Raw genomic sequence first — 57,671 nt, forward strand, 5'->3', positions numbered from 1 at the left:
GTAGCGACGTAGAGGGCGTGATTTCCGGAGCGTTAGAATCTGAAGCTTTGCTTCAGTTCTTACGTTTGCAATTTACAGGAGTCAACTTGCCCGGTGGCTTGCCGTAGGGTGCGTGCTAAAGGGGTTTATATGCAGTTTAAGGTGTAGTGGAGCTATGAAATAGCGACATCCTTATTGCAGTAAAACCGCGAAATTGAGTTATGCACGTTATTTACAGGGTATTTTTAATAAGTTTTTAATGATCTTTTTAAGATCTTTTTTAAACCTTTTTAGAAGTGCTCGAAACCCGCATCAATAAAGGCTCTCAGACGGGTCACTGTGACAAATTGCCCTCGCAAAAATGAGTTACGTACAGCTTAATTGACAGGGTATATTATGTGTGACAAGATTAAAACATGTCACAACTGTTGAGTTTAGCTAATGGACGCTATTGAAAAAAACACTAAACCCCAAAAATATGGTCAACGTATTGTACAGTCAAATGAACTGACTGAAGCTGCATATAGTTTATCACGTGACCAGAAACGCATGTTGTATTTGTTCGTTGACCAGGTAAGAAAAGCGGATAATGCTGGAAAAGGAAATGAACACAATGGGTTATGTGAATTGTCAGTAGCTGAATATGCGGAAACCTTTCACCTTCCATCTGCTGAAGCCAGTAAGGATATCAGGAACGCATTAAAGGATTTTGTTGGTAAGGAAGTCGTCTTCTATCGGCCAGAAGAAGACGACGGAGATGATAAAGCATATGACAGCTACCCTTGGTTCATTAAGCGCGCCAGCAGCCCTAAGAGGGGCTTATACAGCGTTCATTTAAATCCATACCTGGTACCGTTTTTCATTGGTCTGCAAAATAAATTTACTCAATTCCGGTTGAGTGAGACTAAAGAAATTACTAGCCCTTACGCGATGCGACTGTATGAATCACTCTGTCAGTACAGAAGCACCGGCACAGTGATACTTACAGTAGAGTGGATGCTGGAGCGTTATCAACTACCTAAAAGCTATGAACGTATGCCTGACTTCAGGCGCCGCTTTCTTAACCCGGTCATTGACGAAATCAACGAACGTACACCGATGAACGTGACTTATTATGAAAAGAAAAGCGGTAGATCGACGAGCGCTATCGTTTTTAACTTCACTGAGTCGCTACTCTAACTGTGACAAATCGCCCTCTTTTATAGCATCCAACTTTCAAACTGTGACAAATTACCCTCACTTTAACGGCTATAATGCGGTTAAAGGTAGTTTGTCACAGTTTAATAACTTTCTTGAGGGCGATTTGTCACACTTCATTCCGAGCATATGTTACCCACATACCCACAGTCATTTTCTGCGCACATAGTGCGCTGGCGCTCCCGCTTCACCGGCCAGCTGGGTGGCCAGCCGGTTCACTGGCTAAAATGAATGTGGATATATGGATAACGAGCACTATAAGCTGATTAGTTTTTTAGCCCGGAGAGCTTCATTCTCAGAAACTACTCCTGCAGGCTGGCCATGAATATCATAACGAACAGAACCTGGTGCCATGCATTTCAAATACGCCGGTGACTGAGCTACTGCCTTTAAGCAGTGTCGGATTTGCTTTCTTGAAATAGGCAACTGACGCTGTTCGCGATCGTTAAACATATCTTCCCGGATTTTAATTTTCATGATCTTTACTTCAGTTCTGTCGAAACAATCTGGCCAGTATGCACTTAGCATTAATAATGCCTGCTCCAATGACACCCTTTTCTCAGGTTTCGGTTTTCTCGTGGCTCTGGCTGCTTTAGCTTGTCTAGCTGGCACTTCTTGAAGTGTGACAATCTGCCCTTGGTTTTGGGATGCCGAATCTTTCCCAGGAATGATGAGTTTACGCTTATGACTGATAATTTTATCTGAATCAATCGCCCCAGTTGTAGGTGCAGGTGATTTTCGTTTTAACTTAAGAATTTCTCTTTTTTCGTTTTCTGCCATTGTTGCACACCATCGCTATTAAGTGCCGCAAAGGTTAACAAAAAAAAGCGGCTCACTGAATATTTTGATAACTGAAGTGTTAAACCGCGTGACCCTGCGATCGTATAAAAATCTACTATCCCCCCTTCCTGCCAGACAAGACGAATAAACATTAGATAGCGAATGTGTTTAACAGTCTTGCTTTCGTGAGCGGAAATCGCGGCTGCTTTTAGACGTGATTTCAGTGATTTCGAAAGTCTTAGTGATGAGCAAAGCGAATCGCTTAGAGCTGTTATTCATATATAGCTGACAATGCCTGGCGCATTGTGCCAGGTGGTACTTATAAAAGCGCTGCGATAGCAGGCGCTTAATCAGCCGCTATCTAGCTTTATAAAAGCTCGTTAGTTCAGAATATAAGAACGAAATTAAGTTATGAATTGGAATGAATTACGACTTTAAGTGATTAAAATATTAGCATTACGAATTTAAATGGTGAAAAAATCAATAAACTAATAATGTCGATTTATGAATGGAATATTCTGCAAATTGAGAGGGGCGGGTGATAGGTTAATTTATGTGCAATATAACGCCAGATTCAGCACTAAAACCGCGTATACGCGGTTAATAAAATTAAGTAGGGTTTGCCTAACCTTTCGGTATGCTTTCAACCAAGAGCTTGTAAAGCGCCTCTCCTTTCAGTTCGGGGTAGGCTCCCTTGATCGAAGACTCCAATGGATGCGTTATGAATACTGGTTGAGATGCACTCCATTTAGTATAGAGCTGATAATAGTACCGCTGCTCTGGCTCTCGACTTGTTTTCAATGCTTCTTCAGCTGCTAATAATTGCTGCTCTAATTCGGATACTACCTTGTGCTTTTCATCTGCCTGCGCAGACTCAGTTGGCAGCACTTCGCGCTTAATCTTCCGGAGTAACCGTTTAAGCGAATGCGCATTATCCAGACTGGCCACGTTACTGCGTGCAATGCGTAACAAATGCCGCTGATAGCGCTGTTGTAAGGTTTCGCGCAATCCCTTCCGTTCCATCCATCTCCTGAATTTTGTCATCATATCGCGTAGCTCTGACACGTTAAAACCTAGCGTTTCAAAGAACTGCGGCCTAATCCAAATCCGCATAGCTTTGTGCTGTTTTACTTCATGGTCAAATTCACGGTGAATAATAATTAACTTTGCCTCTTCCCAGTCTCTTAACGCTGAAAGCACAGGATCATAGGTTTTGCGGCCGTTATCACATTGATGATATTGGCCGGTTAATCTGGCCAATTCTTCTACTGAGGCCATCAGTTCAAACAGATATTCATTGTCCGGGTTATAGTCACAATGAGCCACAAATGCCATAGCTAGGGCATCATAGGTTTCCCTGCGCTCAGAACGAACACTGATACGTTGATTTCTACTGCAGCGTAAATCATAAATTGCTTTATTCCGGTTCCAGCTATGTTTATCCAGTGCGGCGGCAAATTTTCGCGCAGCTGGCATATTGGGAATATGGCCACAAAACATCGGAATATGGTGCCGGTGAATCTTTTGCACTCCGGGCAGAGAATTATTCAGGTCCATGAATATCCTCCGCCGGATGTTTTGGGTTGAGGCGAAGCGCAGCTGGCGAGCATCGAACAACCCAGGACAGGCCGGTGGATACTATAAACATAACGCCACCCCACCTAATATCAACAGGTGTGCTGCATAACCGTACAAGAAGAAATTCTTTGGTAGTATGCGTCCCTCACTTTTCAACCCACCAAATATCGCCCAGACAACAATAGTGAGTACCAGGCCGCCAAATGCGACGATCGCTAAAATATGAATATTCAGCAATATGACAATCAGGCACCAGAGTGTTAATATTCGGCCTGAGTTTTTACTGATGAATAACCAACGGCTGCACCAGAGAAGTAATAACCCAAAGATGAAGTAACTGGTCAGTGAAAGTGGTAAATATGCCATAACTATAATCATGGCCATGATGTGCTTTATCGTGACTCCACTTCGAAACCACTTCAGACTCTGACCGGCTACTGCAAACGTGAATAAGATATTCAGCTGCCAGAACGCGGTACCGGCATTCATTACAACCAGATAATAACAAGGTTGCGCAATCACAGCCCATAACCACAGTCTGTTTAATGAACTTTGTTTTATCTCCGGATGCCGCGCCTGATTAATCCCCCAAATTAACGCAAATAACGGAAATGCCATCCGACCTATTAGCATTAACCAGCCGTTATGCAGACTAAGCGCCGTATTGGCATGATCTGCAATCATCGCCAGAAAAGCGACGATTTTGATGCAGTCAATTTGTCGGGAAGTCATGGTGAGCCAACTGGTATAAATGGTATTTTTTGTCACAACAGTTAAGTTAGCATCCATGACTATTCCCCTATCTCTTTTTCTTTAACAATCTCACGTTCCATCTGCTCAATACGTTCTTTTTGCAGATCATGAGCGACATCCCGGATGGCATTTTGCGTTTCTTTGTCTTCCAGACTGAAATCGAAACCCGCTATCGACTTTTCATCCTGACGATTTTCAGTACCCAGTTCCACAGCCAGTGATTTTAACGTCTCGTCATCAACCTTCTGGTTATTCAGCATTTTTTCAATCTGTTCTTGCGCTTTTTGCTCATCCAGATTCTTCTCTTTCGCTAATTGTTCCTGTTCCGTCAGAATAAACGGATATTCAGCACGGTTATCTGTACCCTGACCGGATACCTGTTGAATACGATCATCAGGAATGATCCTGTCACCGGTGATGCGGGAAATGTTATGGGGTTCCCCCTCACCCTGCAGGCGAACCAAAATACCACTCTGTGGATGGGCCGCCGCCAGTTCAAATGCTTTGGCCATATCGGAAGCAATACGAACCTCACCATTCTGGCTTTCCTGCAGACCGGCAAAACGTGCATCATGTCCGCCCAGTATTCTCGGTTCCTGACTTAGCCAGGCGCCGCGCTCGGATTGAAGATGGCGAAGTTCATCAAGATAGACGCCTGCAGCACGGCCATTACTATCATAGAGTGGCAATGCAACATGCGGTTGAGGGTACTTTTTGCCAGGTGAGACAAAAAACGCCATTGATTTACCATTCAGATTTGATGTTTTTAGCAAGGCTTGGCCCAGAGCGGTGTCTTGCAGAGGTTTAGCTGTTTCAAGCAATCGGGTACCTATTGCAGCATTGTTATCATCAGATTGGTGGAGTATGTCGTGTGCTGATTTACGGTCAGTGTGTTTATCCAGTGCCGATAAAAATGCCTCTAGATTATCGGTATAAACCTGAACGTGCTCTTTGGCTCGCGACAGGGCAACATAAGCCCCTTCAGGGCTAACCAATCTAATTCGATCGCCTTCAGTACCTTCCAGTACAATAACAAATCTGCTGCTGGCACCTTGAGCGCCATGAGCAGTTACTGCATAAGCTAAATCGATGTGCTGATCGGCCATCACTTTGGGTTCAATGACCTTATCTTTCTGGCCATCAGTTAGAACGATGGCATTGTCTTCAATAGATTTAACTTGCCACATGCTATTAGCAACATAGCCACGATCGTTATCGGTTCGTGAAAAACGAACTTTATCGCCTTCACTAACAGTAAGAGATGCCCGCTCGTATATAGATACCTGCTCTTTACTGGCTTCAAAGCTCGATAAGATACGGCTTGATTTATCGGCATCAATGAACGTTACAGTCCCTTGCTCTTTATCTACGCCAGCTATGGTGTAATACTGATTATCCAGCATGGCAATTTTCCCTTTATGAGCCTCATACCCAGCCACATTACGAAGCTCATGTGAACGTACATTGACCTGCCTTAATACAGATAGTGAAGCCTCTTTATCGCCAATAAGCCCTGCTTTATGTAATCCAGAATGAACCTGGCTATTGATGGCGTGTCGGTCACTATTCACATGGACAACAATCAACGTATTTTCACGAGCCTCATCACTTCGACCGATATAATCCTGAGCGATAGCAGCCAGAATATTATCCGGCTCTTTTGGGCCTGCTAATGGTTGTTCAGTTGCTTCATTTGACAAAACAACAGGACCACGCGGCACATCTTCATTCTCGTCTTTAGTTTTGATTTCTTTAACTGATTCATTTGGTACCCATGCACCTTCCCGACGTTCGATTACCGCCGGTGATACGGTATTTACAATATTTAGCGCTTCACGTTCATTTCGCTCAATCATGCTGTAGATAGCTGGCTTGAGTTCCGGAGACTGGCGAACAATATCTTTCATCACTGCCATATCAATAGCACTGCGCTGCTGTTGAAGCTTAAAAGGCTGACCAGGATCTATCGGGCGTAACTGATCAACGTCCCCACTGACTACAGCTCTGCCACCCGTTTTATCTATTAATTGATAAACATTAGCCATGTCACGGTTGCCAACCATTGAGCTTTCATCCACCAGAAACAGCGTGTTGCTGTAATCTGATTTAGCGCCGGCCATTTCTTTTTGTGATTCTTCATTTAAGAAAGAGGCCAATGTTTGTGCTTTAACGCCAATGTCCTGCATCTCATGAACGGCACGATGCGTTGGGGCTAAACCAATCACCTGCGGACGTTGAGCTTCCGGCAACGTCTCTAAAGCACTTAAAACAGCCTTAAACTGAGTGGTTTTACCTACACCGGCATACCCCTGGATGGCAACGAACCGATCAGGTGTCTGAAGAATAAGCCTGGTCGCTTCCTGCTGACCTTCAGTTAGTCCCTGAAGATTGCTTTCGGGTACCTTTTCCATTAGCGGTGACACACTGCCCTTACCTTCCGCAACAGAACGGATGATACTGCGCTCAATATCATAGGTAGCGCGAGAAACCAGCAGATCAACACCACTACCTTTGACGACCGGCAGCGCAATCAGCTCACCACTTTTTACCTGCTGATCGATTTCTTTGATGATATCCACCAGAGTGACACCTTCGGTTCGGTCTAATGATGCGCCGATCAGATTAGTTTTACTGAATGCCACATCATTTGCCTGAACTTGTTGCAGTCCTAAATGAACGGATTGTTGAACGGGCGAATAGAGATTATCGGTTAATTGCGTGACAGCCTCGCCTAACTCATCTTTACCGGCACGTTCTTTTACCTGCACACTCACTACCTGGTAGTTAGGGTTAATGGCCAGTTTTCTCTCGGCGCGGTCTGATGGCAACGCCGTATAAATACCGATTTTATTGCCGCTGCGGGACAGCTGATTCAGTGATGCAGCTGACATATCGGCATGACTGGCAGCGGCCAGAACCGTGCCTTTATCGGATACGACACTACCTAAACTGTCAACATAGCCATATGCCAGCTTTGTTGCGTTGGTGGTATTAATAACCCGTTCTTTCCCGTTCACATTGACCGTTATCGAGTTATCACCAATACCTACCACAATCATCCTGTCACGGGCTTTGATATCGCCCTTGAGTTCGCGACCCAGTGCTTTTAAATTATCACCTTCAGCAACCGCCAGTTCACCCGGCTTATACAGACTCCAGTTACCATCGAGCTGGCTGATTTTTTCAACCCGCGTCCCCTCCTCATTAACCAGCGTCAGGGTATTAGTACTCTCCGTAACGCGATCAACCTGATACCGGGTACGTTGTTTACTCTCCGCGTTCCAGACTTCCATAACCTGACCGGATTTATAGGTTTCACGCTGCCGCCGGCTCTTACTGTCTAAATATATCGGGGTTAATACCGGTATCGTGACTTCAGCGCGGTTAATCTGGCCATGTTCCTTTAGTGCATCACGAATAACATTGCTCAATACCTGTTGTTCCCGGACACCATTGACCTGAGCACTAACCGATCCCCCCTGAAGCCGGTGATTAACGTAATCGGAAGCAAGCTGTTGATAACGTTCCCGCTTATCTGACTCACTGACAACAAAGACCTCTGCCCGGTCACTACCGGAAAACTGATAACGAGGCACATCAGCATCCTTCATTACAGACAGGGCGTTACCGGTCCCTTTACGTTGCTCGGTATCCATAAAGACGACCTGCGCATTCTGGTTTCGCCCCTGTTCAAGAACGGTCAGCGTTTCTTTCAGCGTCAGTTTTTCCGCCTGATCGACAATCAGCGTACTGTGAATCGGTAACGTAAAGTCAGATTTTAAATCCTGGCGGGTGAGCAATCCGGTACCCTGTGAAAAGCGGGGATCTTCCTTCAGGTATTGCTGACTGCGATTATCCGGTGATAACACCAATACCTGACGCCCCTGACGTTGGGTAATATCTACAACCTCCGCCAGTCTGTCCCGCTGCACGGAAGCACCACCGATACCGGATAAAACGGCCACCGGAGGGGCATTACTCGTCAGTTGATACACCGCGCCGGTCTGAATAGCCGGATAAACCGGTTTTTCACTATTGATCTGCAGTACCCGATTTTCCTGCATCATATCTTTAGAAAGCGCATGAATGCTGAGTTCATCCAGTAGGTGAATATCTGAAGTGAAAAGCCCTTTTTCTTTATCCAGTGGGATCAGGCGATTATCCTCAATCGCTTTATCTATCCCCTGCCTTGCCAGCGCAAATACGCCTGCTTCAGCAGGAAGACCGCCTACCGTTTTGGCCAACACCTCTGAATACGTGAATTGAGTTTTATTATCACTGAGCAACGATATGGCACCGGCAACCGATTCATTGACCTGTTGATTGGTCTCCCCGGCAAGAGCAGGTTGAACCGGTTCAACTAACGCTCTGGTTTGCGCCTGTGCCTGAAATTCCTTCAGATTAAAGCCGGTTTCTTTTAGCCGGCTTTGCCAGTCAGACAGAAGTAAAGCCGGGTCTGATGCCACCTTCGCTTTACGCGTATCCAGAGCGGCTATATCACGGGATTTTCTGGACGCATCCTCACCAACCGCGTCTCTGATAGACTGACTTCGTTGGGAAAAAGGCTCAACCGGCACGCCGGTGATTTCCCACAAACCATTTTTACCTGAGTCGTGGGTTTGATACCCCATTCCTTCAACATCCTTACGGAACGCATGCTGATATATTTTTCCTAATGCAATCTGGTTGGCCAGAATGGTCTCGGAGAAACCATTCTTCGTCACGGTATTGCTGCTCAGAGAGCGCCACTGTCCCTCTATTTCCGTCGCATTAGCAATCAGGAGATGAGTATGAACTTGCGGGTCTAAATCTCTGGAGGTGTCATGGTTAAACGTGGCTGCCACCATATTACCGGTCAGGACAACCTCGCTTTTACCGTCTTCCATCAGGCGGGTACTCGCAAGCGTTTCAATTTGTCCGGCAGCCACGGCCACCGCCCGGTTATGGGCCTCAATCAGTCGTTTATCGCCACCAATCAGTGCCAGAACCGAAACACTTTTCGGTGCCGAGAATGTCAGGTCATATCCGGGCCGATGCGTTTCTTTACCGTCCTTCATGTAAGACAGGCTACTGCCATCCGGCAACTTACCCTGAAGAACGGCGGTTAACTTGTCATTTTCAACAGGTCCTGTTAAACCCAGCTTTTCAGCGCCCTTTCCCATCCACTTAGATTCCAGGCTGCCTAATACATAGTAGTTATCCTGATGGCTGTAATAACCAGCAGCGCCATCAGCAGAACCAATTACGCTGAAGCTCATCATAATAATCTCTCCCCTGGCTCATCACCTGAAAGACCCCGGTCTTGTTGGGAGTGACTAATATTGATTTCTTCACGGCGAGCTATTTTCTGCTGCTCAAGTTCCTGCTGGTCAGCATATTCCTCATACAGTGCCATATCGGTAATTTCACCGGATTCATCCACACCCGGCGGTAAGAGCATTTCCCTGTTTTGCTCACGGCCGCCACTTGCTCCTGCAGGATGTGCAGATACGGCTGTATTACTTGCCGCCGTACTGGTGGATGTGGTGTTAACCGGTGGTGGAACAACGGCATCAGATAGTTGGACTGGTTGTTCAGCAGATGTTGGGGAAGTAAACAGCACATCCATCGCCTTACTTTCTGCCTCAATCTCTGCCAGTCGTTGATTGAGTTTCCCCATGGCCTCCATATCAAACGCTCTGGGCTCAAATCCTTCAGCCACCTGAGCAAACTTTTCATACTTCAACGTCATCTTAACGACCGGAAAAGGTCCGGGTAGCGTGACATAACATTCCAGGTTATCCAGCGACTGGATATTGGAGTAACTGACAAGTTGAGTGCGGTCTTCATCTTTACCGACCGAAACGCCATCACGAACGGAGTCCGCACCATAGGAAAATTGCTCACAGGCCTTAAATCGCTCTTTTTCGCCAAGCTCTTCAGCAACCCACTTGGCAATCTCTTTACTGGGGTTACGAAAGAAGAAGCGGGTATTTAAAGTATCGAACATTGCCGCCGCGTTCTTTACGCCATAGATTTCTTCCAGTTGAGCGTAGGACTGAAAACCCAGTACAAAACAGCCACCAAACTTACGGGTCTCTGCAATGGTTTCGACTAAATCGGGCATCCGATGAAGTGTCGGTAATTCATCAAGAAAAAACCAGACACGACGGTCAGCGTTCTCTCCCATAGCGAGTAAGTTTTTAATCGCCACACTGAGCCAGGCTGAAATAACGGGTTTCAGTGCTGAGTGGTTTTTGCCGTCAGAGGTAATAAACAGCCAGCCGTTTTTCCTGCCATCGTCTTTTACATCCCGCATCCAGTCGCGAATAGTAAATTTTGGTCCACTCTTCTCAATACCCACCAGATAGCGCAGCGCTTTCACATAGTTAGTCAATACCCCACGAATGGAAATGGCGGTTTTCTCTATTTCAGAGGCAACCAGGTTAGCTGAAGGCGTATTCTGTAAATACGCCCGCAGATTCTTCAGGCTGATAGATAACAGGGTGTTCAGCAGGCGCCAGTAACTGCGATCTTTATCCTGCTTCATGCGATGGGCGCCATCGGTGAAAATCGTCCGGGCAGATCCCTGCCAGAACGGATCGGCGGAATCCCCTACTGAAGGGATTAACGAGCTGGCATAGTTTTCATATTCTGGAATGGTGAGACATTCAGACCACAAATCCCAGTTAGCACAACGTTTATCGAGTGGGTTTAAAATATGGTCAGTAGCAGGGTCATAAAACTCTTTAACAAAGGTAGCGCCTTTATCATAAACAATCACCAAATCCCCACGTTTGCGGGCATATTTCATAATCGCTCTGAAGGCTCTGGATTTACCGGAGCCGACAGTGCCGTGGACACTAAAATTCTGAACCTCACTGTCTTTCACTAACGCCAGTTTATCCAGCATAATGCTGGAAGCGCGTCCCAGTTTTTTCAACAGTCGAGTAACAGCTTTCGGATCATCCGTTAATGTGCGACCACCGGTGATTTCATCCTCACTCTGCTGCTTACCTTCACGCCCCAATAAAAATACAGTCAACAGAAATAATACGCTGATAAATATACCGCCAGTAAGGCACGCGGAAATAAACTCTTTATATATAAGCTCACCGCAATACGTTGTATAAGCATCATTTAATACTTGTTGAGCTGTATATTTAAGCGTGTAGCCATAATACTCAATATGGTAGATATGTTCTCTGGCACCTATTTGGGATAATGATTGTGTTATCCAGCACCACCAATATTTCATTCCATTAAAGAAGTTCTGTTTTGATACATCAAAATAAAGCGATATTCCAACGATAGAAATAAAGAGAATACTCAACACCCATACGATTTGGCCCATAATCTGGCCAAACATACGTAAGCGCATGGTAAAAAGCTGACCACCCTGGGTCATATCTTTCATGTTAAAACTCATGGGGACTCCCTGAGCGCTATATTTAGCGCCCATATATAAAAGAGATATAATTACTTTTTAAATATGATGTTTAATACCTATAGCCTTTATAATAATTACCCCGTACCAGAGGGATTACCCTCAGAATCAAAATGCCCTAACATGGGAGAACCCGTTGCTGGATTAAAACTGTTTTCAGGAATATCAATATCCGTGTTGAGCATTTCCATATACGGTTTGAGCAATGATCGATTTAGCAGAATAAATACGGCAGTACTTACCCAAATTCCAGTCGCGGTTACGGTTGCAGTCATCACTAATCCACTGGATAAATGTTCAACAATAACATGACCGACAATACATAAAATAAAATAAGAGATTAATGCCCTTTTTGTATTCCTGATAATAAATCGCCAGTAAATATTATTATCTTCCTGACGTTTTCTCAGAACTTTATAAAAAAACACAAATGCAAATAACGGCGGCACAATAAAAAAACAACCAGACAAAATGACCAACAAATAATCCGAATAACCTTGCCTTAAATATAATCCCCAAGTCATCAGTAAAATATTGAGAATAAAAAGCCCAAGAAACACCACCGGAATTTTAAAAACCTGTTGTTTTAATACCATTGTCTTCATCTTAATCGCCCCCGCCCTCTATATTAGGATCGCTTCTCTTTGACGCATTTTTATTACGGGGATCGTTTTTCATAACATCCTCGTAATCATCCTTTTCGCCCTGAGCTTGCCTTTCCTTGTTATAGTTTGTTTTGTGAGTCTGCTCTGCAGATTGATGTTCCCGTTTCAGATTATCACGCTCGCCCTGAACCTCTGATTGTTTTTTATGCGTATCTTCTTTCGCTGAAGTAATCTTAGCCTTAGAACTTTTTATAAGATTATCAACATCGCCTTTCACCTCTTTATTGATACCGGCCTCTTCGGCACGTTTTTGAATATCCGCTTCTCCCTGAAGGTAACTGGCCTCCGCTCCCATGCGTCCGGATGTAGGACCTACGTCTCCCATACTGCTTCCTGCAGTGTCGCGGTTAGTGTGATAATCATCCGCAATACGCGGGGCCAGTTCCTGTTCAACAAACTGTTGAGCCAGAGCCTCCCGCTGACGGGCAATATCCGGAGATGAGGTATTAGTTAAAATATCGTGTGCATTTTCCGGTGATTGCTTCGTCACCCAGTCAGCAAACATCTGGTCATAATTACTCTCAACCTGCGCACTCATATCTTTTGAACGGGAGGCTAACTCACTGTATTCATGGCTGCGGGTGGACGCACTGGAATAATTTTCAAAGTCATTTCTCATCTGGTTTAAGGAATACCCCAACTGATCAAGCTGAGATGCAGAATTATTGTCCGTATGATTGCCGGAGGTGGATGTTTTATCACTGGCAATGACGTCCATCGAATCCCTAAAATCACTGGCCATTTGAGCATTCTTGTTGTGGTTATTGCTGTTATTCTGACTCCCTTTTTCATCAGTACCGTGGGATGAACCAGAAAAACCCTGCAATCCTCCGGATGCAGACGCATTAGCATAAACACCAAAATCAGCTTTCGCCCCTACCTTTAAGTCTGCACTAACGGTTCCTTTTGTTCCCTTATCCATTAACTGCTTAAAGGCCTCATTCTTACTGATGTTATTATCTTTGGCGTATTGCTCCGCGATGGCATTCATTTTGCTAAAGGCGGCGGATTTATTACTGCCTTCGCTGGAATCAGCCCCCTGAACCATCGAGCTGCTGTTACCAAACTGCTGGCTTAATTGCATGGCTTTATTCGATGTAAACGTCAGGCCATCGTTGTAGCCTTTCTGGAAAGTACTGGACTGCTGTTCACTTTCACGGGCCTGCTCCTGGAAGGTACTGCCTAACCGGTTACTAAAGCCAAGATGAACCGGCAGTTGAGACATTGCACCCGATGAGTTATACACGGTATTACCGCCCGCTGTTCTGGTCATCAATCCCCCGCTGACGGTCTGACTGCTCATTTGGCCTGCACTGGTGGCGCTGTTGGTATCCCACTTAAAGCCCTGAACATTATCTGTCTGTAGGTTATTAAACGCCCATGTACCGTCCACCGCCTGCGATGATGATTGACTGGCAACGCCTTGAATAGATGTACCGGTATAACTACCTGATTGTGAAAATGCACGGTTCAGCCCGTAAACCAGCCCCATCGACAGGAATGGAATAAAGGTGGAAATCCAGCCAGCTGTTGTCGCAATATCAGAATAATTCTGCTGCAACGTAGACATGTTGGATAATGTCAGAGAAGTGCCAGATAATTTAGCTTGAAGATTAAAACTGACAGCATGGTTTAGGATGGCGAACATAATCGGCCAGCTTTGCAACCATAATATAGTCAAGAGAAAACCTTTCCATACTTGCACAAACAGAATATTCATCAGGCCAAGCAAGACCATAACAGGGAATAATCCAATCAGAACCCCTAAAATAACAGTCTGTAGCATTGGTATCTGACGGGCAGCGATTTCCGTTGAAGTGGCTTGTGACATACGTAACTTCGACATTGCTGATGTTTCTGACAACATCACTAAGCTTGAGGTATCGTCACTGCGCGATGCGTAGCTGGTAATACCGCGTCGCAAAGCGGTTAGTGTCACATTTTTCTTCATGATGTCGCTGGCACTTTGGCCACTACTATAGAAATACTGATAACTGTCGCCCAGCATTTCCGCCAACAATATATTGGCATCTGGACGACCACCAAACACACTGCGAGCATAATAAAGCCAGGTTGTTCCACCCGTTTCAGTATCCAGTCGCAAATCAGCCTTCAATTTTACTGAAGCTACAGCGCACGTCATAAACTTGCTATCGCGGTCAAACACTCCCCGTAATGGACTCGGATTAGCAAAAATCAACGTATACGGATCAGGAGAATTCATCAGGTCTTCAAGAGAATATTTATGATTGAGATAAATATCGCCAATAACGCAGTTTTGGACATAATCGGAGAATAGGCCTGTTATTTCCGGATTCGCTGAGATGAAATCAGTACTCTGCACCACCAGACCAGCACCAAACAGCATTCCGCCTTTACTGTAAGTTACGGAGTTAGGCGTATGAAATACTAGTTCATACCCCTGCAATATACTGTGCCCCATTACCGTGAACAGATACGATGGAAAGACCAAACCCATCGGCACATTATCAACATGATAAACGGCCATAGGTTGGCTACTGTCGATTATCTGAATTGAACGCTTAATGTTAACCATAGAACTTGTAAGCGTAATGACAAACACCCAGTACAGAAAAACCTTAACGTCTCGGCGGCGGATATAATCTATACAGGTAAGTAATATCCCTATCGCTGTAGCAAGACGAACAAGTGATGTCCAGGCACTGGTACTCATAAATGTAGCTATCGCGTTAAAGCTCACGCGAAACCAGTCCCCGCCGGTAATAACATACATCTCCCACATAATTACGGCCTCTCAAAGCGGTAGTTATCCTGATAACGAGTTAACAATCGGCTGGAAACTTGCTGACGCAGATAGCTCATCTGACGATCGAGCACTAATAGTGCATCCTGTTTTACCTGCACATCCGATTGCAATATCCCAATATTCAGACTGGCCTGAATAAGACTTTCTCTTAACAGTTTCATCACCGGCTCTGGATACTTTTTTCCCCCCAGCATCGTTCTGGATTGCTGAATTAATTCTTGAATGTACTGCATTAAAATGTCGTAAGTGATGTACTCCGAAAGCTGAACAATCACAGGACTGGAAATACCTAGCATCTGTGGGTCAACCAAATATTTCAGAACAGGAACAGAGGTGGATTCGATGAATCCACGCTCTTTTTGCGTTAATGGTTCGTCTGATATTGCTTTACTCTGAATGCTGGCCAATATGGCTTTAACTTGGCCATTTAGAGAGTTTTCACGACTAATGGTCATCGAGGCAATTTTTGGATTCAGACAAGTTGAGTTATCGCACTGATAAACATTAGCTTTCCCGCCATTCACCATCGCAGTAATAATATCGTGATTACCGGCCAATGGAGGTAACGATGTAACTTTTCCGTTATCATCATAGATAATGGTACCGCTGAGACTCATAGCAAATTCGCGCAGACCTGAGTCACCACTAAACATTGTGTTAGCGCCCAGCGAATCCCATATGAGATTTTTATTTCTAAGCACTTCATCTTTTTTATCTGGCGGGGCATTGTTTGTCACACTCCTATAACTACCGCCAATCGTACATCCTTGACGAGAAGCAGCCCAGTCAGCAAAAGCATTTGTTTGCCCTGCAATATCCTGGCAGATTTTCTTTTGACCTTCTTCAAACTGCGGAACAATACCTCCTACAATGGCCTGCGCAGCTTGACAGGTACTGGCGCTCAGGCTGTTAATGTCATTGGCCAGATTCTGCAAGAAATCCTTAGCCTTCTTCATATCCGGAACGGTCGCTTGTAGAGCCAAATCAAAAGCATAACCGGCAGCATTACTCATTATTTGCTTAACCAGTCGCTGCAGCTGCTCGCCATTAATAAAGGAAAAAGCCCCCAGATAGGCATCAATACCACCACAACCGGCATTGAGTGATGGCATCTGGATGGACATTAATTGGATTTGTTTTACTGATGTTCTGGCATAGATTGATCCGCCACTGGCATAGCCAGCAGCCTGCCCCTGCCAGACTTGAGGTTGAGTCGTATTGCTGTCAAATCCCAGCTTATTAAAGAAACTATTCATATCACTATTAACGTCAGCGAATGCCGGAAATAGGCAATTTAGCGTTATTGTTATGGCTAATACGGAGGATTTAAGCTTCATATTTCCCCCTTAATTTATTTCTAATTTTTTTAAATAAAATTTCGCATTTATCACCTAACCAAAGATAAGCACATACAAGCCAGCAAGATAGACCTATGGCAAAGAGGGAAATAGAAATGACGTAATACGATGTATTTAACATCGCAAATGCAACCTGTTCATTAATCGATGCTTTCTTTAACTCCCCGTCATCATAGGCAGATACAGTAAAATGAAATACATAACTAATTGCTTCATAAGTTAATACTCCGGACACAGTTAAGACCATGCCAACGACAAAAAGAACCCAGAGAGTCTTATCTTCGAACTTTTTAATTTCTAACGTGTTATCCAGACGCTTCGTATATTGATTTTCCATTATTTTTCTCCCTTGCTTAAAGCGAACCTAAATACTTCATCTATCCGCGAAGATAATTCCTGAAGACCTACGGCACCCTGGAGTAGTGGAAAGGTAGCCATAGAATTGACATTGACTAAATAGGTTGTCGGTGTAGCAATTGGTAAGCCCTGACTGAAGAATTCAACCATCACTTCCGGTGTCGCCAGCATGACGTTTGGAAACGATTCATCCCCCTTACCATCCAAACTAAACGGCGATACGCTCAATCCCATTTCTTTAGAATACTGTGCAAGAATTGGATCAAATTGCTTGCAGTAACTGCAGGTTGACTGAAGAAATAATGCTACTGTCCAGTTATTTAAATTAACTTTCTGGCCGTTGCTCAGCGTATGCCAGCGATCGACCGGGGTAGTTTTTAATCCCGTAGCAGTTCTATTCTCACTATCGTTCGTTGTATTACGCTGCAGTTTTGCAGCTTCAATAGCAGCTATTTCATCCCAGGTTGAGGCAGAAACCTGTCCACAAAACCCGACCAATACACCAATGATTAATGTGATTAATTTCATCCCTGCTTCCTTAAAAATTCGGTTTAAAATCGGTAGCCACGTTATAAAAACTACGCGCTAAATCGTCCTGAGACTTAAAGCCGTAGCTCAGTGGACGATAGTTTTCAGTCTTGGTATCAAACAGATATAAAGCAGGAAAATGCATTATCTTCATGTGTTCAGCCTGCCCCTGGTTTTTACGGCTGCGGGGAAAAGCTGGATGAATAACGCCATCCATTGTGACTGGCATGACAGCTATCTTGTGCTCGTCACAAAAACTCTTAATTACGCTCCCCATCAATTTATCAATCGGTTCATTACCGCGATAAAAGAAGAACACCCCGTATTGATCCGCCAGCTCACTGATAGCCGCATTTTCCAGTGCCCGATCGGTAGCCTGCTGGGTGCCAGCCGTACCGTTGTAATGACTGTATTGCAGGTTGTAATCCAGCTCCGGATAGAGAAGATTGGTTTTTTCCCAGCCTTTGGTGAATGCACCGGCTTTATTCGTCCAGAAGTCCTGAAGCAGTCGGTAACGCCGAATGTTTTCCGGTGAGGGATAGAGAATGGCCGTATCCAGTGCCGCCTGAGTCTCTTTCTGGATGGCATCCTTTTCCTGAGAAGGCGTCATGGGTACCGATGGCGCTAAAGGCGTTTCTTCCTCGTCCAGTGGCTTTGGCGGCTCCGTATACCACTGCCAGCCTTGAGGGTGATAAGATAAATCAGGACTGGCATTCCCCTCACTGGCATAACTTGATGATGAAATGAGTGACAACGTAACGAGCATAGAAAGAGAATGGCGTAATATCATTGCGCCGCTCCCTGGCCTTTCTTGCCAATCTCTTCTTTAATCTGCTCCTGAACGCGCTGCATTAATTCGTTTTCTTCAGGGATCTCCAGGCCAGACTCCAGGTCATCATAGAAATTACGAAAATCCAGATTGTCGAATTTAATTGAGACAAGTTCATCGATGGTTATTCCGCGACAGTTCGGCGATTTGGCACTACCAAAACCGATACCTAACTGCCACTTACGCCCTTGCTGCTGAACGATTTGGGCCAGTTTGGAATCAAAGACACAGTAAGCGCGTTTCTTTTCCAGACAAACACCGAGAACCTTTTTACTGCAGTATTCGCCAATATCGACCGTCAGTTTCCGCTCTTTCGCTTCACCTAATGCCTTTTCTTCGCTATTGCAGCTGGATAAACCAATATCATGGCCCCAGCCAGAGTCTTTACAGCAGTTACTGAATCCCACCGCTGTTTTTCTGCAAGTTTGTCCTTTACCAGTAAAGGCTTTGATATCTGAGTTATTCAGCTCTGCCACATCATCGCCAGCAGCGGCCACTGCGGCTAGCTGTGATACGGCCTGTTTAAACCCGTTATCCTGACCTTGCTTTACCTGCTCACACAGACCGTCACTGCAGAAGAACTCTCCGCCACACAGCATTCCTTCCGCTTTGGTCACTTTTTCGCATTCATACGTCACGGCTTCATTAATGCAGTAACCAGCATCTTCGGAATAAGCGTCACACCCGCGACCAACTACGGTACAGGCGGGACTGCTGGCAAACTGACCGCAACTGCCTTCTGTAGCGCTCTGTGTAATATAGGTATCCCTGTAAGCCCAGCACCCCTGATAAATAACGTAAGGTTTACCGTCCATATACACCGTTTTGTTACCACCGGCCTCAACACATTCCGTCTTAGCCAGTACGCCATCAGACTTGCTGAACGGACAGAACTCAGACCATTCCACTCGTGGGTCCCAAACTCGCCCCGGCACCGTCATCATCATCGTGATGGAAATATTAGCTTTACGACTATTGAAAGTATTTGTGGCTCCGCCCGCCAGGCTACTATTTCTGAAGTTCATATAACCGCTCACCACCTGGCCCTGAGATAAACCAATACCCGCTGCATTCAGTGTCAGCGTGACCGGGTTTAGCCAGGTACCATTCCATGTGCTGTTGAAGATACCCGTGGTTGTCGTGAGCAGTAGTCCATTAGGACTTAACGCCATCGTCGCGCTGTTAATGGTGCCACTCGCTGGCGCAGTGAAGCTAAAATACATCGTCGAACCATTTTGAGAATAGGTAAAATCTGTTGGCTGAACAGTGAAGTATTTAATTTCAGTAATGTCTCTCCAGGAGCCCGTAAGGCTTGAAGAACGCGTACAAACTTCCTGTACATTGACATCCCGATTACACACATGGCGACTGAAGGTGATAAAATTCTGCGTATGCTTTGTACAAAAGTCACCGGTACCACCGGTGACGGCTTCCGCGTTTTTCTGAGCGGTCAGACCGTTTTCCAGAAATGGGGCATCCATTGAGATGTTATCAGTCGGATTATTCACAATGGAATCCGCTATGGTTTTACCGGACTCTGAATTAGCCAGCTGCTCTGCCCCTTTTTCACCAATAGAAGTTGATGTACCGGTCGTTCCTGGCCAGTACCCTTTTTCCGGAGGATTAGCGGTATACCCCTCAACAGCAGTGGAGGGGTCGAACGTTTTGATCGCGTTCTTGCTAGATCCTGAAATTTGTTTACCGAATCCGGAACCAGCACTGTAATCACTATTGGCTTGGCTATTATTTATAGCCAGCGCCATTAGGACAATAATTCCAATAATAAGAGTAATATAGAATGTTATTTCACAAACGAAATCCGTGGTTGATGTTTTCCTAGTCATTATGACTTTACTCCCTGAAGTATCCTCTCAGCCACTTCATGGCACTCCCCCTCTTTAGCTATGCGCTCTAAGGCCTCACGCAACCGCAGATTGCCGCCAATCCGGTCAAACTGGTTCTCACCACAGGTCACAACCAGTACTGGCACGTTTTCAATCCCATAAGTACGAAACGCTTGCGGATCAATATTGACACCGCCCCGGTTGGTTTCTGCCACTAACTCGCTGACGGCTTCCATGGTTGAGGTCATGTTTTCACCGACCATGCCACGGATATTGGCAGGGATATGGAAGCGATCGGCCTCAGCAATCATTCTCTTCAGGCCGGCGGTGGGAATGGAGAATGACACAAAATAAATCGCCTGCGGAACAGGCTTTGTTGCTGGCTTAAACATGTCCTGTTTACGCGTTTTCATCTGTTCAATGAAAGACCTGTCCTGAGTAGTTACTTGAGGCGCTGAATAATTGACTGATGGAGGCTCTGCCTGTGCCCGAATGGTTTCTTCCATCCGGACCTGCTCATTAATAAACTGCTGTACATCCCGCGCCGAATCCGCCGCAAAGCTACTGCTCATCGCAAACATTGAGAATACAAAAATAGACATCCGCTTCATTTCTCGCTCCTTACAAATACACGCAGTTACGTTTGCGCCACATCAAATAGCCATAATTATGGCGGTCTGCCGGTGTCATATGTCCGGTTCCCCAAATCATGGTGCTTCTGCCAACGGGATGACACATTGCACTGTCGGGGATCATATTGGTCATCTGATAACGCCAGCGCTCTTTAGGCATAATGGGAGAGGGGTACTCATAACAAACGGCTGTGTCCGCACCAATGGTGTTCATGATCATACCCTGGCGATGAAGCTTGAATGCCATTTTCTCAGCCAGTAAAGTTGATGCGTTCAGCGGACTAAACTCATTGGACGTATGGCCAGTGAAGGGATACATGCTGCCATGCGCACCGGCGCACCAGAACAGCGCATCTAATGGCTTCCCGAAGAAGGCAGCCGCCGCATCAGCCGCGCACGCTGCCTGTGCGATGACATTGTTAAACAGCATGGCTTCAGGGCTGAGAACCAGCGCAACACTACTGACGTTCCAAGTCGGGTCCAGCTCAGAGAGATAAGCAATATCCATATCGCCGCCTTCCAGACACCCCGCACTGGCAATGATGTTAAGCCAGTAGGTCAGCGGATATTTATACCAGTGAACCTGATAAAACGTGCCTTCAGCACGACCGACATCACCATCGGTACCGGTTCCGATATTAAATCCACCACCAAGTGTTGCCCCTAAATTGACCATGCAGAAAGGAGCGCGGGTCACATCTACCAGCGCTACCGGCTCCCAGTAACCCATCGCTATTCCGATCCGTTTAAAAATCGGAGGCGGCATCGGGCAGACCTGAATCGGTGAGGCCGGATTAGGGGTGTCGACATTAATACCGGCAGATACGGCGGCACTACCAATTGAAATCGGGAAAATGCACAGCCAACAAACGTCAGTAATGGGGTTAACAAATCGACCCTGACATTCAACAACAGCGGCTTGGCTTGCCGATGTAAAGAATAAACTCACGAGTAGCACAAAACCGGCCAGTTGAGATTTCATTGGCTGACCTCCGGCTTAATCATATCGACACGCAGTTGCAGACCACCTTCCGCCGCAGTAACCCTTGCCGGAACGGCCGTAATACCAAATTTCCGGGTCATGGTACCGCCCTGATCAAAGTAAATCCGTGTAGACAAGGCTTCAGTGGCTGTTTTGATATTGCCGTTAACCAGAACGATGCTAAAAGCAAGCGTCTTAGGTTCCTGGCGTTTCATCCATTCAACCTGCTCCGGATCATCACCATTAATAAAGTACAGTGTGTGATTAAACGGTACGCTTTCCAGCGGGTTAATCCGGTTTCCTTTAACGGCAAACACGGTGCCTTTATGGTCTGCAATATCCTGACTGACGGTAAATGTCGGGTCGAAATAATGGGTCTGGTTTTCCTGTACTCTGCTTATCCCCTCAACGGGTACTGGCCGTAAGCTGTTTTCTTTAACACGCTCAGTAAATTCCGCTTGTTTCTGCGCCAGTTCTCCACTTTTTTCCATGACTGACAGTCGATTGTGGATAGCTGACAACATATCTTCTTCCACAACAGGATAGAGATCCCCCCAGACGCCGAGATCGACCGCCTGTACCGGCAGAGAAAGTAAGAACGTCAGCACAATGGGTTGAATCAATCTCATGATTTACTCCTTGCGCATCCATTCAGAAACATCATGTTGTATATCGGCAGTGATATCCTTTGCGCCGAAAACGACTGCGGGCTTCACCAGAATCAGGGCGCGATTCTCTTCCTGGTACTGAATCAGACTGGTATTGAGTGCATCCGTAAATTTTGCGGACAGCACAGCACTTTGTTCTTCGCTTAATGAACGACTCGCCGCCTGTTCCATAAACTGGTCAACCGTACTTTTCATATCGAATGTCACAATGCTCTTATGCGCCGGTGCCAGCCATAAAACCAGCAACAGCGTAATGCCGGCATTCAGCAGGCAGATAAAGACAATCGCTGCCAACGATGCCTTCAGGCAGCGTTGACGTCGGGGACTGCGTTTAATGGTTTTTTCTTTTGATGTCTTCATGTTACCCCTCCCTGTTAAGCCGCTTCAGACCAGCTTTCAAGCTCATCCATTTCTTTTGGCCAGTTGCGCCATGCCAGTTCATAGACCGCATCATGAATATGCATGCCCTGCTCTCTGCGCTGCTGGATAAACTCAAAATCTTCACCGGTCGATGAGAACATCGCCCGGCTGAGTGGATCAACGAACAGGCGATGCCAGGAGTTGGTATCATTGATACTCAGCATAAAAGAGCTGAACCACTGGTCTTTGGCCTTGCCAAATTTGTTAATGATCTGGATTTCGAGATCGGTGAACTGCCCCTTCTGGGTCTGGTTATAGGTTTTGAACTCTTTTGTGTCCTGCTTGAGGATAATTTTGTAGGACGAGTTACCCCACGCCGCTTTAGCTGCTGAAGAAGCATCAGGCGCATCGAAATCTTTAATATTCTGGGTAATAGTGATGTAGGCCCCACGGTGACGACGAGCAGTCCGGTAACCCGTCTCAATAAAGTTACCCACTTTTTCATTTTTGAAGTTCAGCAGCTGCCAGCCTTCATCGATAACACAGATTTTCTTATGTGCCCGTGAACTCTGATACATCCGGTTCTCAATATAGATAATCAGTGAGAACATCACAGCCACCAGTAAATCCGGTCGACTCTTCAACCCACCTAATTCCAGCACCACCATCTTTTTATCATCGCTTAATGACGGTTCTGTGCTGTTGAAGTATTTTCCGTAAACGCCTTTTGTTGTGTATTTCTGAAGCAGCATGATAATTTCATCCATACGGCCAGTAATACGCTCTGACTGCTTATAATTTTCATGCTCTTTCGCTTCCTTCAGATACTCAACGACATCATCGATGAGGGCACTATTTCCTTTTGTATCCCAGGCCCAGACCACCGCCTCCAACAACAGAGATTCATGAACTTCATCTAAGTTGCCGTTAGGACTGGCCAGAACGGAGAGTTGATCACGAATACGTTCGGCACTGGTCTGGATATCAATGACGTTGGCAAACGGATTGAAATTCAGGTTCTCACCGTGAAGGTATACACCACCCATGTTTTCACACAGGGATTTGTAGCCATCACCCATGTCAAAAATCCAGGCATCACCGCCAGAATCCAGCACCTGACGAATGGTGGGCTGAATAAGGCCGGTTTTACCGGCACCGGAGGTACCGCAAACCGCCATGTTGTAGTTGGTATTACCCAGGTAATCCGCAAAGATATCCAGAAAGGCCAGTTGATTACGGTAAGACGGCACCAGAAGCCCCCCCGAACACAACCGGTTATCGGCGACCAGTGGCAACAGGTTAGAAACATTATCGGTTCGTGCCCTGCAGGTGGCACCACTGACCTTCAGTTCATTCCAGAGTCCTTCTCCTGCCATAAACGGGAACATGGCCAGATAATTACGCATCTGCATATAGGTAGGTGAATACAGTTCCAGACCATTTTTACGGAAGGTATTCACAATCTGTTGTTCAGTTCGCAGGGCGACTTCATCATCATCTTCGCAAAATGCGGTCATATTGAAGTAATAGCTGGCCAGTGCCTCCTGACCACTACTTAACCCGGTACGCAACTGCCCCCATTCTTTTGCCTGAGTTTCGGTTTTTGGAAAGAATTTGGCGTAGGAAGTACGCGCCCGCTTATCCAAATCCATGAATTTACGGTTGGCTTCCATCTGCGCACTGGCCTGATCTTCCACAATCAGCGTCATGGTGATAACAAACGGGCAGGAAATGGACAAATCATTACTGAGCAGGTTGCAGATATTGTCTCCGCCCTGCCAGAGAGCAAACATTTCCGGATTCTTTTCCAGCATAAAGTTCATGACGCGGGCACGCGGTGACACTTTCCCCGGCGAACGTAAACCCAGTGACAGGTGTTCAGGATGAACCTGCAGGTCAAACCCATTCTCAACACACTGGTAATTCAGCTCGTTGTATTCATCCACCCGTACTTCCGGACGATACAGCGAGTCCGGACGGTGATTCACCATTTCAGAGACAATACGCAAAAAGGCCTTATCATCAGCGGGCTCAGTCGCTATCTTTGCCGCGTCCAGGGACGCCCTTAAAACCTGCATGGTATGATTCAGCTCCATGATGGCCTTTTTGTTACTCTTACGGGCTTTAACACAAAATGAGATATACAACCGGTAATCGCGCAGGGTTAACGGCAAACCCAGTGGTGAGTTAAACTGAGACTGGGCCGCTTTCTGGTAATAAGCACGGGTGATTTTGTTAAACAGTTCCGCCTGCTTACCGGCCCAGGAGAAATCCCGCATTCCGTCATCGATTTGCTGCCCCACCACTTTGCTGGAGACCAGATGAAAAGATATGGGGGTTTTACGGGGCAGCTTGGTGCGCAACAAATTTTCCAGGACCTGCACGATATGTTCATTCGCACCAATTAACGGCTGGGCTTCCAGCATAAAACCGATGGTGGAGGCATTAATAAAAAAGCCCGTTTCTTTATCATAATCACGATATGGCAAAACCCGACTGAACTGAGGGTATTCCAGTTCACCCAGTATTTTATTCGCCTCACCGGAACCGTCCGGTAATTTCAGTCCGGAAGCCAGCCGGTTCGCTGCCTGAGTAAGCTGCTCAATAAAACTCATAATTAGACTATCCTTTGCGCCAGTAACTTAATTAACAGACTGTATTTGCTGCCAGGAAGAAGGCTTCACCACAAACAGAACATGTCCGGGTTGATGCAATACATCATCAGCATCGACATAGGGCGCCACCCATAAACGCGCAGTACCTTCATTTAAACGATGGGCTGTCACTTTCTTTTCCTGGGGACAAGTCGTCACCGTGCAGGATGCCAGCGTAACCAACGGTTGCATTGGGTAGGTTTCCTGTTTTGCAACTTCATAAGCTGCGCCTGCTGAATGTTTAAACAGCGCTTTAACCTCCGATTCCTGAGGCTCCGAGTCCAAATTAATGGGTGTAAATACCAGACGTTCATCTTTATTAAATGGATTTGTCGCTTTGGTATGTTGAGCCGGCGTTTCCGGCACAACAGCGTCACTCGTTAAAGCCAATTCCGGTAGAGCGCTAACCTGGCCTTGCGATACGCCCGCAGCCGGAACGGCTTTTGAGGTATAGGTCATGGACTTTGCTTTTTGGTTTGCCTCTTCCATTGTCATACAACTATCAGAGGTTGTTGCATTGCACTCAAACTCACTGTTAACGCCAGCGCAACCAGTAAGTAGTAATACTGTTGTTAATAGAGATATGCTTATGAACCGCATGATGTATTAGTCCCTTTATGGATAAGTTTGATGACCGTGCTATTGCCAATTTTGATAATTGCAACACTAAGAATGTTGACACTCAGCACAATGAATAACGGGAATACGATGTTCAGTTGATGAAAGACAGCAAACATTTCAGGCTGGGTTGATTTCATTGCAAGGGTGTAGCTAAATAAAGGTGAATGAGCCACATACCACCGAACAATGCTTGAGCCGAACTCACTTAACATCAGTGAGCTAGAAAATAGAATCCACGCCAGGCATAAGCATTTACTTATCAATTTATTCATCACATTTACTTCCTTCATTTGTTTTCTGCCCGGATAGCAATTCGATACGAGTTGAGCAATTGGAAATAACTGCATCCACATCTAAATTCTTCAATTCATCGGTATTTCGTTGAACATCGAAATACTGATAGAACCTGGTATATTGATAAAGTGAGGTCTGTTGCTTACTCATGAAACCGTCCTTTGGTTACTGAAACCTGTTTTGCCATAGAAATTAATATCTGCTCTGCCCGTTCTGCATAAATGAAGAGCGTTTTAACTACGGCCAGAATCGGCCCAACACAGAGAGAACCTATTGGATTATCATGCAGAAAGAATTCCTGCTGACGCTGATACATCGCCATCGCAGACTCCGGCGAAGCAACGATATGAGAAACAAACTCCTCGGGTAACAACACAATAGGCACAATCAGGAACAGTCCAACAATGCACGACAACAAAAGGAGAACTTTACCGGACTCAACAACACCACGCCCCAGCAACAGGAGCCAGGCTCGCCAGCATTCGCCCCCTAAAAAAGCACGCTTAAGACAAAATAAAGTCATCCGAAATATCGCAATTTTCGGCGGGGTATAGTTTTCGGTAATATGATGATCGTATGAGTTAATCATGGCTGAACTCCCTGACTGACGGTGGGTGCCAGCATCTGATTGACCTGATTGATGGCATGACTTTGAATCTGGTCTTTAGGCGGAATATTGGCGAGTGAAACTGATTTGTTGCGGTTATTCTTATTAGATGCCTCAGCGATACTCTGTAGCTGAAAACCGTCCTGAAAAACGATAGTCACTTCATTACCGGCACCAATGGGAATAATCGGGTGGTACTGTTCAGCGCGCTTAATGTAATAATCACTTAAGGTACTGGCAGCCTTACTGCTGCCACCACCAATACCTGATTTCATAACATCACCGGCACCCACGCTGGCTGTTGCCCCCACACCAACAGCAGGCGTGGCAACACTTTTCATTCCTTCGCCGATGCCATCAATAAATCCGGCACCAAACGCCCAGCCCAGAATTTTGCCATTACGCATAACCACATCACCTTTGATGCCGTTTTTACCCATAAAATTCACATGGCCAGCAATGTCCTGGTCGATGATATTTTCAGGTTTACTGTGCAGGGCATCACTGTGACCTTTACTGAAGTCACAGCTAATTTTACGAGTCCGGACGATAGCTCGTTCACTGGACACATCCCCGTAAGCAGACAAACTGATGAAGCACCCAGTAAGGTCGAATACTTTGTCATTAGGCATCTGAACCTTGCCCGTTAAACGCACTTGCATGGGTGCCGTGTTTTCATTACCCGTCACAGAGGCGTTTGTATCTGCGCCTTCGATAACTAACGAACGGGCAAAACTACCAGAAGGGATATAAGGATAGCGCGGCTGGGATTGTGCATTATCGGAATAATCAAACGAGGTTCGTTCCAGCTGACCCGCTGGCGGCGTAACCGGAACCGGTACACTGACCGCTGGCTGCCGGCCATCACCTTTACCCGGATAATAATTGGTTGGTGGCGCAATAAAATCAGGCATGCCAACACCCGGACCTGGCTCACCCTCCGGCGCATTAGGAGAAGCTGCAGGAACATTCAGTTGCTCTTTCAGGCGTTGATTTTCCGCCTCCAGTGCCATCAATGCTTCGGTATTACTCAGTTCATTCTTTTCAAGCGCATCCAGTCGCTTTGCCAGTCGGGCATTTTCCTTACGCTGTTCAGCAATAGCTGCCTGCGTTTCAATCATGACATTACGCTGAACTTTGTTATCAAACTGAGTGTTCACCACCCCGGTTAAATCCGGCGCCGGCTCGGCAGGTTTCGCTTTTTTCGATGGTTTCGACATTTGGCTGGTCCAGTACCATCCGCCGCCAATTAGCACACTCAGGCCGACAACAATAGCGATGGCATACATCATTTGTTTTTTCTTCACACGAGCATTGATATTGGCCATTACCATGCTCCCTGAATATCGCGAATAACAAACATATCAATAGCGCCGCCCGCAGCCAGCTTATCGGTCGGGTAGGCAAACATAATTGAACGGATACCCTGAACCCAGAATGCTTTCTCCTGAAGAGGAAGGGATGTTGAGCTACTATTTATTAACTGATAGCGTGTGACGCTGAGATTTCCGCCCGCCCAGCTTTTTTGAGCAGAGGCGGATAATCCTCGTGACACCTTAATGGATTGGTTCAGTACAGGAACAGAGGTATACCCTTCAGGCACACGCCCCTGCAGGAAAGATTTACCCAGGGAAACCAGCAAGGCCTCATAAGGCTGAGATTGCTCCCAGCTTTTAGCCGTATCCCGATGGACTGGCATCATCGCCTGCAGTCGATAAGACTTACCGGCAACCGCTTTAGGTGAGGCATGAACAGAGAATGCCTGACCCCGTTCCGTCTCAATAAACAATGTGAAGGGTTTCTCAGTGGTCGTGGCAAATATCAGCGCACCATCTTTGGTATTACGCTTATCCGTTAACATGCCAGCCGCGCTATTGATGGCAATAATGCGATCATCAGGAACCACAATGAGGTTAGGATTGGTGTTGCTGATATCCAGCCGAAACTGACCGTTAGCCGGGAAATTCAGCGAGGCTGGGGGGCTGGCTGCAAAAACAGCTGGAATGGCACCCGACATCACCACTGACAGAAAAAGAATACATCCGGTTTTACTGCTTCTCATTTTCAGGCTCCACAAAACGGGTCAGATAGGTCACACCGTTGGCGTATTCCAGCTCAAGGATGTATCGTTTCGTCTCTTTTTCTGGCTTGCTGTTACCAATCCAGGTATAGAGAATGCCGGTCACTTCAATGCGGGGATTATTGGGATAAATGAAATAACCCGTTTGATGGAAAACAGATGTCACGCCAGATTGTTTTATCCGACGCGCTTCTTCAGCCAGGGTGACAGACAATTCCGGTTGTGAACCCGGCTTGATGTAGCGCAAAAGAAATTCATGTTGTGCATCCACATTACCGGGAGACACATTTAAGCGCAGGCCGGCGAATGTCATTGCCCACATGAGCTTTAATTCCGGACTGGCGGTATTCATTGAGATAGCAAAAGGGGCGTTGTAAGCCATGGGTGTCACAACGATTTGCTGGTCGTTTCGCAGGCTGTCTATCGTTTTAGCCATAATAATGATGGCTACCAAAGCCAGAAAAGCCCACACACCGAGAATAATAAAACCAAAGGTGATCACCCGGTCTGTCGAGATCCTTGCGGAGTGCAACATTGTATCCCTGCCTATTTAGTCCATTGTCTTAAACACGAGTCGGGAATGTGTTTGTAGACAGATTTAAAAATCAGGGTTGGCAGGTACCAGTACATCAGGTTGTACAGCCACATACTCCCCTTCCCTTTTTTAACTTTACGGATGAGTAGCCAGAGAACGAATGCCATAACAAAACCGAATATCGGTTTATTAATCCAGAGCCCCCACCCAGCAACGGAAACAACCGGAATAATTTCTTCTAATGGCAGACCAAACCAGCGTTCCTGATCCGTCAGGGTTTTCGGGAAACGATATGGGTAGAAATCGTCCCGTTGGTTATCGTTTCCCGACATTTCAATAACCTCTATTAATAGCCTGCAATCAGCAGGGCAACGTTAATAAAGACGGACAGGATGATGATGCCGCCCAGAGCGCTGAACTTTTTAGTGATGATATAGGTAACGGCAGCCGTTGCTGCTTCACCTAACAATACCCATTTCCAGATAGTGGCATCGGAACCCAGCGTTGCCCCTACGTTGGCATCACCAGGAGCCAGTAAATCAGTACCGCCAGCTAACACAGGGGTTGCCACTAATGCGCCCATCAACACAGCAGGAAGAACTTGCATGACTTTTTTAGTCGCATTCTTGAACAGACTGGTCAGACGGTTACTTTTTTTGGATACAGAAACCCCTGCCACTTTTTTAATAAAAGGCATAAATTTAATTCCCTTAAATAAAACGAATTGATTTTAAGTTAGGCTAATCGATTAAACCGGTATCGGTGAAAATAACCACCGCTATAACGCCCGAAAGTTAATTACATAATGAAGACGTTATGACTGTAATTATTCAAACAGACTCCCTTAATTTACAAAAATCAGGATTAATAAATAAATCGTAATATTCGAGGTGTGCCTGAATGCGCCGGACGGCCTCATCATTTTTAGTCAGGCCCGATACTCTGGCGGATTCGTTCAATAAATTATTCAGGGCAGGTTTAATAAAAATAGAGAGCGTCTTCACCGTGATCGTGTGTTTAGCTGGTTTCTTTACAGGGTTAATATGTAACCGACGGGACAGACTGTCCTCCAGTCTTACCTTGGCCTCAACGCGCTTTGAACGCCAGGTTGTCAACGCAGCCTTCTCTAAGGCTTCATGCAGTCCAACGTCCAGCGCGACGTTGATTAAAACATCATTCGGAGAATAAAGATTATTATTGGGCGTGTAGTCACTCATCACCATCACCTGAACAAAGAAAACTTGATGAGGTATATCAAATCAGAAAATATAGATAAAATACAAGGACACACACAAAAATAACTGGGGTAAAGATTACCCCGTAAATTAAATTTAATCCTTTAAAAACAATCAGATAATCATTGGAAAATAAAACTAATTTACTATATTGAAAGTCTCTTTTAAGAGATATTGAGGGATAATTTGATTAAACGAATTATCTTCACAATATGTGATAAATTCATCCAAACAATTAACATTTGCCTTTTTATAAATTCTTTCAATTCTTTTTCTTATTGTTCTATCAGAAATAACCAAATAATTTACCATAGACTTGATAGTAAATCCGTTTAACATAAGAATTATTATCATCCATTCTTTATGAGTATATTTACTTGTAGGTATATTTGAAGATAGTCGATAAGGGAGTTTATTTGAAAGTAATGATTTTATTGAAAAAAATATAAATTTCCTCCCATGAAAAACAATTCCGTTACAATTACCTTCTTCGTCTAATAAAGGAAATTTATCAAATAAATAGGGTTCAATATCTCCATATTTCCTATATTGTTTTATTTCAAAGGAACTGATCAGCTTTTTATCTTTAAGAACTGACTCTTCATGGCTTTGATATTCCATATAAAAATCAGAGTAAGGAGCAGGAAGATCACTATCTTTTAGTCCAGTAATAGCAAAATTTTTTGGTAATCCCAAAAGGTCATGAAATGCATTGTTAGCATAGATAAACTTAGATTCAATATCTTTTATTCCCCAAGGTTCATTACTACAGGATAAAAATTGAACTAAAGGTTGAATTTGATCTATACAAATAGGTTGAGATCCAAGTGATGGATCATTATCATTACGGGCAGCCATAGCAGCCTCCATATCAGGTTGTTGTGGTTAGCCGGTAAACGTGGCGACAACCACGTTTACCGGTGTTCTTCTAACACCTAAATAATACAAGATTAATATTTGATATTCCACACTTATATCCATATTATTTCCATCCATTAATAAATATTATTTTTCTTTTCAATTGAAAGCTTTGGTATCAAAAGATTGATAATAGTTAACTAAACGACTATTCAATTAAAAAATAATCTATTATCAATAAAATTGAATTGTATATTTGGATTTATAATTTACTTAATTTGAAATTATAATTTAAGTTTTACACAGAATATTCTGCATTACCACTAGTAGAAATAATAGTTTTTTAGATTAAAATTTAACCAATGTGATTTGGTGATATAAAAATCATGCCTGATACATTCATACCCATAGAACTGTATGAAACGCTTACAAACTCAGAAAAAGAGAAAGATTATTTTGAGGCGCTTCAGTTAATTGTTTTAAAACTGGGATTTACCTACTGCGCCTATGGCATTATGGAGAGTAATAATATTTCCGCTACACCCCCAAAAGTACTGAATAACTACCCTATTGATTGGGCGGATATATATGTTAAAAGAAATTACTTCAAAGTAGATCCGACGGTTCAACATGGATTAAATTCAACACAAATGTTATTGTGGACACCAAAACTATACGAGAAGTCGCCAGAGTTCTGGGAAGAAGCTCGTTCATTTAAAATTTGTCATGGCATCTCCCAGTCACAAAAAGACATTTACGGGAGAATAGGAATGCTAACATTTGCCAGCTCAGACCATAACCATGATACAAAATTCTTCAATCAATATTCAAAAACGCTTATTTGGTTATCGCATACTTCTCACTATTTTCTGGCTGACAAACTATTACCTACGCATATTCATCCTCTCGAATATGCATGTTCAACCAGAGAAAAAGATATTCTTTTTTGGATAGCTGAGGGTCTGACAGCAAAAGAAATATCTGTGCGGCTCTCCGTTTCAGAGAGCACGATAAATTATCACATAGCCAATATGCTCAAGAAATTGTCAGTGCCAAATAAAGCAGCAGCTATCGCCAAGGCGATAATAACGAATATATTAAAATTCTAACGGAAACTCTGACCATGAATACACAGATACTGATTGATACCGTTAAAGAGTATTTAGAAGAGAATCAGTACCATTCATCCAGTAAAGATATAAATAATATTCTTAATACAAGAAATGAAGTCCCATTAATGATATTAGCAATGTTAGTTGAAAAACCATTATCTGATGCTATGGTGAATGAATTGAGAGAAATTATAGAGCATGGTGGGAGAGTTACTGGGTTATGGATATCTGATATAGCAAGGTTTCATGATAATAATTGAGATTATCCACATCTAGATTATCACCCTGTTATATATAACAGGGTGATATATAATCATGATAAATGATATAGTTACTTCTTTATTATGAAAAGGTCCGGTCAATGAAAATATTATTTTTAATGATATCTACCCTACTTCTGAGTTCATGCATTACAGGCCACGTAACAGAAGAGGAAATGTTGGAATATAAAGGTAAAAATATACAAGTATTCATGAGTGAACAATACTTATGGAATTATAGAAAATCCCATAACTCACAAAAAGTGATAAATGACAGAGTATTCTTTGATGACAGCGCTATATTTATAGAAGAACAAGTAAGTGCAGTATCAGAAAATATAAAGCGCTTATGTAGGATAAATGGTGGCGCATCAAAAATAACACCACTGAGTGGGGATATTAGATTAGACTTAAGGAAAACACATCAGCTATTGAATAATTTAAACATAAGTCTAATATTCAAAGAGTATGACATGTTTAAAGATGTATCAATAGAATTAAAAAAAGAGGGGGCGAAAAATAATTTTTACTTCAATAAACTACAAGAATATATAGAGAAAGAGTACTTTTTTGATAATTTTATCTGTCAATTAGATGGCAAGCGTAGTTGGTCAGTATCTGTTTACCCAATGCCTCCAAGAGAGGATAAAAGCCAAATTGATTCCATTTTTATATTTGTTATAGTAAATGAAATTTAAGATTTTAATAATAAGCCCTATAATTTAATAACGTATAGGGCTGTATCAAAAATTACTCTTCACCTTCCTCTATTGCAAAGAAATGACCTACCATATCGTCAGTATATTTTTTTATTTCTTGCATCATAAGAGAAAACTCAAACTTAGACATTCCTTTAATCTCTTCATTATTTGATGATATCGCTAATATTTTTTGAGCAGATGCATTAGTAATACTCAATTGTCTTAATATTTCTTTATTAAACTCCATTTGATTAAAACCAGATTCTTTCCTTGACTCTTGAAGTTCTTGAACTCTTAAACCTAATTCAATTAATTTTGATGCCTCACTTGATTTATTAGCATCTCGCTCAGTTGCACCCTCTTCCAATTTTCTTTCCACTCGAGATAAAATCTTTGAATACATTTCATTTGTGACAAACACTTGTATTTTAGGCATAAAAAACAGTCCTTTTATTAACCAATAAATTAGAATCCATCTTAGACTCCAAGAGTGATATAATCAATAAAAAAATAGACTCCAGGCAGATTCCAAATCTAGAATCTCATTAGACTCCTTTCATTCTAATTGTTTGATTTTAAATAACGGAATCCATAAAGAATCCATAAGAAACACACTTAGACTCCAACTGGAGTCTTAAAAGATTCCAATAAAAACAATAATTGATATTAAAAATTAAATTTAAAACATAACTAACTGATTTAAAATAATAATCATGCAAAATGCAATTTTGCGTGGTGTGTGATGTTTATTAGTTAAAAAGTGGGCATATTAATGGTGGTTTTTCTTTTGGAATTTTTATAATCCCGGTCTGGTCTTTTTTTTTGAAAAATGCGAGGATGACCGTATAACAATCTGAAAATGGATGTTCTTATGATTAGATTATTTCTATTATCTTTATTTTTAATATCTTTTTTTTCCAACGCATCGGACTGTTATGATCGTGCGGGTCGTGATTACCAAATAGATCCAGATTTATTACGCGCAATTTCATTCCGGGAGTCATCGTTTCGTCAGAATGTGATGAACATTCAGTCCAGGGAAAGTTATGCAATTGGCTATATGCAAATTCACTCACAGAACTTACAGCATTTATCTAAATTTGGAATTACCGCAGATCAACTCTATTCTGACGGATGTATGAATATCTATACCGGTGCATATTTCTTAGCACTTTCCTTTAAACGGTTAGGTAAAGGATGGGATGCCGTTGGTGCATATAATGCTGGTTTTGCTAAAAATACGAAACAACAACAACGCCGAACCAAATATGCAAAAGAAGTCTATGGTATCTACAAGAGTATTAAAAGTAACAAATCTGCTTCGAATTAAATTACAACACCAAAATTCTTATCCACATATGCACATGAGGAGAAGCCAAAGATAATTTATCTCCGACAAGAGGTAAACATCTTGGGAGCGATTTATTGCCGCAAGGCAATAAACGACGACTGTGTAGATGTGGATAAGATTTTCTAAATTAGGGAGCCCCTGGGGGCGGCGGGACGAATGAAATTTATTTCATTCGGGTGGGCGGGGGAAATAAAGTTTTATACCCTCGATGGGTGTAAAACTTTAAACGGCTTACCAATCAAAAGTTTCAAAGCCTTCTATAAAATCTCCATCACTATCAAAAATCAATATATCTACCGCTTCAAACTTCATCATGGCAACAATAAACTTTCTTAGTTCTTTTGATATCCCATTACTTTTTAAATCTAACACAGGCTTTCTGATGGCGTATAATCTTAGCATATAACCATAGTTATAACTTAAAATGTAATTACCCGTACCAGAATCATTATTATCTCTTGCTAGTTCTTCTAGCATTTCATTATCCTTTAGCGTGAAATGCCCTGTACTGCATATAATAGTTTTTAGCGTTTCCATGTACACCTCTATAGGGCAGGTGTAAACCTGCCCTTTTCGTTTTATTTTAGAGTTCCCATAATATTTCTGATAATTCGTTCTGTAGACTTCTTGTGCAGAATTCTTGCCCTACATTATAAAGCCTCCCGGTTCTATAATCTTCTACTGTAGGTTTTTCCTTGCCTGCAAATTGATATTCATATTTATCAACTAATATTCCGATCGCTTCATTTATAAATTCGTCTGAATATTCTCTAGTTAATGAAATATAACTTGCACTTCCAAACACTTCGTTGAATGCGCTTACATCATCATAATGATAATCTTCATAGGCATTAAATCGGCCTGTTTTATACTTCGAACAAATATTATTAACATCGTCTTTTTTTGGTCCATCTATCCATGATATGGTAATACTTCCAAAATGATTTTTTCTTACCGAAAATTTAACGCCATTGAATTGTTTTTTCAGTTCAATTCTTATATTTTTTGCTGCCAGTTTTCCGCTATATTTATCGCTGCCTTGTATCAAATGTTTATATTTATCTGAAACTTTAAAATCACTAATAGCATTGTTAAACTCAATTTTTTCTTTTTCTTGATCTGCTTTTTCTTTTGCTTCCTTTTCATCGGAAAATTTTAATAATTTATCTATTTCTTCTTGGGCTAGAATATCTTCACGAACATACCAATCTGAACCACCTAGCAAAATACTTTCAGGTAAATGACGATATCGAGTACCTTCATAATAAATAATATCAAACTTTGCACTTCCACCCGTAACAACAACACCGCCACCAAGAACTTTAACAGGAGTTAAACCTTGTACGCCATGAATACCATATACCACGGCCTTACCATATCTTTTATGTTCGATAACTTGGCCAATTTTAATTAACCCTTTTTCATTTTTGATTGGTTTCATAATTAATAAACCATCTGAGCTTATTTCTTTTAAATCCACAGGGTCAAATAAACGACCATCAGAGGAAGCTGTGTAAGTCATACCAGTTTCAATGTGCTGATATAAATTTTCACGAATATGACGATAGGGCACATTCTTTGTTGTTAAAAAAATTGTTTCTGAAGATTCGTGAGCCGCGGTCTTGACGTTTTGTTGTGACATATTTCTACTCCTGCTTGGGTTAATAATCTGTTTCTGTGAGTTCTTTCGCCGCAATGGGCGTAACGAAGACGGACCGAAGGCAGGAAGCAAGGGCGGGAGTAAATATTTATTCGGGTAAGCATCGCGGCCGGATAAATATTTATGGACGTTTAGTTACCCTTGCTGGATAACTGAGGTTTGGCTACGTTCCAGCCCAGGCGAAAGGGCTTACAGCAACAGATAACCAACAAAAGCTGAATATGGCACAACCCGACACGACGGAACGGCGTGTCGCCATTAACGACCTGCAGTTCCTGCAGGTCAGTGAAAGCGGCATGGCCAGAATGGCCATAGCAAGCGCCTGCCGTTGACCTTCAAGCATCGGTTGCTATCCGACAGGACAGAGACGCGCCAGAGGCGAGGCTCTGCGGAAGTTGGTTTGCGCTGGCGCGGACCAACTGAAGTGCAGGCGACGAGCTGGCACGGCCAGTGAGCCGAAGGTGCCCCAGCAGTAAATGCTATTAATCTTCAAGATAATTAAAATTCAGAGGATGAAGGTGCAGGCGGATACAATAATGAACAATGGTATGGGACACGAAAATACGCGTTATAGGAAAGGAAAGAACCATAGCACCGCAGGTGCTATAGTGCTTTTCAGCCCTTAAGCCCTGGCAAGCAACACCAGAGCCAAGGCTTATAGCTAAAGAATTAGGATTCACATCCTTCATAGATTGCGTTATGCATATCCATTTCCGGCCCATAAGTTTTATACAATTCGTCAGCTACTTGCCGATCCAGTATTTGTCGTATTTCAGGATGATCGCGATAAATTTTGTCAACTACTTCCATGCCGATTTCTGTCGCTTGCCGTTCCAATAGTCTGGCTGTGCTAAAATTGTTATATGCTCTTTCATCTCTGGCTTCTTCGCGCAGTTCTGCTTGCTTTTGTTCAATAATTGAAACTGCTTTGGCTGTCGAAACGGCTTCAATCCATTCAATCTGGCTATTTACGGTACCACAAAGGACTTTACGATTTTGATGATCGCGAATCTCAATGTGGCGCGGAGTGAATCCCAACGGACCATTTTCCTGATATTTAATGTTCCAGCTTTTATTAGCCTGAATATTTGTCACTTTTCTAACTGCATCACTAATCGTTGATGCATAGCAAACACTGAGTGTTGTTGTACAAGTAAATGGTTCATTCAAACCTTCTTCAAGATATTCCATACTGCCTGTTACACGTACCGAAAACTGACGTTTAAACACATCTTCTCTTAATGAAACACCTTTTTCATATGGGGTTGAGATAAACCGAGGGGCTTTTTTTTCAACCCATCTTTCGGAAGATTCTGAAGCGGCGGTGTTGACGTTTTGTGTGTTCATCTTAGTGCTCCTGGTTAGTGGTTAATCCATCTCTCGGTGAGTTCTTCGCGGCGAGGGCCAAGGAGCAACAGCACACGACTGCCTGCAAGGGCGGAGGCAAAAAGTTTTTGGGCACAGCCCGGAAAGTTTTTGACGGAGTTCATTTACCCTTGTAGGCAGTCGGGGGATGGTGCTACGACAAGCCCCCGCGAAAACTCATTGAGAGAGGGTCCACGGAGTCCAGATGAAGATGAACACACCCGACACGACGGAACGGCGTGGCGCCATTAACGACCTGCAGTTCCTGCAGGTCAGTGAAAGCGGCATGGCCAGAATGGCCATAGCAAGCGCCTTCCGTTGACCTTCAAGCATCGGTTGCTATCCGACAGGACAGAGACACGCCCAGGGCGCGGCTCTGCGTAAGCTGGACTGCGCTGGCGCGGACCAGCTGAAGTGCAGGCGACGAGCTGGCGCAGCCGGTGAGCCGAAGGTGCCCCAGCAGTAAACGCTATTAATCTTTAAGGTAATTAAAAATCAGAGAGTGGACTTGCAGACTGATAAATTGATGCTCAAAGGAACGGGACACGACATGACATACGATCGGAAGAGAAAGCACTATAGCACCGCAGGTGCTATAGTGCTTTTAGCCCTTAAGTCCTGGCTTTCAAATTTGAATTAATAATTCATTAATTTTGTGTATTCATCATTAAGCCATTGCTCAAGGCGCATTAATTCGGCTTTTGATGCCTTATTAGCTCTCAACCATTCAACATGCTGCTTATAGCAATCATAAGTTCTTTGATTCATCCAATAAGGTTTATTTTTACTGATTACACCAAATGTTTTTTTAATGACCTGAATTTTCATTTTTTATCTGTCATCCCATGTATTTATTTGAATTATTTAAAAGATGATATAGGGGCCACAAGACCCCTGCTGCATATCAGGCGTTTAGATTCTTTTTACGCGCCACTAACGCTTGTACAGCATCGCTAAAGCTCTGATGAATATGCTTGCCGCATGAATGGCCACGTCCTTGTAACTCAATAATTCTGCCAACGTACTTACCGTGATTTGATATATCGGTAATATTGCCACGTTCTATGTAACTTAAATTATCCGGAGGGTTGAAAAAGTCCTTAAACCGCCAGTAATTCACATACAGGAATGGAGTATAAAGTGTTGTGTTAATTGCCATAGACAGCGTATTCCCGATATTGACGATAGCTGGAATTCCCAACATTGACAGCTGCACGTAACACATTCTTGCTGCTACCACGTCGATATCGGTGCAGACTGCTAATAATTGAGTGTTGGGGTTAAACCCTGATTCAATCATATGCTTTGCAGTGGCAATCACCATTCCCCCTGCACCACATGCAGGTTCAGATAATGAGATATACGGTTTATCTTTTAATTGCTCGACCGAATCACCTATGCTCATTTTTGCCATCAGATTACTGATATTGCTCTTCCTTTTTCTGGAACTGTTCGGCATCACCGTTAATACGATGCCCGACATTTTCAAACTCAATAGAACAGACTGTTATCCAGTCTCTAAATAACTCATAACGATGCTTATAGCGTGCCGTTTCCTGAAATAATTTAATGAACGCCTTTTTGTAATCGACCATCAAATAATGCTTATTTTGAGGCCGAACTGGCGTATTTATTTCTTCCTGGGTACCGACTTCACAGGTTTCTAATGACATTGCACATCCCCTGCGTTTTTACTTGTTGCAGTTGGAGGTGTTTCTGTGCGTAATTTTTCCAGCTCATCCAACAGATCACTAAATTGCACTGTTGTCAGCAGGGGCATTTTTATAGGTAGTTTTAGGTCATAATGTTTGACAATATCTTTACCTAAGGCGACGATATCGAGGTCAATAATCATGTTGCGCTCCGTTTCAGGTTATTGATGGGTAAAGCTGGTTCTGCAATAGGGTTGCCATTTCCAGCCTAAACAGGAAAAGACAGGTACCAGCCTGTCTTTTCCACTCTGCTTAAATTGACCAACTGCACATACTCAGTTCTTCAGAAGCGATTGTTGGCCAACCATCGATAATCCAGACGGTATACACGTCCATTCCATCAGTCAGGATATTTATCTCTTCAGCATTTTTTGGAACTTCCGGAGCCGCACAACTGCCGGTACCTTTCCCATTACTCACAACATAGTTGTACAGATCCATAGCTTGATCGGTGGTTAATGGAATACACGCAAGTTCGGCTATTTGTTGTTGCTTCAGGTTCGTTTCTAAATCAAACAAAAAGCTTTTTTCATACGCCCATGCTCTCCATATCAATCGACCATTTTCACGGATTTCAAAATGTTCGCTTCCATAGCGATCGATTGACTCAACAGCTACAACGACATCTGGTTTAAGTGTTGGTTTATAGAAATTGATCAAGTTTTGAGCCTGAGTAAATATATTGACGTTTGACATATTCATTCCTTATTTCAGGGTTGCTTCGAATTAAAAAAAGAACACCTATTCCGCTTCATTGATGCCAACATCAGAAGAAAAACGGTCGATTAACCACATTTTCCAGGCTGCGTGATACATGACTTTTCCATACTGGTACATGTCATTTATGACCTGAAATTGTGCCGCTGTAGTGACCTGACCACTTGCAATCAAGTCACTGATATTTTCAGCAATATCAATTGCCCTTTCTTGCTCTGGTGTTACAAAAACACTTTCACAATGGTTTAGGCGATTGTTTGCAACCATCACCATCAGCTCACCTTCATACTCTGTCAGTTGAATAAGAATGTTAGTTTTCGCACCCCATCTTTCGGAAGATTCTGAAGCGGCGGTGTTGACGTTTTGTGTGTTCATTTTAGTGCTCCTGGTTAGTGGTTAATCCATCTCTCGGTGAGTTCTTCGCGGCGAGGGCCAAGGAGCAACAGCACACGACTGCCTGCAAGGGCGGAGGCAAAAAGTTTTTGGGCATAGCCCGGAAAGTTTTTGACGGAGTTCATTTACCCTTGTAGGCAGTCGGGGGATGGTGCTACGACAAGCCCCGCGAAAACTCATTGAGAGAGGGTCCAAGGAGTCCAGATGAAGATGAACACACCCGACACGACGGAACGGCGTGGCGCCATTAACGACCTGCAGTTCCTGCAGGTCAGTGAAAGCGGCATGGCCAGAATGGCCATAGCAAGCGCCTTCCGTTGACCTTCAAGCATCGGTTGCTATCCGACAGGACAGAGACACGCCCAGGGCGCGGCTCTGCGTAAGCTGGACTGCGCTGGCGCGGACCAGCTGAAGTGCAGGCGACGAGCTGGCGCAGCCGGTGAGCCGAAGGTACCCACAATCTTACTCTTTGCATTCTGTCACTATGACGAACCAGGGCAATAAGTAAATTATTTTCATAGCTAAAACAGAGGACTATCAATTCATAAGTGTTTCCAACTTGTGTTCAAGCTGAGTTTCACCATAATAATAACTGTATATATAAACAGTATTATAAAATTATGAAAACTGAAATTTTAAAACCAAAGATTAAGTCATCCGTTTCCTTGCCGTTGTTTATGGAGAGCTGTCCTGCAGGTTTCCCATCACCGGCACAAGACTACATTGAGCAAAGTCTGGATCTAAACGATTTCTGTATTCAGCATCCTTCTTCTACTTATTTCCTGCGAGCATCCGGGGAATCAATGATAGAAGCAGTGATCATGTCAGGCGATCTACTCATTGTTGACAAAGCTTTAACTCCCAATCACGGAGATATCGTTATAGCGGCCGTAGAGGGTGAATTTACAGTTAAACGGTTATGTATACATCCTGTCCTGTGCCTGCAACCCATGAATCCCGCTTATGGCACTATCTATATTAATGCTGATGAACTTGAAATTTTTGGTGTTGTTGTCCATGCCGTACACACACTTAGGTAATTAATCATGTATTTACTTGCTGATGTGAATTCAATGTATGCGTCGTGCCAGGAAATCTTCAGGCCGGATTTGAAAAACAAGCCCATTATTGTTCTCAGTAATAATGATGGCGCCGTAGTTGCAATGAATAAACCGGCAAAAGCGCTCAACATCAAACGAGGCACCCCTTATTTTCAGTTGAAAGCCATTATCAACCGTTACAATGTCACTTCTTTTAGTTCTAATTACGCACTATACGGCGATATGAGTGCCAGGGTTATGGCCACCCTTGAAAGTCTTGCGCCAAAAATTGATATCTACAGTATCGACGAAGCTTTTCTGCATATATCTGGCATTGATGCCTGTGAAGATTTGCATCAGTACGGTCATCGCGTCAGGGCAACTGTAAAACAAATGACAGGACTGACGTGTGGGATAGGAATAGGCCCAACCTATACACTTTCAAAGCTAGCTAATCATGCAGCAAAGAAATGGACAGCTACCAATGGCGTTGTCGTTCTCAACGTACGTGAACGACAGCGTAAATTAATGGCTCTGACTGATGTTGAAGATATATGGGGTATTGGTCGTAAACTCAGTGTAAAGTTGAAATCATTAGGAATAAACACCGCACTTCAGCTTGCTGATGCAAACATGCAGTACATTAATAAGATGTTCGGTATCGTCACAGAAAGGACGGTACGTGAGCTTAATGGCATGCCATGTATATCTATCGATATGCCCTCCTCCAAACAACAAATCATCTGTAGCCGCAGCTTTGGTGAGAAGATAACGCGCATTCAGGATATGAAGCAGGCCATCTGCCAGTACGCGGAGCGGGCGGCAGAAAAATTGCGACAAGAACATCAATATTGCCGTCATATCAGTGTCTTTATACGTAGCAGCCCATTTTCGAATGATGCTTATTACAGCAATAACGCAAATCAGGTATTGATGTTAGCCACGAACGATACCCGCGCAATTATTGCAGCGGCAATGCGCGGATTGAAGCAAATCTGGCGTGATGGCCACCGGTACCAGAAAGCGGGGATAATTTTGAATGACTTTTGCAGTCGCCTGGGCAGTTAGATTTATTTGATACATCACCGCCTCACCTGAACAGTGAACCCCTTATGCAGGTAATCGATAGTATTAATTCCACAGGCCTGGGTAAAATTTGGTTTGGCGGACAAGGAATAGCAAAGAGCTGGAAAATGAAACGCGACATGCTTTCCCCTTCCTATACAACAAACTGGAATGATATACCTCAGGCATTTCTATCCTGATCTCTTTTATTACTTCATAAGTATGAATTCATACTTATGAAGTAATATTTCTTATTTCACAATTCATATTATTGTTGCTTTACACGTTAACCTATGGAATATTAATACATAAGTTATAAGTATGATTTCATACTTATGAATTCACATGTATGAAGGATGAAATATGATTTCTGTTATTGGGTCAAATAAGGGTGGAGCATCAAAAACGACGACTGCAATAAACATTGCTATCGGATTAGCACTGAGAGGGGCTGATGTTTGCCTTGTGGATGCGGACGCACAGCGTTCCGCATCTCGTTGGTATGCAGAACGCGAGCAAGCTGGATTGTTGCCACAGATTACGCTCATTGAAAAACGTGACAATATAGCTCAGACATTACGCAGTCTGGATGAGAAATTTGGCCACGTTATAGTAGATGTAGCAGGACGTAACAGTCGCGAGCTAATAACTGGCGGTACCGTGGCACACAATATTATTGCACCTCACCAGTGCTCGCAGCTGGATTTGGATACTATTGTTGAACTGCAGCAGCAAGTTATCGCTATGCGCGACTTAAACCCTGACCTGAAGGTTTATCTCTACCAAACTATGGCAACAACAAATCCTTTATTACGTGGTACTGAACGTAATGAGTTTCTGGAGTATGTAAGGGAGTTTGAGGGGCTTACACCGCTTGATGCAGTTGGTTGTTATAGAAAGGTTTACCGTGATGTCATGTCACAAGGAATGTCTGTACTAGAAACTGAAAATGAAAAAGCTAAAGAAGAAATTTTAGCGTTACTTGATGAGGTGTTCTAATGGCCTTAAAGAAACCTAGCCAACAGGCTCCAGTGAATCGTCACACTGTCACGCCAGAAGCAGCTGAAGCATTAGCTAACCGTTTGGCAGATAAACCCTATGGCGCAGAAATTCGTAGAGACATACCTGAAAGTAAACCCGCTCCAGTGGCCGCAGCTGAAACTGTTTCACGCACAACAATCTCCCTCCCGGACTCTATGCTTATTGAAATAGAAGACCTAGCCAGAGATAACAAACGCAACGGCACAGGACCAAGAACAGTAAGCGCTATCGCCAGAGAGGCGTTCAATATGTACCTTAGAAGTATGAAATCATAAATATTAATTCATACTTCACACTTCATATGGTGAGGTAATTATGAAACAAAGATTTGACCCACTACTTATGTTGGTTTTTATAGTGGCAATATTGATAATGACTTTATTACCCGTATATGTTTATTTCTCGGACGTTATCAACTTTGGGATTTTCTTACTATTTTATGCCGGTGCTGCATTAATACTGATTACCATTTATTTACTGCAACATAAAAAACAAACCCATTAAAAAATAATATACATGATTTCATAATTCATACTTATGAAATCATATTTCATATTATTCTGAAATCTTTCATTTGATGGCAAAGAGAAAAATGAAAGTAAAACCAATAACATTCACATTTCATAAATCATATTTATGAAGTATGAAAAGGGAAGGGGATTATATGAAAAATGTAGCTGTGTGTATTGGATGTGGTTGTACAGATAACAATGCTTGTGTAGATGAATACAGGGATGTATGTTCCTGGCGAAAAGTTGACAGAGTGAAAGGGGTAGGGGTCTGCTCGTTTTGCCCCAAGGAACTGGTTAATAAATTAGATAATACAACTTCACCAGTAGATGAGCTAACAGGACTCAGAGAGGCATTGAAAGAAGATATGCTCCAGATTGAGAAAGAAAGGGTAAAAACCGGCACTAAACCAGGTGTTCGATTGCAATTTGATAAAAACAAACTGCATTGATTAATTCATAATTATGAATTATGAATTATGAATTATGGTTTCATAAATATGAATAATAATAACATAGCCGCCTAATGGCGGCTTGTTTATATAGGTGATTAAAGAAATTAAACAGAAGCATTTGCCAGGGTAGTTAAAGCATTAGGAATAGAGAAAGGACGTATCTCCTTATTCGAAAAATGAACCCTGAAGCAAAGGTGTTGAGCATAATCTCTATTTTTACGAAGTTCATAATCGACACTGAAAGCTATTATCTCCCTACCGTTAAGCCCCCATCCAGGGGAAAGGTCGCAGTAACGAGTATAGAGTTCATATAGTTCAGAAAACAACTCTCCCTCTGTAGTTGGACCAGAAGATTTAACCTCAGTACGCTTATCCATAAAATACTTCTTAGCGGCGGTAGTAGTAGAAAAATGACGCCCAGCTATGGTCAATGGCTTTGAGACACCCATATTAATCCTTAAATAATACGTATAAACATTAAGCGAGATTATCACAGGAAAGCAGTATCAGGATGAGGTTATTTATGACCAATGTCCAGGTAGATTTTATATTCAGGAATAGCTAACACATTAAATACAAAATAGGTTCGGTATTTAAAATAAAAATTTAGGTATTTCTCCAATAAACGGGATAAAACCGAGAAAAAAATTGAGCGGATAAGGTACCAATATCGAGCGAGATACATTACATATAATATGACGACCAACGGCAATAACCACCCTGTATAGTAATCTTGGTTTTATCCACAGGGCTGTGGATAGATTCAGGTGACTAAAGGTAAAACCGAAGGGAAGAGAACGGTGACAAAGAGTTAGATGATAATAGCTTAATTCCACTTTTAGCAAGGACCGAAACAGCTTCCCTCTAAAAGCAAAAAGCCCCAGTAGGGGCTTTTTTTCTGCAACTAACTAGCTTAGCGAGGGCTGTTAGTATGCATGTGGTGAAATTCTTCTTTAGCAAAGTGATTATAGGTTAATCAGCTTTACTAATCAAATATACTTTCAATTGAATATAACATTCGTTTATAATCAAATGGCTAGAGAAATAAAACCATGTGAAACCGTTTAGCTGAGTGTATTTTTTCTTTTGTGAATACATTTTAGCCCTTTGTTGGGTTAGCCCCCAAGAACCTTAACGGCAGCGTGGTGAAATTCTTCTTTAGTAAAGGTGAATAGCTTAACTGGATGGGCGGATTAGAGGAAAGGGGACAGCTTAGTAACTCACGCGCCACAGAGATGTAGGAGCGGAGGAATGATAGAGTTTATTATTGCTTTATTGACCTTAATTGTAGCTGTATTACAATTTATCAACTGGTTCCTTTGATGGGACTAGAACCAGTAAGCGGAAACGGGAGCTGGTAAAATCGAAAGATTTATAACCGTCCGAAAGGGCGGTTTTTTGTTGGTTCGGAGCGTTAAGGGTAAAGCCGAGTGCTTAAAAACTTTGGCTCAAGAGAAGAGAGTTTCGGCCATAAAGGAAGATTCCTCAGCAAATCCCGATGACTTCAGTTTATTTACTATTAAAGCAGGAAAGTTGGCCGTTCCTACACGGCGCAACCAACAATCACGAATTTCAAAATTGATTAAATTAAGTGACATTCCCTTGAAATCATTCAGGTACTTTGAATATTGGCTGTCGTAGTCTTCGCTAAAAGCATAATTACTATCTAATAAAGTAAAGAGTCCCGCCAATCTGGTAGGAGTTATCCATTGAACAAATAAATCTTTAGCATAATCTGTATTCTTCTTAGCTTTTCGTTCACGCAGTAATAAATTCATCATATTTTCAGCTTTTGGCGGTTGAGACTCAGGCGTGTTAATGTAACTTCGAAGCTTATTTTCAAGAACTCGAATATCCCAAGCTGATTTCCATATATCACTCAAGTGAACGAGCTCTTCTATTGACAGTCCAGGAATAGCAAAACAAATACCAATCACTTTTCCCATATCACGCGTTTCTTGAATCAATTTTAATGCCTGGCTTAGTTCTTTACTGCCTATATCATATTCAATTTTTAATCTTTCTTTAATATTCTTAAAATTTTTATCACCCCATACGTCTCGCGCAGGTAATTGGTTTGCGATAATAACAAGATCGTTTCTACTTAGATGAGGAGTAAATGTTCCCGTACTGTATTCACTTATCATCATCGCAGTAATGGACTGTAGTCTTTCAAGCTCATTTCGAATAAGCATGAACTGCTCCTGCAATACCAGAACATTAATAATACTGGTGTTAGTAAGATGCTTTATAGATTCGGTATTGTAGCTGTATCGAAAAGTTTGACCGGTGGGATCTATTTCTGTAATACATTTAATATATGGAGTTAGTGAGGTAATAGACTCTGAATATCGCCGGTCAATATCATGAGCATTCTGTACAAAAAAATCCCATAAGTTTTGAATATCATGCTGATTGAGAATTTTCCCAAACTGAGGGGCTTTTTCTAACGGTTGTTTACGTACCCTAGCCAGATGAGCTAAATCATTAATCTGTCCCTTTATAGTAAGTTCAACAGAATGTCTAAGGTTGAAACATATGGGATAAATTAAAGTATCCAGAGTACCACGATTATTTTTTAAATCTTCAATAAGCAACATGACACTGTCAGCATAGCCGTCAGCGTAGCTATAAATATCTGGGGCACCGTTATCTCCCACACATGCATTAAAAGATGCGCGGGCCTTATCACCACAAAATAGAGTATTCCAGTGAAAACACTCATGATTTGGCATTACTTCACCAACTGATTGAACGCTATTTGTCATAGGAAGCCATAATTAATAGTGGGAAAGATAAATTTATTCTATTGATTAAATTTTTATAAATCCATCGATTAGGTTCTTTAAGGGGGGCCGAATATGAAAAAAGAGGCACCAATATTGAATATCAATGGGTTAAATTTAAAAGTATCATATATTATGATATTTGATACAATCAAATTAACCTTAATAAAATAGTATCATAAATCGCATATTGTGTATTATGATACTCACATGTATCAAAAACGATTTATGAGACTAAAATGGCACTTTTAGGATATGCCAGGGTATCCACAAGTCATCAGAAGCTAACACTGCAGATCGAAGAACTAAGAAATGCCGGTGTCCGTGAAGATCGTATTTTTACAGATATGATGACCGGGGCTACAGATGAGCGTGAAGGTTTACAACGATTACTCGCCAGGGCGGAAAAGGATGATGTGATTATCTGCACAAAAATGGACCGTATGGGGCGGAATACTGCTGATATGATCCATATAGTAGATGCTTGCTATAAGAAGGGTATTGCCATTCGGTTCCTTGAAAACGGCCTTAGCACTGAAGGAACGATGGGTAAAATGGTTATTCAGATACTTGCTGCAGTTGCTGAGGCGGAACGAGAGAGAATACTTGAGCGCACAAATGAGGGAAGGGTAGCCGCTATGGCATCCGGTGTAAAATTTGGCAGAAAACAACATCCAAGCACTTCTCTGGCTATCACCTTGATTCAACAAGGTGAGCCATTACAGACAGTGATAAGCAAAACTAAAATATCAAGAGCTACATATTTTAGATTAAAACGAAACCGGAACAGTTAAATGCAAATCACAAGGGAGAGGTAAATTGAAACTTATAAGGAAAAAAGCACCTCGTGGCGAACATGTGATTGTAACGGCCCAGAAAACCAACCCTTAAACACAACCAGAATCACTGAAGGAAATATTACCCTAGTTAACTTTAGAGGCGAACACGCTAAGTACTGCCCACTACATAGATCTAAGAATGATAATGGATACACCGACACAGATACCTTAAGGAAGCACTCTGGAACCAAAAAATTAGATTTCCGTTCCTTTCTGCCTCGCGATAATCAAAATGCTAGAATTACAGCAACCGCTACTATTGATAATGAAATAAAAGATAAAATTCGTCGTAAACGTCTACCAGCATTAGCTCGATTATTGCTTTCGTTATTAGATTCTGCAGAACTAAATCAAATTAAATTCGAATTTCCAACTCCACACAGAACAAAAACTGACGGATTAAATTCTATCAGGGCTGTAACAGAGCAAGAACAGTTTATTCATGGACGTCATCTAAATGAAATAATATTTTTTGATCCCTGGATTCAAGGTAATCGACTCGAAGCAAGAATGCATGATCTGGAAACTGATCGGAGACCTTGGCCATCAGGAAGAGCTAAAACCTTTTATCAAATCTTAATGACAGAGAATGTTACTCAAGAAGAAGTCACATTCATTGGCCGCTATGGTGACGTTATAATTCGACCCGAAAGAAGAGTCAGAATAAATGGTGAAACGGAAGGTAATCGACCTCCATATTGGGTGATTCTAATGTATCAACGAGATGCGGCAGGTGAGGTTGTTTGCAGGGAAGCATATGCACATGCCTTTTATAATTCTATCTATCCTGTACCGGTGGATAGTGAGTTAGAAAGACAAACTATTCAATCAATAACAAAGACGGCACAGTGGCTAAAAGAACGGAATTATACCTTCACGATTACCAAACCTCTTTTTGATATAGAAGTTAATGTGAAAGAAGAAATAATCTACGTTCTCCCAGATTTTCTTTTATCTGTAGATATACCAGGCCAATTCAACAACAAGAATTTTGTTATTGAAACAATGGGATATGATAACGAGGATTATACGGAACGAAAGGCTTTTCAGCATACTGGTATGCAAACATTGGGATTATTGTTAACTGATCCCCCAAGATGGCCAGAAGAGTCTCCCTGGATAGATGCCTTCACTAAATATTTATTTGGACATGTTATTAACGCATAAGAATAGGTGATTTTATGTCTGACATACAACATTCATATAGTTCTATTGCTGCTGTTACTGAAGTAAAATTAAATCTATATGTACAAAACGTCGTTGCTGTAGATATAAAGAAAACAACATGCTGCTCAATCGGCAATGCAAAAATATCTTCCCCAAGTTCCGGTCGAAGCGTTCCAACTTGATGAGCGCTCAATATATCAAAAGCTACGGAGATCCGATCGATATATTCATCAGCTTTATCAATCCCGAAATGCAGATAACTATATTCCCATATTATTACCAGGTCTTCTTCTGCTTTTGGAGTCAACTCAATTCCCTTCATGAGAGCCTCTGTTACGAACTTTTAGCAAAAATGCATCCTTATTCCATCTGACTGGTTCACCACTACTGATACCTTCCGCTAATAGATCACGTAAAGCCTGAATCTGTGATGCAGCTTGTTTCTCACGCAATAAGCGGAGTGCATCTCGCATCACTTCGCTCTGAGTCCGATAATCGCCTGATTTTACTAGTGAATCAATAAATTCACGTAGTTCATCGCCAATATCAACTGTCATTGTACGTGCCATAATAACCTCAATTTAATGTAAGATTTATTCTTACATTAATATAATCGCATTTACTTTGTTTTTCACCTCTTATATATGGGGTTAGTATAGATATAGAGAATTATTCTACTGTAAGCCTGTTTTTTGAACAGGATACCTATGACAGCAGGATGCACTCCAGCGCTATACGCCGTTTTCCGTGGATTTTGTCTAATCGGATAACCTAAATGCGATACGATTAAGGCTATAAATTAAAATCGATAGCCAGTGGCACTAAATCAACTCATTACTGGTTGACATGGTTAAATAATGAGCTAAACGTACAATATTTTCCGTTTCCCAAACGAGGCCCCTTATTGATGTGTCACATCATTAACTGTTATGTACTTACCAGTTTGACAATCAATAGATGGATTTATTGTCTGAATAGTCAGAAATTCGGTCAGACCATTCCAATTACCTGGTGTTGGAATTGGAGTACGAGACATTAAAGCATTTCGTAAATCAGAAGATAAATAGCTTTCCATCTCTTCTTTAGTAGCTTCACTTAAATCGACAATAACTTTTATCATTTAATTTCCTTATAAATCAATATTTTTTATGTGACAAGATTATCAGAACTAATACAATAAATTCAAATATTTAAATTACTTAATTGAAATTAGAACCCCTTTATTAAAGGTCATTAAATATTGATGACATTCACTATCATCAATATAAACATCTAAAACTCCATCGTAATTAATATCAGTATATGTGCCATCATCATTTTCAACTAATAATCGGTTGTCATCAGAAATACAATAGAATGAGCAACCAAAATCAAGAGATTTTGTATATAAACCTTCACTTTTTCGACCATCAGGCATGACCCCTGCATAGTCAATATGATTAATTAAACTCATTTTACCCTTATAGATCAATTAGTTATTTAATGTAAATGTATTATATATACCTACCAGCTCAGCGTTGATACATATGGCGAAAGAAGTTTATAAACATAAATAACCACTACAACATTTAATATATTTAAAATAATAAAAAATATCTTAAGGGGTTTAGTATCCTTACAGATAAAATATCCAGTAATAGTAAAAACAAACATCGTTACAAACAATATTATTAATAAAAGCATAGATAATTCCTTTTATGTATTTTTAATAACCAAGCTTTTTAAATTCCAAAGCCAAACGCTCTAAACTTTTATCCAAGTGAATTTTATTATCATCTATTTCTTTTTTCATTAGTTCCAGATGACGCTTTAGCTCTGGATTATCACCTGATCTTTGTACAGGGAAACCATCTGGAGACGAAAGATTATTACCATCACGGCAATATTGCATCGCAATGCAAACCAAGGATGCAAGATCAAGAACCCTATGAAGCGGCAGTTCCTCTGATTGGCGTGACCATTTATCTCCTGAGTTTCGCCATACTTTAGCTGATAGATCAGTCCATCCAGCGGTATTCCATTGAGCAATACCTATCGAAAGCCCCATAGCATCAGTGTCACCAATATACGGCCCATCAATATCGTCGTAATTAGGAACTTCAAGAATTGGCTTATGTTTTAAGTTAGTTGGAATTTTCATATTACAGTCCTTTAGTAAAGTTTATAAATTATATAATTGAAAATTCATAAACATTTGTAAATATCCAACATGATTTTAGTTGTGTTTTAATAGAAGCGTCAGCTCAGTTCTGTTTGATCCACAGAAGGTTAGTCAGCGGGCCTTACAAGATCTATTAAGATCCACGATCCATCTTCTTCCCTGCATGAAATATACGGACTGTTGTAAATGTATTTTGTTTGTTTGCAAATTAACTCCGGTGAGCGTGCTCTATGGCGCGTAGCGACGTAGAGGGCGTGATTTCCGGAGCGTTAGAATCTGAAGCTTTGCTTCAGTTCTTACGTTTGCAATTTACAGGAGTCAACTTGCCCGGTGGCTTGCCGTAGGGTGCGTGCTAAAGGGTTTTATATGCAGTTTAAGGTGTAGTGGAGCTATGAAATAGCGACATCCTTATTGCAGTAAAATCGTGAAATTGAGTTATGCACGTTATTTACAGGGTATTTTTAATAAGTTTTTAATGATCTTTTTAAGATCTTTTTTAAACCTTTTTAGAAGTGCTCAAAACCCGCATCAATAAAGGCTCTCAGATGGGTCACTGTGACAAACTGCCCTGAAGCTGTGACAATTTGCCCTCAGGCTGTGACAATTTGCCCTTAAATCCTATTTTTTCCGTGACAATTTGCCCTTAAATCTGTGACAAATTGCCCTCACAAAAATGAGTTACGCACAGCTTAATTGACAGGGGTATATTATGTGTGACAAGATTAAAACATGTCACAACTGTTGAGTTTAGCTAATGGACGCTATTGAAAAAAACACTAAACGGGGTTCTACGCCGGAACCGCCGAAATTTCCGGCATGTTATTCTTTAGTGCTCTTTAGGAACCTCAATAACGCCATCAGCAATCCCCTGCGCCAGTCGCTCCATCCATTTTGCAAAGCGCAAATATCCGGGATATTGCAGACAGATGTAGTCCATCTGGACTTTTGATGTGCTGTCCATCACCAGTTTAAACGCGTTCATATAGTCATAGCAGCCCTGTAATAGCAGAGCATCACCGTGCTCTGTCAGAGGAAACCGACAGGCATAGTCGTGGACTATTTTTGCCAACTGGTGTTGTTCTGCAGTTAAATTAATCATCTTTTCTGTCCTGAAAATATCATGCTTTTGTGAGGAGTAAAATGTAATGATTGATATCACAGAATTTCCGCGCCATCCGGTTTACCGTGTTTCATTCACGCTGAATTTGAGTCAGTCGTTCCTTTGCATGAGAGGCGTCTTCATCAGAAACTATCCCAACCGGATAACCCTGAATATCATAGCGGGGCGCTCCCGTAATCAATACCGCCAGGTATTGTGGTGTTCGGGTATAAGTTTTTAGCGCCCGCCGAATTTTTTTATCAAAGAAAATAAGATCACGCGCCTTTCTGTCAGCCCGTAAATCATCGCGTATCCCGACTTTCAACGGTTTTACAGACGTTTCAGAAAACAGGGCCGGCCACCAGGTGGTTAACAATGTTATTGCGTCTTCGTGACTCATTAACTTGGCGGGTTTTCTTTTTAATGTCAGTGTTTTTCGGGGTTCAGTCATAGGAGAGTCCGGGTAGCATTAAAATCATCGCCAGCGTAACAAACCGTGAGCGCCCTGTACATTTTATCATGCTGCGTTAGCAGCATAGAAGCGGTGCAACGGACGTGTTTAAAGGATCCGGTGTTCATCCGCGAGACCAGCCGGATCTGAAAGGATCGTCGATCCCCCCTCCATCCTGCTGGAAAAAGCGATGTAAAGGGTTATCTGATGTGGTGATTGTTCACTTTGTAAAACGCAGTGAGTAGCGGAGCGGTCGCGGCTGGAAGCGGCGAACTGTACTGCGCGCTGGCGCTTTAGCGCCTGGGGTGAACATTCTGTTGTTGATTGCCCGGTGCTTGTCACCGGGTGGTATATAAAACAGCGCAGCGATAGCAAGCGCTGAGAGCATTGCTATCTAGCTTTTTTAAAAGCTCGTTTAGTTCAGAAATTAAGAACGAAATTAAGATAAAAATACCGTTATAGCGCGAAGTTAATCGTTGCTAAACTCATCAAGACGAAATTAATGAGATAAAAAATAAACAATCTATCAATATATTCAGCATCGAAGGAAAACCGACTTGTACCTGGCCGTTTAATTGTGGTGCTGAAGAAACCGCAGTACCCGTGGATAGCATCAATATCCACAATATCTTCTAATGCGACAGTGCAATTATCTGTATCGAACCCATCCAGTAACATGGCCAACATTATACGAGCTTCATTCTTCCTGGATACGGATGCAAATAATGTTTCATATTCCATGTAAGTCATATTAGCCTCCGGTCTTTTTGGTTATGCACACATCCCGTCCTACGTTTACAACCTATGAACCCCACCTACAAGTCAATTGATGTTTCTGCTGATGAATTAGAAATATTCGGTGTTGTTGTCCACGCTATACATACTTTGAGGTAAAGCCATGTACCTTCATGCTGATGTCAATTCAATGTATGCAAGCTGCGAGCAGCTTTTCAGGCCCGACTTAAAGGATAAGCCGGTCGTCGTTCTTAGTAATAATGATGGTGCTGTGGTTGCAATGAACAAAGCAGCAAAATCATTAAATATCAAAAGAGGCGTGCCATATTTTCAAATAGCACCTTTAATTAAGCGTTACAATGTCACTTATTTTAGTTCTAATTATGCACTCTATGGTGATATGAGTGCGCGAGTGATGAGCGTACTGGAAAGCTTATCTCCTCAAACAGATATCTATAGTATTGATGAAGCATTTTTACACATTAAAGGTATAAATCGCTGTGAAGATTATGATGTATTTGCACATCGAGTCCGAAAACGGTAAAGCAGTTTACAGGACTTACGTGCGGGATTGGCTTGGCACAAACGTATACGTTAGCTAAATTGGCCAACTACGCTGCAAAGAAATGGCCTGCAACATCTGGTGTTGTCGTTCTTACCGATCGCATCCGTCAACGAAAGCTTATGTCTCTTGTGCCGGTAGAAGATATATGGGGAATTGGCAGGCAAATAAGCGTAAAACTTAAATCACTGGGGATCATAAATGCCCTGCAACTTGCTAACGCCAATATTCAGCTATCTGCACTAAAATGGACCGCATGGGGCGCAATACTGCTGATATGATCCATATAGTAGATGCTTGCTATAAGAAGGGTATTGCCATTCGGTTTCTTGAGAACGGCCTTAGCACTGAAGGAACGATGGGTAAAATGGTTATTCAGATACTTGCTGCAGTAGCCGAAGCAGAGTGTGAAAGAATTTTGGAGCGCACAAACGAAGGAAGTGTGGCCGCTATGGCATCCGGTGTAAAATTTGGCAGAAAGCTCCATTCAGGTACGTCTTCCGCTTTAGTTCTAATAGAACAGGGCGAACAACGAAAAAATGTCATAGCTAAGACTGGTATTTCAAGAGCGACATATTTCAGATTAAAAAGAAAACAATTGAAACCAGAAACATAAACAACAAATCAGCAAATTGCATAACTCAAAAACATGTACGCAGTACACTTAAAACTTGAAAGGTGTACTGTGTACACGTATAATGTAAACTAAATAAAATAATGCCAGGGAGTACTATGTTTACTTTTATTGAACTATCTGGGTTCAGTAAGCGGCGACCAGAACTTATGCCTGATGATGAGTTTAGAGAATTTCAGGAGATGTTAATTAACGAACCTGAAGCAGGCGACGTCATAGTTGGTACCGGAGGATTTAGAAAAATCCGATGGGGGAGGCCAGGTAAAGGGAAAAGCAGTGGTGTCCGGGTTATTTATTTCAATATAACGCCAAAGGGCCGAATTTATTTAGCAACCATTTACCCTAAAAATGAACAGGATAACTTAACTTCTGAGCAAAAAAAGCTACTTAAGAAAGTGTCTGGTAGTTTGAAATAAACCTTATGGACATGACGTCCGCACGATAGGAATCGGTGAGGTGATATGAGAGATGAATTATTTGCAGATCTGCTGGCAAGTGCAGAAGAGATGGTAAAAATAGAGACGGGGGAACTTACACCTGACCCTAAACATGTCCATACCTTTAATGAAATTGATGTAAAGACCATAAGAGAATCTACCGGTCTTAAACAACAAGATTTTGCTGAAGCAGTTGGTGTTAGCTACGATTTAGTAAAAAGCTGGGAAACACACCGTAGACATCCAACAGGTGCACAGAGAAAACTATTATTGCTATTAGCAACAGAGCCGAAGGTCATCAAAACATTAAAGTTACTTGAAGCTCCAGTTAAACACTTAAAAGCTATGTAATCCTAAAGCCACTAACAGAGTGGCTTTTTATTTACAATAAACTTAAGAGTAGACTTGTAACCCATTACAGAGAGGACACATTGAAAAAGCCATCGCAAACATACGATATGATAAATCTTGGTAGCGACTATAAAGCGGCTGCAATTATGCAATGTGATAGGGAAAAATATGAGTCTCCGAATATCTGGCTTTATGTGGGGGCAGTTTGGATATCGAAAATTATTGTACGTTAAGCTCATTTTTTAAGCATAACAATGTTGCACAGAAGCTTAAACGTACACACCGCTATGCAACGTAGGTCTTGATCAATCGCTTAATGAAACAATGCCTTCAAGAATTTCTATAAGCTCAATTTTGTCACTATTGCCATCTCTATAAGTAGAGCATTTTATGATTTTTTCGGCAGTCATTAAGGGCCAGAACTTGTCCAGTACGTCGTTAGGTTTCGTGCTGGTTGCCTTTCCTATGATTTTTTTAGCGTCATATGTATCAGTGAAAACAACCTGAATCCGTCTTTTCCTGAAATAATGTAATGTCCGGTGAAACATTAAGTTATATATAGAATGCAACTTATCTTTATGAGCAAGGCTTGTAATTTACTTATTGGTTTATTAAAAAAACAAATAAAACCCTATAGATGTCTGATTGCAAATTGCTCAATGCTATGGGGGCTGTTGTTGGCGGCGCCGTTGGTGCCGTTGTATTATAATAGAGACTAAATCATTATAGGGGCTTCATCCTGACTCAAAAGACCCTTGCCAGTTATGCCGGATGATAAAAGCCCGCAATAATTCTAGCGGGCTTTTCTGTTTTTTTATTCCCGGTATATTTCTATTGTTCACAAACCGCAGCTAAAGTAAGCCTTGCTGGTCTTGCAATTGGGGTTCGGCTCTTTTTTGGGCACTGTTGCAAAGATATCGTGGAGGAGCGGCTTCTGGTTTGCCGATTGATCTTAAATGTCAAATATCCGATCTACCAGGCGCATTTCACCTAAGGGATGACCAAAGTAGAAGCGTGAAGCCTGCCCCTTACGTAATGCCCGCATAACTTCAATACCCTTTATTGTGGTGTATGCAGTCTTCATCGATTTAAATCCCAGCGCGGCGTTGATTATCCGTTTCAGTTTACCGTAGTCGCATTCAATAACGTTATTCCGGTATTTAATCTGCCGGTGTTCCACATCAGGTGGACACTTGCCCTCCCGTTTCAGCAAAGCCAGCGCACGACCATAAGTTGGGACGCTGTAGGTATTGATGATACGGGGGAGCTGCCAACGCTTCACTCTGTTTAACATCTTCCCCAGAAACCGGTAGGCCGCTTTGCTGTTACGCTGTGGGGAAAGATAAAAATCAATGGTATGTCCTTTACTGTCGACAGCCCGGTACAGGTAAGCCCACCGACCGTTAACTTCTATGTCCGTTTCGTCGAGATGTCAAGTATTGAAACCAGAGGGGTTACGC

General features: G+C 42.5%; 62 protein-coding genes and 4 pseudogenes (1 of these 66 running past the window's edge). 17 read left to right on the forward strand and 49 right to left on the reverse strand.

What is annotated here, in order from left to right:
• Positions 1-420 precede the first annotated feature (420 nt).
• The gene (repE, locus tag I2494_RS17775; protein WP_218468409.1) at positions 421-1,158 is read left to right on the forward strand and encodes a replication initiation protein RepE; all 738 of its coding nucleotides are present in this window, start codon (positions 421-423) and stop codon (positions 1,156-1,158) included.
• Positions 1,159-1,431: 273 nt separating this feature from the next.
• Here the strand turns inward: repE and I2494_RS17780 are convergent, their stop codons facing one another.
• The 27 genes from I2494_RS17780 to I2494_RS17910 form a co-directional block, all read right to left on the reverse strand.
• Positions 1,432-1,956 carry a ProQ/FINO family protein gene (locus I2494_RS17780; protein ID WP_218468410.1) on the reverse strand — a complete coding sequence of 175 codons (525 nt, stop codon included), beginning with the start codon at positions 1,954-1,956 and terminating at the stop codon, positions 1,432-1,434.
• A 624-nt stretch (positions 1,957-2,580) separates the two neighbouring features.
• The gene (locus tag I2494_RS17785; protein ID WP_218468411.1) at positions 2,581-3,513 is read right to left on the reverse strand and encodes a hypothetical protein; all 933 of its coding nucleotides are present in this window, start codon (positions 3,511-3,513) and stop codon (positions 2,581-2,583) included.
• 81 nt (positions 3,514-3,594) lie between these two features.
• The gene (traX, locus tag I2494_RS17790; RefSeq protein ID WP_218468412.1) at positions 3,595-4,323 is read right to left on the reverse strand and encodes a type-F conjugative transfer system pilin acetylase TraX; all 729 of its coding nucleotides are present in this window, start codon (positions 4,321-4,323) and stop codon (positions 3,595-3,597) included.
• Between the two features lie 2 nt (positions 4,324-4,325).
• A complete protein-coding gene (gene traI, locus I2494_RS17795) occupies positions 4,326-9,548 on the reverse strand; it encodes a conjugative transfer relaxase/helicase TraI (RefSeq protein WP_218468413.1) in 5,223 nt (1,740 codons plus the stop codon).
• Positions 9,545-11,695: a type IV conjugative transfer system coupling protein TraD gene (gene traD, locus I2494_RS17800; protein ID WP_218468414.1), complete on the reverse strand. Its 2,151-nt coding sequence runs from the start codon at positions 11,693-11,695 to the stop codon at positions 9,545-9,547. The genes traI and traD overlap by 4 nt, the downstream gene beginning before the upstream one ends.
• Positions 11,696-11,790: 95 nt before the next feature.
• Positions 11,791-12,318 (reverse strand): hypothetical protein, encoded by a 528-nt coding sequence (locus I2494_RS17805; protein ID WP_218468415.1) that lies wholly within the window; start codon positions 12,316-12,318, stop codon positions 11,791-11,793.
• A gap of 1 nt (position 12,319) precedes the next feature.
• Entirely contained in the window at positions 12,320-15,142 is a 2,823-nt protein-coding gene (traG, locus tag I2494_RS17810) for a conjugal transfer mating-pair stabilization protein TraG (protein WP_218468416.1), read from the reverse strand.
• Positions 15,143-15,144: 2 nt separating this feature from the next.
• On the reverse strand, positions 15,145-16,503 hold the full coding sequence (gene traH, locus I2494_RS17815; RefSeq protein WP_218468417.1) for a conjugal transfer pilus assembly protein TraH: 1,359 nt from the start codon (positions 16,501-16,503) through the stop codon (positions 15,145-15,147).
• Complete coding sequence (locus tag I2494_RS17820) at positions 16,493-16,861, reverse strand: hypothetical protein (RefSeq protein WP_218468418.1); 369 nt, start codon at positions 16,859-16,861, stop codon at positions 16,493-16,495. The genes traH and I2494_RS17820 overlap by 11 nt, the downstream gene beginning before the upstream one ends.
• Positions 16,861-17,409 (reverse strand): type-F conjugative transfer system pilin assembly thiol-disulfide isomerase TrbB, encoded by a 549-nt coding sequence (gene trbB / locus I2494_RS17825; protein ID WP_218468419.1) that lies wholly within the window; start codon positions 17,407-17,409, stop codon positions 16,861-16,863. Before trbB ends, I2494_RS17820 begins: the two co-directional genes overlap by 1 nt.
• Before the next feature lie 10 nt (positions 17,410-17,419).
• Positions 17,420-18,199, reverse strand: a complete 780-nt coding sequence (gene traF, locus I2494_RS17830) for a type-F conjugative transfer system pilin assembly protein TraF (protein WP_218468420.1) — start codon at positions 18,197-18,199, stop codon at positions 17,420-17,422.
• Complete coding sequence (gene traN, locus I2494_RS17835) at positions 18,196-20,082, reverse strand: type-F conjugative transfer system mating-pair stabilization protein TraN (RefSeq protein ID WP_218468421.1); 1,887 nt, start codon at positions 20,080-20,082, stop codon at positions 18,196-18,198. Before traN ends, traF begins: the two co-directional genes overlap by 4 nt.
• Complete coding sequence (gene trbC, locus I2494_RS17840) at positions 20,082-20,693, reverse strand: type-F conjugative transfer system pilin assembly protein TrbC (RefSeq protein WP_218468422.1); 612 nt, start codon at positions 20,691-20,693, stop codon at positions 20,082-20,084. The genes traN and trbC overlap by 1 nt, the downstream gene beginning before the upstream one ends.
• Before the next feature lie 10 nt (positions 20,694-20,703).
• A complete protein-coding gene (traU, locus tag I2494_RS17845) occupies positions 20,704-21,696 on the reverse strand; it encodes a conjugal transfer pilus assembly protein TraU (protein ID WP_218468423.1) in 993 nt (330 codons plus the stop codon).
• On the reverse strand, positions 21,693-22,325 hold the full coding sequence (gene traW, locus I2494_RS17850) for a type-F conjugative transfer system protein TraW (RefSeq protein WP_218468424.1): 633 nt from the start codon (positions 22,323-22,325) through the stop codon (positions 21,693-21,695). Before traW ends, traU begins: the two co-directional genes overlap by 4 nt.
• 3 nt (positions 22,326-22,328) lie before the next feature.
• Positions 22,329-22,724 carry a type-F conjugative transfer system protein TrbI gene (gene trbI, locus I2494_RS17855; RefSeq protein ID WP_218468425.1) on the reverse strand — a complete coding sequence of 132 codons (396 nt, stop codon included), beginning with the start codon at positions 22,722-22,724 and terminating at the stop codon, positions 22,329-22,331.
• Positions 22,725-22,738: 14 nt separating this feature from the next.
• Positions 22,739-25,339: a type IV secretion system protein TraC gene (traC, locus tag I2494_RS17860; RefSeq protein ID WP_228351002.1), complete on the reverse strand. Its 2,601-nt coding sequence runs from the start codon at positions 25,337-25,339 to the stop codon at positions 22,739-22,741.
• Positions 25,340-25,366: 27 nt separating this feature from the next.
• Positions 25,367-25,978, reverse strand: coding sequence for a type IV conjugative transfer system lipoprotein TraV (gene traV / locus I2494_RS17865; protein WP_218468426.1), 612 nt, complete (start codon positions 25,976-25,978; stop codon positions 25,367-25,369).
• A gap of 285 nt (positions 25,979-26,263) precedes the next feature.
• Complete coding sequence (locus I2494_RS17870; protein ID WP_218468427.1) at positions 26,264-26,443, reverse strand: hypothetical protein; 180 nt, start codon at positions 26,441-26,443, stop codon at positions 26,264-26,266.
• Positions 26,436-26,882, reverse strand: coding sequence for a hypothetical protein (locus tag I2494_RS17875; protein ID WP_218468428.1), 447 nt, complete (start codon positions 26,880-26,882; stop codon positions 26,436-26,438). The genes I2494_RS17870 and I2494_RS17875 overlap by 8 nt, the downstream gene beginning before the upstream one ends.
• The gene (traB, locus tag I2494_RS17880; protein ID WP_218468429.1) at positions 26,879-28,228 is read right to left on the reverse strand and encodes an F-type conjugal transfer pilus assembly protein TraB; all 1,350 of its coding nucleotides are present in this window, start codon (positions 28,226-28,228) and stop codon (positions 26,879-26,881) included. Before traB ends, I2494_RS17875 begins: the two co-directional genes overlap by 4 nt.
• Complete coding sequence (gene traK, locus I2494_RS17885) at positions 28,228-28,962, reverse strand: type-F conjugative transfer system secretin TraK (RefSeq protein WP_218468430.1); 735 nt, start codon at positions 28,960-28,962, stop codon at positions 28,228-28,230. Before traK ends, traB begins: the two co-directional genes overlap by 1 nt.
• Complete coding sequence (gene traE, locus I2494_RS17890; protein WP_218468431.1) at positions 28,949-29,515, reverse strand: type IV conjugative transfer system protein TraE; 567 nt, start codon at positions 29,513-29,515, stop codon at positions 28,949-28,951. Before traE ends, traK begins: the two co-directional genes overlap by 14 nt.
• Before the next feature lie 11 nt (positions 29,516-29,526).
• The gene (gene traL, locus I2494_RS17895) at positions 29,527-29,847 is read right to left on the reverse strand and encodes a type IV conjugative transfer system protein TraL (protein ID WP_218468432.1); all 321 of its coding nucleotides are present in this window, start codon (positions 29,845-29,847) and stop codon (positions 29,527-29,529) included.
• A gap of 14 nt (positions 29,848-29,861) precedes the next feature.
• On the reverse strand, positions 29,862-30,212 hold the full coding sequence (locus I2494_RS17900) for a type IV conjugative transfer system pilin TraA (protein ID WP_218468433.1): 351 nt from the start codon (positions 30,210-30,212) through the stop codon (positions 29,862-29,864).
• Positions 30,213-30,345: 133 nt separating this feature from the next.
• Entirely contained in the window at positions 30,346-30,732 is a 387-nt protein-coding gene (locus tag I2494_RS17905) for a TraY domain-containing protein (RefSeq protein WP_218468434.1), read from the reverse strand.
• A gap of 156 nt (positions 30,733-30,888) precedes the next feature.
• Entirely contained in the window at positions 30,889-31,608 is a 720-nt protein-coding gene (locus tag I2494_RS17910; RefSeq protein WP_218468435.1) for a helix-turn-helix transcriptional regulator, read from the reverse strand.
• 386 nt (positions 31,609-31,994) lie between these two features.
• Here I2494_RS17910 and I2494_RS17915 point away from each other — a divergent pair, with 386 nt between their 5' ends.
• From I2494_RS17915 to I2494_RS17925, 3 genes are all read left to right on the forward strand, one after another.
• The gene (locus I2494_RS17915) at positions 31,995-32,717 is read left to right on the forward strand and encodes a LuxR family transcriptional regulator (RefSeq protein ID WP_218468436.1); all 723 of its coding nucleotides are present in this window, start codon (positions 31,995-31,997) and stop codon (positions 32,715-32,717) included.
• 14 nt (positions 32,718-32,731) lie between these two features.
• Entirely contained in the window at positions 32,732-32,980 is a 249-nt protein-coding gene (locus tag I2494_RS17920; RefSeq protein ID WP_218468437.1) for a hypothetical protein, read from the forward strand.
• A 101-nt stretch (positions 32,981-33,081) separates the two neighbouring features.
• Positions 33,082-33,678, forward strand: coding sequence for a hypothetical protein (locus tag I2494_RS17925; protein WP_218468438.1), 597 nt, complete (start codon positions 33,082-33,084; stop codon positions 33,676-33,678).
• Positions 33,679-33,730: 52 nt separating this feature from the next.
• On the opposite strand, the gene traM is transcribed toward I2494_RS17925, so the two are convergent.
• Positions 33,731-34,117 (reverse strand): conjugal transfer relaxosome DNA-binding protein TraM, encoded by a 387-nt coding sequence (traM, locus tag I2494_RS17930; protein WP_218468439.1) that lies wholly within the window; start codon positions 34,115-34,117, stop codon positions 33,731-33,733.
• Positions 34,118-34,552: 435 nt separating this feature from the next.
• On the opposite strand from traM, the gene I2494_RS17935 reads away from it, so the two are divergent.
• Entirely contained in the window at positions 34,553-35,011 is a 459-nt protein-coding gene (locus I2494_RS17935; protein ID WP_218468440.1) for a transglycosylase SLT domain-containing protein, read from the forward strand.
• Positions 35,012-35,263: 252 nt separating this feature from the next.
• Here the strand turns inward: I2494_RS17935 and I2494_RS17940 are convergent, their stop codons facing one another.
• The 9 genes from I2494_RS17940 to I2494_RS17980 form a co-directional block, all read right to left on the reverse strand.
• A complete protein-coding gene (locus I2494_RS17940; protein ID WP_218468441.1) occupies positions 35,264-35,569 on the reverse strand; it encodes a DUF5983 family protein in 306 nt (101 codons plus the stop codon).
• A gap of 46 nt (positions 35,570-35,615) precedes the next feature.
• Positions 35,616-36,674 (reverse strand): LPD29 domain-containing protein, encoded by a 1,059-nt coding sequence (locus I2494_RS17945; RefSeq protein WP_218468442.1) that lies wholly within the window; start codon positions 36,672-36,674, stop codon positions 35,616-35,618.
• A gap of 687 nt (positions 36,675-37,361) precedes the next feature.
• Entirely contained in the window at positions 37,362-38,039 is a 678-nt protein-coding gene (locus tag I2494_RS17950; RefSeq protein ID WP_218468443.1) for a hypothetical protein, read from the reverse strand.
• Between the two features lie 654 nt (positions 38,040-38,693).
• Positions 38,694-38,885: a hypothetical protein gene (locus I2494_RS17955; protein WP_218468444.1), complete on the reverse strand. Its 192-nt coding sequence runs from the start codon at positions 38,883-38,885 to the stop codon at positions 38,694-38,696.
• 76 nt (positions 38,886-38,961) lie between these two features.
• On the reverse strand, positions 38,962-39,471 hold the full coding sequence (locus I2494_RS17960) for an SAM-dependent methyltransferase (protein WP_218468445.1): 510 nt from the start codon (positions 39,469-39,471) through the stop codon (positions 38,962-38,964).
• A gap of 4 nt (positions 39,472-39,475) precedes the next feature.
• A complete protein-coding gene (locus I2494_RS17965; protein ID WP_218468446.1) occupies positions 39,476-39,730 on the reverse strand; it encodes a hypothetical protein in 255 nt (84 codons plus the stop codon).
• On the reverse strand, positions 39,721-39,912 hold the full coding sequence (locus I2494_RS17970) for a hypothetical protein (RefSeq protein ID WP_218468447.1): 192 nt from the start codon (positions 39,910-39,912) through the stop codon (positions 39,721-39,723). The genes I2494_RS17965 and I2494_RS17970 overlap by 10 nt, the downstream gene beginning before the upstream one ends.
• Before the next feature lie 109 nt (positions 39,913-40,021).
• A complete protein-coding gene (locus I2494_RS17975; protein WP_218468448.1) occupies positions 40,022-40,465 on the reverse strand; it encodes a hypothetical protein in 444 nt (147 codons plus the stop codon).
• 45 nt (positions 40,466-40,510) lie between these two features.
• Positions 40,511-40,861 carry a hypothetical protein gene (locus tag I2494_RS17980; protein ID WP_218468449.1) on the reverse strand — a complete coding sequence of 117 codons (351 nt, stop codon included), beginning with the start codon at positions 40,859-40,861 and terminating at the stop codon, positions 40,511-40,513.
• Between the two features lie 638 nt (positions 40,862-41,499).
• Here I2494_RS17980 and umuD point away from each other — a divergent pair.
• The 5 genes and pseudogenes from umuD (at position 41,500) to I2494_RS18005 (ending at position 44,986) form a co-directional block, all read left to right on the forward strand.
• A complete protein-coding gene (gene umuD, locus I2494_RS17985; RefSeq protein ID WP_218468450.1) occupies positions 41,500-41,919 on the forward strand; it encodes a translesion error-prone DNA polymerase V autoproteolytic subunit in 420 nt (139 codons plus the stop codon).
• Between the two features lie 6 nt (positions 41,920-41,925).
• Positions 41,926-43,184 (forward strand): annotated as a pseudogene (umuC, locus tag I2494_RS17990) (translesion error-prone DNA polymerase V subunit UmuC).
• A gap of 163 nt (positions 43,185-43,347) precedes the next feature.
• Positions 43,348-43,983: an AAA family ATPase gene (locus I2494_RS17995; RefSeq protein WP_218468451.1), complete on the forward strand. Its 636-nt coding sequence runs from the start codon at positions 43,348-43,350 to the stop codon at positions 43,981-43,983.
• Positions 43,984-44,015: 32 nt separating this feature from the next.
• Positions 44,016-44,300, forward strand: coding sequence for a CopG family transcriptional regulator (locus I2494_RS18000; RefSeq protein WP_228351003.1), 285 nt, complete (start codon positions 44,016-44,018; stop codon positions 44,298-44,300).
• Between the two features lie 389 nt (positions 44,301-44,689).
• Positions 44,690-44,986: a hypothetical protein gene (locus I2494_RS18005; protein ID WP_218468453.1), complete on the forward strand. Its 297-nt coding sequence runs from the start codon at positions 44,690-44,692 to the stop codon at positions 44,984-44,986.
• 107 nt (positions 44,987-45,093) lie between these two features.
• Here the strand turns inward: I2494_RS18005 and I2494_RS18010 are convergent, their stop codons facing one another.
• Positions 45,094-45,366 (reverse strand): hypothetical protein, encoded by a 273-nt coding sequence (locus I2494_RS18010; protein WP_218468454.1) that lies wholly within the window; start codon positions 45,364-45,366, stop codon positions 45,094-45,096.
• A gap of 1,071 nt (positions 45,367-46,437) precedes the next feature.
• Entirely contained in the window at positions 46,438-47,724 is a 1,287-nt protein-coding gene (locus I2494_RS18015) for a hypothetical protein (protein WP_228351004.1), read from the reverse strand.
• Positions 47,725-48,014: 290 nt separating this feature from the next.
• Between I2494_RS18015 and I2494_RS18020 the strand changes: the two genes are divergently transcribed.
• Both I2494_RS18020 and I2494_RS18025 read left to right on the forward strand, forming a co-directional pair.
• Entirely contained in the window at positions 48,015-48,569 is a 555-nt protein-coding gene (locus tag I2494_RS18020; protein WP_218468456.1) for a recombinase family protein, read from the forward strand.
• Between the two features lie 363 nt (positions 48,570-48,932).
• Positions 48,933-49,781 carry a hypothetical protein gene (locus I2494_RS18025; protein WP_218468457.1) on the forward strand — a complete coding sequence of 283 codons (849 nt, stop codon included), beginning with the start codon at positions 48,933-48,935 and terminating at the stop codon, positions 49,779-49,781.
• On the opposite strand, the gene I2494_RS18030 is transcribed toward I2494_RS18025, so the two are convergent.
• The 8 genes from I2494_RS18030 to I2494_RS18065 form a co-directional block, all read right to left on the reverse strand.
• Positions 49,771-50,103, reverse strand: a complete 333-nt coding sequence (locus tag I2494_RS18030) for a type II toxin-antitoxin system RelE/ParE family toxin (protein WP_218468458.1) — start codon at positions 50,101-50,103, stop codon at positions 49,771-49,773. The genes I2494_RS18025 and I2494_RS18030 overlap by 11 nt on opposite strands.
• Positions 50,090-50,350, reverse strand: a complete 261-nt coding sequence (locus tag I2494_RS18035; protein ID WP_218468459.1) for a type II toxin-antitoxin system ParD family antitoxin — start codon at positions 50,348-50,350, stop codon at positions 50,090-50,092. Before I2494_RS18035 ends, I2494_RS18030 begins: the two co-directional genes overlap by 14 nt.
• Before the next feature lie 332 nt (positions 50,351-50,682).
• Positions 50,683-50,901, reverse strand: a complete 219-nt coding sequence (locus tag I2494_RS18040) for a hypothetical protein (protein WP_218468460.1) — start codon at positions 50,899-50,901, stop codon at positions 50,683-50,685.
• Between the two features lie 75 nt (positions 50,902-50,976).
• Positions 50,977-51,234, reverse strand: a complete 258-nt coding sequence (locus I2494_RS18045) for a hypothetical protein (protein WP_218468461.1) — start codon at positions 51,232-51,234, stop codon at positions 50,977-50,979.
• 252 nt (positions 51,235-51,486) lie between these two features.
• Positions 51,487-51,921 (reverse strand): DUF6530 family protein, encoded by a 435-nt coding sequence (locus I2494_RS18050; RefSeq protein WP_218468462.1) that lies wholly within the window; start codon positions 51,919-51,921, stop codon positions 51,487-51,489.
• An 847-nt stretch (positions 51,922-52,768) separates the two neighbouring features.
• Positions 52,769-53,041 carry an arylsulfatase regulator gene (locus I2494_RS18055; protein ID WP_218468463.1) on the reverse strand — a complete coding sequence of 91 codons (273 nt, stop codon included), beginning with the start codon at positions 53,039-53,041 and terminating at the stop codon, positions 52,769-52,771.
• A gap of 91 nt (positions 53,042-53,132) precedes the next feature.
• Complete coding sequence (locus I2494_RS18060; protein ID WP_218468464.1) at positions 53,133-53,492, reverse strand: ProQ/FINO family protein; 360 nt, start codon at positions 53,490-53,492, stop codon at positions 53,133-53,135.
• Positions 53,493-53,948: 456 nt separating this feature from the next.
• A complete protein-coding gene (locus tag I2494_RS18065) occupies positions 53,949-54,242 on the reverse strand; it encodes a hypothetical protein (RefSeq protein ID WP_218468465.1) in 294 nt (97 codons plus the stop codon).
• 148 nt (positions 54,243-54,390) lie between these two features.
• Here I2494_RS18065 and I2494_RS18070 point away from each other — a divergent pair, with 148 nt between their 5' ends.
• The 5 genes and pseudogenes from I2494_RS18070 (at position 54,391) to nadS (ending at position 56,211) form a co-directional block, all read left to right on the forward strand.
• On the forward strand, positions 54,391-54,771 hold the full coding sequence (locus I2494_RS18070; protein WP_228351005.1) for a Y-family DNA polymerase: 381 nt from the start codon (positions 54,391-54,393) through the stop codon (positions 54,769-54,771).
• A gap of 32 nt (positions 54,772-54,803) precedes the next feature.
• Entirely contained in the window at positions 54,804-55,070 is a 267-nt protein-coding gene (locus I2494_RS18075; protein ID WP_228351006.1) for a hypothetical protein, read from the forward strand.
• Positions 55,025-55,405, forward strand: a pseudogene (locus tag I2494_RS18080) (recombinase family protein); the annotation flags it as partial. The gene I2494_RS18075 and the pseudogene I2494_RS18080, both read left to right, overlap by 46 nt.
• A 116-nt stretch (positions 55,406-55,521) precedes the next feature.
• Positions 55,522-55,839: a type II toxin-antitoxin system RelE/ParE family toxin gene (locus tag I2494_RS18085; protein WP_218468466.1), complete on the forward strand. Its 318-nt coding sequence runs from the start codon at positions 55,522-55,524 to the stop codon at positions 55,837-55,839.
• Positions 55,840-55,884: 45 nt separating this feature from the next.
• On the forward strand, positions 55,885-56,211 hold the full coding sequence (gene nadS, locus I2494_RS18090; protein WP_218468467.1) for a NadS family protein: 327 nt from the start codon (positions 55,885-55,887) through the stop codon (positions 56,209-56,211).
• Positions 56,212-56,516: 305 nt separating this feature from the next.
• Here the strand turns inward: nadS and I2494_RS18095 are convergent.
• Positions 56,517-56,720 (reverse strand): annotated as a pseudogene (locus I2494_RS18095) (OLD family endonuclease); the annotation flags it as partial.
• A 443-nt stretch (positions 56,721-57,163) separates the two neighbouring features.
• A pseudogene (locus I2494_RS18100) lies at positions 57,164-57,671 on the reverse strand (IS6 family transposase) (it continues 196 nt past the right edge of the window).

Source organism: Limnobaculum allomyrinae, from assembly GCF_016649425.1.
GTDB classification, from domain to species: domain Bacteria; phylum Pseudomonadota; class Gammaproteobacteria; order Enterobacterales; family Enterobacteriaceae; genus Limnobaculum; species Limnobaculum allomyrinae.

Bases quoted from the DNA above. Each gene is read 5' to 3' on its own strand.
- repE (WP_218468409.1), top strand. From the start codon at position 421: ATGGACGCTATTGAAAAAAACACTAAACCCCAAAAATATGGTCAACGT.
- I2494_RS17780 (WP_218468410.1), bottom strand. From the start codon at position 1,956: ATGGCAGAAAACGAAAAAAGAGAAATTCTTAAGTTAAAACGAAAATCA.
- I2494_RS17785 (WP_218468411.1), bottom strand. From the start codon at position 3,513: ATGGACCTGAATAATTCTCTGCCCGGAGTGCAAAAGATTCACCGGCAC.
- traX (WP_218468412.1), bottom strand. From the start codon at position 4,323: ATGGATGCTAACTTAACTGTTGTGACAAAAAATACCATTTATACCAGT.
- traI (WP_218468413.1), bottom strand. From the start codon at position 9,548: ATGATGAGCTTCAGCGTAATTGGTTCTGCTGATGGCGCTGCTGGTTAT.
- traD (WP_218468414.1), bottom strand. From the start codon at position 11,695: ATGAGTTTTAACATGAAAGATATGACCCAGGGTGGTCAGCTTTTTACC.
- I2494_RS17805 (WP_218468415.1), bottom strand. From the start codon at position 12,318: ATGAAGACAATGGTATTAAAACAACAGGTTTTTAAAATTCCGGTGGTG.
- traG (WP_218468416.1), bottom strand. From the start codon at position 15,142: ATGTGGGAGATGTATGTTATTACCGGCGGGGACTGGTTTCGCGTGAGC.
- traH (WP_218468417.1), bottom strand. From the start codon at position 16,503: ATGAAGCTTAAATCCTCCGTATTAGCCATAACAATAACGCTAAATTGC.
- I2494_RS17820 (WP_218468418.1), bottom strand. From the start codon at position 16,861: ATGGAAAATCAATATACGAAGCGTCTGGATAACACGTTAGAAATTAAA.
- trbB (WP_218468419.1), bottom strand. From the start codon at position 17,409: ATGAAATTAATCACATTAATCATTGGTGTATTGGTCGGGTTTTGTGGA.
- traF (WP_218468420.1), bottom strand. From the start codon at position 18,199: ATGATATTACGCCATTCTCTTTCTATGCTCGTTACGTTGTCACTCATT.
- traN (WP_218468421.1), bottom strand. From the start codon at position 20,082: ATGACTAGGAAAACATCAACCACGGATTTCGTTTGTGAAATAACATTC.
- trbC (WP_218468422.1), bottom strand. From the start codon at position 20,693: ATGAAGCGGATGTCTATTTTTGTATTCTCAATGTTTGCGATGAGCAGT.
- traU (WP_218468423.1), bottom strand. From the start codon at position 21,696: ATGAAATCTCAACTGGCCGGTTTTGTGCTACTCGTGAGTTTATTCTTT.
- traW (WP_218468424.1), bottom strand. From the start codon at position 22,325: ATGAGATTGATTCAACCCATTGTGCTGACGTTCTTACTTTCTCTGCCG.
- trbI (WP_218468425.1), bottom strand. From the start codon at position 22,724: ATGAAGACATCAAAAGAAAAAACCATTAAACGCAGTCCCCGACGTCAA.
- traC (WP_228351002.1), bottom strand. From the start codon at position 25,339: ATGAGTTTTATTGAGCAGCTTACTCAGGCAGCGAACCGGCTGGCTTCC.
- traV (WP_218468426.1), bottom strand. From the start codon at position 25,978: ATGCGGTTCATAAGCATATCTCTATTAACAACAGTATTACTACTTACT.
- I2494_RS17870 (WP_218468427.1), bottom strand. From the start codon at position 26,443: ATGAGTAAGCAACAGACCTCACTTTATCAATATACCAGGTTCTATCAG.
- I2494_RS17875 (WP_218468428.1), bottom strand. From the start codon at position 26,882: ATGATTAACTCATACGATCATCATATTACCGAAAACTATACCCCGCCG.
- traB (WP_218468429.1), bottom strand. From the start codon at position 28,228: ATGGCCAATATCAATGCTCGTGTGAAGAAAAAACAAATGATGTATGCC.
- traK (WP_218468430.1), bottom strand. From the start codon at position 28,962: ATGAGAAGCAGTAAAACCGGATGTATTCTTTTTCTGTCAGTGGTGATG.
- traE (WP_218468431.1), bottom strand. From the start codon at position 29,515: ATGTTGCACTCCGCAAGGATCTCGACAGACCGGGTGATCACCTTTGGT.
- traL (WP_218468432.1), bottom strand. From the start codon at position 29,847: ATGTCGGGAAACGATAACCAACGGGACGATTTCTACCCATATCGTTTC.
- I2494_RS17900 (WP_218468433.1), bottom strand. From the start codon at position 30,212: ATGCCTTTTATTAAAAAAGTGGCAGGGGTTTCTGTATCCAAAAAAAGT.
- I2494_RS17905 (WP_218468434.1), bottom strand. From the start codon at position 30,732: ATGAGTGACTACACGCCCAATAATAATCTTTATTCTCCGAATGATGTT.
- I2494_RS17910 (WP_218468435.1), bottom strand. From the start codon at position 31,608: ATGGCTGCCCGTAATGATAATGATCCATCACTTGGATCTCAACCTATT.
- I2494_RS17915 (WP_218468436.1), top strand. From the start codon at position 31,995: ATGCCTGATACATTCATACCCATAGAACTGTATGAAACGCTTACAAAC.
- I2494_RS17920 (WP_218468437.1), top strand. From the start codon at position 32,732: ATGAATACACAGATACTGATTGATACCGTTAAAGAGTATTTAGAAGAG.
- I2494_RS17925 (WP_218468438.1), top strand. From the start codon at position 33,082: ATGAAAATATTATTTTTAATGATATCTACCCTACTTCTGAGTTCATGC.
- traM (WP_218468439.1), bottom strand. From the start codon at position 34,117: ATGCCTAAAATACAAGTGTTTGTCACAAATGAAATGTATTCAAAGATT.
- I2494_RS17935 (WP_218468440.1), top strand. From the start codon at position 34,553: ATGATTAGATTATTTCTATTATCTTTATTTTTAATATCTTTTTTTTCC.
- I2494_RS17940 (WP_218468441.1), bottom strand. From the start codon at position 35,569: ATGGAAACGCTAAAAACTATTATATGCAGTACAGGGCATTTCACGCTA.
- I2494_RS17945 (WP_218468442.1), bottom strand. From the start codon at position 36,674: ATGTCACAACAAAACGTCAAGACCGCGGCTCACGAATCTTCAGAAACA.
- I2494_RS17950 (WP_218468443.1), bottom strand. From the start codon at position 38,039: ATGAACACACAAAACGTCAACACCGCCGCTTCAGAATCTTCCGAAAGA.
- I2494_RS17955 (WP_218468444.1), bottom strand. From the start codon at position 38,885: ATGAAAATTCAGGTCATTAAAAAAACATTTGGTGTAATCAGTAAAAAT.
- I2494_RS17960 (WP_218468445.1), bottom strand. From the start codon at position 39,471: ATGGCAAAAATGAGCATAGGTGATTCGGTCGAGCAATTAAAAGATAAA.
- I2494_RS17965 (WP_218468446.1), bottom strand. From the start codon at position 39,730: ATGTCATTAGAAACCTGTGAAGTCGGTACCCAGGAAGAAATAAATACG.
- I2494_RS17970 (WP_218468447.1), bottom strand. From the start codon at position 39,912: ATGATTATTGACCTCGATATCGTCGCCTTAGGTAAAGATATTGTCAAA.
- I2494_RS17975 (WP_218468448.1), bottom strand. From the start codon at position 40,465: ATGTCAAACGTCAATATATTTACTCAGGCTCAAAACTTGATCAATTTC.
- I2494_RS17980 (WP_218468449.1), bottom strand. From the start codon at position 40,861: ATGAACACACAAAACGTCAACACCGCCGCTTCAGAATCTTCCGAAAGA.
- umuD (WP_218468450.1), top strand. From the start codon at position 41,500: ATGAAAACTGAAATTTTAAAACCAAAGATTAAGTCATCCGTTTCCTTG.
- I2494_RS17995 (WP_218468451.1), top strand. From the start codon at position 43,348: ATGATTTCTGTTATTGGGTCAAATAAGGGTGGAGCATCAAAAACGACG.
- I2494_RS18005 (WP_218468453.1), top strand. From the start codon at position 44,690: ATGAAAAATGTAGCTGTGTGTATTGGATGTGGTTGTACAGATAACAAT.
- I2494_RS18010 (WP_218468454.1), bottom strand. From the start codon at position 45,366: ATGGATAAGCGTACTGAGGTTAAATCTTCTGGTCCAACTACAGAGGGA.
- I2494_RS18015 (WP_228351004.1), bottom strand. From the start codon at position 47,724: ATGCCAAATCATGAGTGTTTTCACTGGAATACTCTATTTTGTGGTGAT.
- I2494_RS18020 (WP_218468456.1), top strand. From the start codon at position 48,015: ATGGCACTTTTAGGATATGCCAGGGTATCCACAAGTCATCAGAAGCTA.
- I2494_RS18030 (WP_218468458.1), bottom strand. From the start codon at position 50,103: ATGAAGGGAATTGAGTTGACTCCAAAAGCAGAAGAAGACCTGGTAATA.
- I2494_RS18035 (WP_218468459.1), bottom strand. From the start codon at position 50,350: ATGGCACGTACAATGACAGTTGATATTGGCGATGAACTACGTGAATTT.
- I2494_RS18040 (WP_218468460.1), bottom strand. From the start codon at position 50,901: ATGATAAAAGTTATTGTCGATTTAAGTGAAGCTACTAAAGAAGAGATG.
- I2494_RS18045 (WP_218468461.1), bottom strand. From the start codon at position 51,234: ATGAGTTTAATTAATCATATTGACTATGCAGGGGTCATGCCTGATGGT.
- I2494_RS18050 (WP_218468462.1), bottom strand. From the start codon at position 51,921: ATGAAAATTCCAACTAACTTAAAACATAAGCCAATTCTTGAAGTTCCT.
- I2494_RS18055 (WP_218468463.1), bottom strand. From the start codon at position 53,041: ATGATTAATTTAACTGCAGAACAACACCAGTTGGCAAAAATAGTCCAC.
- I2494_RS18060 (WP_218468464.1), bottom strand. From the start codon at position 53,492: ATGACTGAACCCCGAAAAACACTGACATTAAAAAGAAAACCCGCCAAG.
- I2494_RS18065 (WP_218468465.1), bottom strand. From the start codon at position 54,242: ATGACTTACATGGAATATGAAACATTATTTGCATCCGTATCCAGGAAG.
- I2494_RS18070 (WP_228351005.1), top strand. From the start codon at position 54,391: ATGTACCTTCATGCTGATGTCAATTCAATGTATGCAAGCTGCGAGCAG.
- I2494_RS18085 (WP_218468466.1), top strand. From the start codon at position 55,522: ATGTTTACTTTTATTGAACTATCTGGGTTCAGTAAGCGGCGACCAGAA.
- nadS (WP_218468467.1), top strand. From the start codon at position 55,885: ATGAGAGATGAATTATTTGCAGATCTGCTGGCAAGTGCAGAAGAGATG.